The sequence below is a fragment of the Pseudovibrio sp. W74 genome, from assembly GCF_001623085.1.
GTDB lineage: Bacteria > Pseudomonadota > Alphaproteobacteria > Rhizobiales > Stappiaceae > Pseudovibrio.
The window spans coordinates 311815-369485 of record NZ_LMCJ01000021.1 but is presented as its reverse complement, the minus strand read 5'-3'; the positions used below and the strand labels follow the sequence as shown (position 1 = coordinate 369485).

Here is a 57671-nt window from a genome sequence, read left to right as displayed (position 1 = left end):
GATGGAGGCCATGGATTTGGAGACAGACATCTGAATGGCATGAGTCTCAGCGGTGTTGCCGCGATCATAATACTCATGGATCAACTTACCATTGTGCATGATGGCAAGGCCGGTGGTGTGAGAATCCAGAATGTAATCTGCTGTAGAGGCTGCCTCGCCCTTATACATAAAGGTCGCTGGCATCGGTGATGCCTGATGCGCCCGCGGCAACTCATAGGTCTCATCTGGCGCTTTCACCGAGGTACTGGAATACTCTTTGTAAAGCGACCTGAATTTCTGATCGATGTTCTCAGGTTTGAATGCATCCGCATAAGCCATCACGGCACGGATCTCGGCAATATCTTGCCGGAAGTAAAAAGCACCCGCTGCCAGCAGCAGCACAACGGCCAGAACACCCCAGCCAATCTTCTTCAACATGACGTCCCCCCATTCGCGGTGAAAGGTCAAAACCTCCAGAGCGAACCCAAACCTTACGCATAGGTTAATCGCTTGTAAAGCGAGCCGCTGGCTACATAAGAGCGGTGTATTACTCAATTAAACGCAATTAAAACATAAGCGCTCACACAACCTTTGCGGGTTTCCTGTTTAATGGTGGCGACCTTCTTTTCTCCGAGTGGTGGGAGCAACTGGTATGCAGACAAAAGCAAAAACAACCCTTCTTGCACTGAGTTTCTTCGTTTTTTCAGCAGGTTACGGCCTCGCGCAAATCAACAACTTTGCGGATGATCCTGTCGCAAACGAAAACGCCAATCCCTTAAAGTCAGAATACCCCGATATCGTGAGCCCGGTTTCTGATTGTCCCGACATCGCAGAAAAATACCGCACCGGCGGCGCTGGCGCTGATCCACTGGGGTATCCGCCGAATTTTGGTTTCACCAACATGTCCGCCGCTGATCAGGAGGCTTGCATCAAGGAAATCAACAAGGATGGCAACATCAATGAGAAGCAGGAAACCCAGGAAGAGAACAACATCCTGCAGAATTGAGGGCAAGCTTGTGCTTCTCTAAGAGATTGTTATTGCAGCGGTAAATAGATCTCGACAACGAGATCTTCAGGAGCTGTGTTGGTCGGGCTGTTCCAAAACACCTCATAACACGGGTGATCCGCGACCTCTTCACCCGAGTTCGGCAGCCACACACCATAAAGGTAACAGAAAGCCGCCTGCAAACCTGCATACGGCCCCTGATGGCGCAGCACGGCACAGCGTCCCGCTGGAATGCTATGTGCTTCAAGTCCCTCAGTATTTTCAAACTGCGGCGGAACAACAGCACCTACACGAGAGCGTAATTCATTTGGCGGCACGATTGAAGGATCGTCATAATAAATGCCAACAAACGGCCCACATTTGCGGATCACACCACGAGAAGACAGCATCGCAGCTAACTTACTGAAAACTATACCCATGTCAGAGTAGGGACCGTGATGATAAAGGACCTGCAATGTCTTTTCAGGCACATCTCTGATTTCCACCGGATGCATTGAAAAGATACCGCTTTTTTCCGAGGCAACCGCAGGAGCAACGCTTTTATCCTCACGGAACTGACCGGGTGCAACGCCATACTCTCCCTTAAACGCACGAGAAAAACTCTGTGCACTCGGGTAGCCATATCTCTCCGCAATCTCGGTAACAGCTTGTTTTGTTTGAACAAGATCTAACGCGGCTCTATTCAGCCGGATGCGGCGGATTGAGCTCGCCAGCGTTTCACCGCGCATGCTCTGGAAAACACGATGCCAGTGAAAACGCGACATGCAGGCAACATCAGCCAATGCATCAAGGCTAAGATCACCATCCAGATTTTCATAGATATATTCAAGAACACGCAGCATTCGATTCTCATAGGCCGCCTTGTTCTGCTCCGCTTTCACGCCCCTGCTTCCTCTGTCTGTTGTCATTTCCACCCTTACAACACAAGGGGAGTGAACATATCTTGCTATTTTGACCTTGAAGCAAGCGAGTTGAGGTGATTCATGAGCAAACCGAAGCAATCATTACTGGCGGTTTGCTTTGAGTAGTTCCACCTATTGCTGCATTCACTTACCAACTCACCTTACACGCTTTCTTTCAGAAACTGACAGTTCTTTGAGCCCCGACGGTGACTTAGTCACTTTCACGAGCAAATTTCTGAAATTTTACTTATAAAACGGTTGCTTTTCGGACCTTGGCTCGGATAAAGCGGAGGCAACAACTGGCCAAGTATCGGGCTATGGCCTAATCAAAACAATCTAAGGATTGCAAATGACCGACGCAGCGTTGGCCCCAGCTCCTGTGCTTGATCAGGAAGCCAAGACCGAATTTCCTATTCCAGCAAACGTATTTGCTGAAAAAGTAGTGTCCGTTAAACACTACACTGACCGCCTGTTTAAATTCCGCATCACGCGCCCAAGCTCTTTCCGTTTCCGCTCTGGCGAGTTTGTCATGATCGGCCTGCCAAATGCTGAGAAGCCGGTTTTCCGCGCATACTCCATTGCAAGCCCATCCTGGGATGAAGAGCTGGAGTTCTTCTCCATTAAAGTCCAGGACGGTCCGCTGACTGAACATCTGCAGAAGATTCAGCCAGGCGACACCGTTCTTATGCGTAAGAAGCCGACCGGCACGCTCGTAAACGATGCCCTGATCCCAGGTCGTCGTCTTTACATGTTCTCTACCGGTACAGGCGTTGCACCGTTCGCATCCTTGATCCGTGATCCAGAAACCTATGAGAAGTTTGAGGAAGTCATTCTGACCCAGACTTGCCGCGAAGTGAATGAACTCACCTACGCGAAGGAACTGGTTGAGGAAGTGAAGAACGATCCACTCGTTGGAGAGTTCGCAGCTGGTAAACTGCGCCTGCACACAGCAGCGACCCGTGAGCCATATCCTTGTCAGGAACGCATCACCACTCTGATCGAAAACGGCAAGCTTTTTGAAGACCTTGGCGTGCCAAAGCTGGATTCTGCGATTGACCGCGGCATGATCTGTGGTTCTATGGAAATGATCAACGACACCAAGGCGATCCTTGAAAAGCATGGCCTTGAAGAAGGTTCCAACGCAGCCCCATCCACATTCGTGGTTGAGCGCGCATTCGTTGGCTAAGCCTTTTGCTTCATAATTTTGCGAGAAGCCCGCTGTTCATTCAGCGGGCTTTTCTTTTGTCTGCACTTTGCAATCTATGCCTCTTCCGTCACTTTCATTGCCTCTTCAAGGACCTGGTTAAACCGATCAAGCGCACCTTCAAAACGACCGAAAGTCAGATGCGTGTTGGCACCGGAGGCAAACCCCTGCTGAATCTCTTCGCCCAACTCAAAATCTTCAATGAGGGTCGTTGAGGTGATCGCCTGATTGCGGACCCAATGCTTCTGCATTTCATCAGTTTGCGGCATGGAATTGGGGGCCAGTGTCGCCAATCGCACCCGCGTACGGTCAACGGCCAGCGGTTCACAATGCACCCAAACGATATGGTCTTGCTGAACAAGCAGCTGTGTTCCCGGCAAGACAGAATAGATGATGTTGGCGTGCTCACGAAGTCTCCACTCCTCCTGAGGTTTATCTCTCAGTTCAAACAGAGTGATGCGCGGCAACACGGACCGCATGTTCCCACCCAACATCTGATAACTGGACAGGTTCTCCGGAAAGTACGGGCCAATTGTTTTGCGATGGGCTACGCGGAAGTGATAGGCCTCGATCCCGCCTTCAATCAGCGTCTTCCAATTGGCAGCAATTTCAAAGGTTTCTTCAACCGCAATCCGGTGATCTGCAAGCCCCAGCCAAGACAGATCATCAGAGAGCGGAGCGAGGCTCTGTTGGATTTCCTGCACATTTGTGGCATTCGGATCGGCGATAACCCAGACAAAACCATGGGTTTCCAGCACTGGAAGTTCCTTTAGGCCATATTGAGAGCGATCCAGATCCGGAAAGCCTTGCTGCTCCTGCGGCACCGCTACCAAGTCGCCTTGGTTGGACCATGTCCATGCATGGTACGGACAGGAAAACCTTTGTTTACAGCCAGTTTTTTCTCTCACCAGCTTAGCACCACGGTGGCGGCACACATTGAGGAACGCATGAGCTTTGCCCTTGGCATCTCTGGTCAGCAGAACAGGCAGTCCGGAAACGGACCGACTAAGGAAAGCGTTTGCTTCTGACAGTTCTGCTGATTGCGCAGCGGCGACAGGCTTGCTGCGAAACAAAGCGGTCATTTCCTGAGCAAAGCGATCAGAACAGTTGTAACGCGTCACCGGGGAGTGCGTGACTTTCTCATCCAGAAACTTTTCATTTCTAGCATCCAAACCAAGCAACTCCGCAATCAAACTAATTTCTTCATCCCGTGTCATGGCAAATTCTCTACTTACCGATCGGTAAGTATACACTTACCACTTGGTAAGTTGTCAAGTTTATCCTATACAGATGGAAAGGGAGCAGGATTTGGATCAGCACGCAGAAAGCCCCAGAACACGTTACATCACAACGGCAAGCGCGGTCTTCGCACAGAAGGGCTATCACGCCGCGAGCCTCGCAGGCATCGCAGACAGGCTTGGTGTGACCAAACAAGCACTGCTTCATTTCTTTGGCTCAAAGGCTAGGCTTTATGAGGAGGTGCTGAGCGCGCTTTCTGATCGGCTGCTGTGTTCAATCGAAAACGTCGAGGGGACTACGCCAGAAACCAAGCTACGCACATTCTTCCTCCACCTCTCACAGGATGCGCTTTGCAATGTGGAGGACACACAGCTGGTTGCAAGAGCTCTGCTGGATGCCCAGACCACCTCCGAAAGCTGGCCTATGAAGCCATTTCTGGATGCACTGGGCGCGCTGGCTCACAAGACGAAGCGATGGTCAAAAGCCTCAGATGCTGAGCTCTTTTGTTGGATTTACCAGCACATCGGTTCAATCCAACATTTTGCCATCTCACAGACCACACTCAAGGGCATGTATGGAAAAGAAGCTTTCTACGTGCTCAAAAAGACGCATCAGGCACAGCTCCATGCGGCTCTTGCTGATCTGGAGGAAGAGCCGGTTTAGCCGTTCAACTCAAGCCGCTCGTGAATTTGAGCAATCTCATCTTTCCATTGCACTTGCAGGTGAGGTGACTGCCGGTTAGGCCGCCGCGACAGATCCGCTTCCATCAGCGTTTCCAACTCAATCAACCGCTCTAGCAGTTCATCTTCCCCGGAATGATCTGTTTCAGGCGTTGTATCCTCAATTGTCGTCTCAACAGCAGTTTGCTCAATGGCAGCAGCTTTGATGGCTTTCACCTGAACTTCTGCGATCAACGCATACGCGGCATCCACATCGTTTACTTCCTGCAGACGCCCATTTTGCACGACCCAAAACCGGTTACACGTCGCTTCCACCAGATGCCTGTCGTGCGAAACCAACAAGAAAGAACCGTTAAACGACTGAAGTTGGTTTGAAAGCTCATTACGCCCGTAAAGGTCCAGGTGGTTGGTCGGCTCATCAAGCATCATCAGGTTGGCCTGCACCTGAGACAGAGAGACAAGCAACAGGCGTGCGCGCTCACCACCGCTCAATTGAGAGACTTTCTGAGACAACTGATTGTATTTGAAACCAGCCGCAATAATGGTCTTCTCGCAATCAGGAACTCGTAGATCCACCCCAAGAGCTTCTCCGACTGACACCATCCCCTCAACCAGATTAGCTTCCCCTGGAAGCTGTTGAAGTGTCTGATCATAAAACGCAATCCGGCATCGTGGATGGACCCGCACGTCGCCCGCCTCACTCGTCCGCTTCTCCCAGCAGCAGCGCAGCAGGCTGGACTTACCTGTTCCGTTCGCTCCCATAACCGCAATCCGGTCGCCGGGCCGCACAGCAATGTCATCTACATTGTATAGGAACACATCCGCCACAGGCGGCGTCACGGTCAGGTCCTTCAACTGAACCAGCCGGTCAGCCTGAATTTGCTCTCCGGCAATAGACAGGTTCCACGGATAAGCCTCAACGGCATCAGTCTGGTCGTCCTTCATGCGGTCGACCATCTTTTCCATGGACTTGGCTTTGCGTGACAGGTCCTCATTGTCGAACGTTCGCCCCCAATCCGCGAGGCGTTTGGCACTGGCCTCAACGCGCTTGATCTCTTTTTCCTCGGAGTCACGCCGGGCGATACGTGCTTGAGTCAAAACTTCATGTTCTGCCAAGGCCTTTGTGCAGGGCAGGTCAAAGGCATTTAGTTTGCGATCCTGAAGGATCCAGGTGCGATTGGTAACGGAATTGAGCAATGTCGCGTCATGAGAGATCATTAGAAAGCTGCCCTTCCACGATTTCAGGAAGCTTTCGAGCCACATGATTGTTGGCAGGTCCAAGTTGTTGCTAGGCTCATCCAGCAACAACAGGTTCGGCTCAGTCATCAAAGCACGTGCCAGCATGAGGCGTGTCATCTGACCACCGCTGAGGTCCTTACAAAGCACTCTGGACTGGTGAGGCTCGAATCCCATTTCCGGCAGCATCACATCCACCTTCCAGTCCATCCAGTCGCGCTTATCCTTTGGCAATGCCTCACGAACCGCCTCAGTCAGCGTCAGTTCCATCAGTTGTTTGGGAAGATGTTGCTCAACACAGGAAACGACAGCAGCACGGGAGACCGAGATGCTGCCCTCGCTAGGCTCACCGCGACCAGCAAGGATGTTGAGAAACGTCGACTTACCGCACCCGTTGTGGCCTACCAGCCCAATCCGGTCGCCTGCATTCAGCCCGAAGGACAGGTTTTCAAACAACACACGCTCAGGCGACTGCTGCCACAGACCACTGCCGGTTATCAATGGATTGCTACTGGACTTCGCCACGGGACCGCGCCTCCCAACACATAAAACACTAGGAAACGGATTAGAGAAAAATTACGCAGCTTCCAAGAGGGCGAGAGGTGTAATACAGCAAGGGCACTTCAACTTAAGGGAGAAGAGAGGATTTCACGTCACACATAATCACAAAAAACTAGGAATGCGCCTCACAAAAAGAATATAATTTGACTGGTCCAATCAACAAGAAAACCAGAATTCAGTGTCTGTCAAACGCTTTAGCGCGTCACAGTTCATCCAGTGCCCTCATTCGCCACTCCTTATTCTACTCTGCTTTAATTTAGTGTTTTCGCACAGTTTATACGATTGTTGTGATAGGCGACCATACGCTAGTGGAAGTCCCGACTCGGGAATAGTTTTTTAGCCTGCTCCCTTGGGTGTCGGGCGCGAGTAATCTGAGGCAAGACTCTCTGATTGCGGGGAGCATCATCTGCCACAGGAAGCATTTTGCCAATCTCCTCGTCCATTGGATGGCCAAGTAATGATAGACGTTCCGAATAATCTTTTATTTCCTGTGCGATCAAATGCACTACCGAGCCTTCTCGTTGCAAATAGCCGGTGACATATAGCAAGCGACCTGAGATAACTTCACGCCGGAACTTTTCGTAAACTTTAGGCCAGACAATCACATTACAGACCCCTGTTTCATCTTCCAGCGTAAGAAAAATCACCCCAGAGGCCGTGCCGGGCCGTTGGCGTGTAATAACAAGGCCACAGACTTTTGTGTGGTCAAGTGCTGCACCCTGAAGGGCGGCATGAGTTGTAAGCTCAAGTATATCTGGCCGCAGCAACTCCATAGGGTGAGCGCGGAGAGAAAAGCGGGTAGAGAGGTAATCTTCAACCACTTCTTCGCCCAGATGCATACTTGGCAAGTGGACTTTCGGCTCAATAATAACTTCACCATCCAGAGGATCATTGAAGAGAGGCAGCGGTTCGGTCCCCCTAATTGCCTTCACCTGCCACAAGGCCTCTCGGCGATTGAGCCCCATATTAATGAAAGCATCAGCTTCAGCCAGTTTTTCTAGAGCCGCTGGGCTAACACCAGCACGATGCCAGATGCTTTGCGGGTCCGGATAGCCATTGCCTCGCGCAGCAACAATCCAGAGAGCTTCGTCTTCTTTAAATCCTTTAATCTGTCGAAACCCAAGTTGAATAGCGAGCTTACCATCTGTACGCCATTCTAACTTATTGTTCCAATCGCTATGGTTCACACAAATAGGGCGTATTTCCACATCATGCTCTCTTGCATCACGTATAATTTGGGCTGGAGCATAAAACCCCATCGGCTGAGAGTTCAACAAAGCACAAGCAAAAGCTACTGGATGATGGCATTTAAGCCATGCGGAAACATAGGCAAGCAGAGCAAAAGCTGCGGCATGGCTTTCAGGGAAACCGTAGTTTCCAAAACCCTCAATTTGAGAGAAGCAGCGTTCTGCAAATTCCAGCTCATAACCACGTTTCAGCATGCCCGCTACAAAACGCTCCTTAAACGAACTTATGGTGCCCATACGTTTGAAAGTAGCTAGAGAACGGCGCAAATGATCCGCTTCAGCTGGCGTAAAACCAGCTGCAACTTCGGCAATACGCATGGCCTGTTCCTGAAACAAAGGCACACCAAGAGTTTTGCCTAAAACCTCTTCTAGATCTTGAGAGGGATATGTGACCTTCTCTTTGCCCTGACGACGTTTGATGTAAGGGTGCACCATCCCTCCCTGAATGGGACCAGGGCGAACAATGGCCACTTCGATCACGAGGTCATATAAATTGCGAGGACGCATACGCGGCAGAAAATTCATCTGGGCACGGCTTTCTACCTGAAACACGCCAATGGCATCTGCTGCACACAACATATCGTAAGTTCTGCTATCATTCTGAGGCACAGTATCAATTGTAAGCTGATTGCCGTGTTTTTCCTCAATCAATGCAAAGCATTTGCGAATGCAAGTGAGCATGCCAAGACTCAGAACATCGATCTTGAGGATACCAAGAGCATCGATATCATCCTTGTCCCATTCAATGATGGTTCGGTCTTCCATCGCTGCATTTTCAATGGGACATAACTCATCCAGACGGCCTTTAGTTATAATGAAACCGCCCACATGCTGGGATAAATGGCGAGGAAAGCCCATGATTTCCTTAATCAAGTGGATGGTAAGTGCTAAGCGTTGATTTGAACCATTCAACCCTAACGCCTTCAAACGTTCTTCCGGTATTCCTTGATTGGAAGATCCCCACATCTGCCCGGAAAGGTTCGCAAGCAAATCTTGCGACAATCCCATTACTTTCCCTACTTCTCGAATGGCTGCCCGGGAACGGAAGTGAATAACCGTAGCGCACAGACCCGCTCGATGCCGACCATACTTTTTATAGATATGCTGAATAACCTCTTCACGGCGCTCATGCTCAAAATCAACGTCGATGTCTGGCGGCTCGCCACGATGCTCTGAGATAAATCGTTCAAACACCATAGAAATAGTTTCCGGGGCAACATCTGTTATGCCCAAAGCAAAACAGATGATCGAGTTGGCCGCAGAACCTCGTCCCTGACACAAAATATTTCTGGAGCGGGCAAAAGAGATAATGTCATGCACTGTAAGGAAATAAGCGGCGAAGCCCAGCTTATCGACTAGCGCTAATTCCTTTTTAACAAGAGCCTGTACCTTTGGGCTTTCGCCGTTGGGATAACGACGCTTGATACCTGCGAGTGTCAAGCGCTTCAGTCGTTCCTGAGCTGTTTCTGTTGCGCTACCTTCCTCCGGATACTCATAGGAAAGTTCACTCAGGCAAAAAGAACACCTATTGGCAATTTCTAGCGTACGCTTGATGGCGGCAGGATGAGCACGAAACAGGGACGCCATCTCAGAGAAAGGTTTCAAACGCCGCTCGCTATTAGGCAAAGCCCGACGGCCAATTTGATCAATAGTGATACCTTCACGGATGCAAGTCAGGACATCAGCAAGTTGGCGCCGATTGCCACGGTGCATAAGGACATCTCCCAGTGCCACCATAGGAGCAGCAAGGCGTAATGCGAGCTTGGCACAAGCATTAAAATAAGCTTGATCATTGCCATCATACTGCGGGGCGGCTCCAAGAAAGACATGGGAGGGAAAGACTTGCACCGCCTGCTGAATATGTTCTGCGACCTCACTGCAATCTAACAAAACTTGCGGCAAGGCTATGAGTACCATACCGCTGTCTTCTTCCAGCAAATCTTTATAGAATAGTTTACATTTGCCTTTCTCAGTGCGGCGCTTTCCTCTACTCAGCAGGCTAGATAAGCGGGCATAGGCATCCCGATCTTGCGGTAAGGCAATCCAGTGGATCGGGCTATCTTCAAGAACCAAACGACACCCAATCACCAAACGCGGCAGGGGGAAAGTTGGAGTTTGAAAATCATTTTTGCCTTCCTGTTCATCCATCTGGTGGCTGGAAGCAATAAGTTGTACTTCATCTCGTTTTCGAGTGATTTCCTTTAAAGCAGAATACGCTCTCACCACCCCTGCCAATGAATTATGATCTGTGATTGCAATAGCTGATAAGCCCAGATGAGCTGCGCGAGCCATCAGCTCCTCCGGATGAGAGGCCCCATTAAGAAAAGTGAAGTTGGAAGTAGCGCACAGTTCGGCATAACTCATGCAAACTCTCCTTGCACGAACCACGCCGGTTGCCGTGGAGTGTAAAACATCCAGAGCCTGCGCCCTTGTTTAGTTTCTATGTGCCAGTAATCTCGAACACCAGAACGCCAGTTCGGATCATCCAACCACCATTCTGGGGCAATACGTTCAGGCCCTGTAGCTTTAACAAGAGAGAAATGCATACGTCGCCAACAAAACTTACGAGGCGGTATTTTGTTCGTGGCATTAATAGGTTCCGGCGAGAATAATCGCAAAGGACGCTGCGATCCTTGGTTCTGCGGCCATTTGCTTTCTGGCAAGGTATAGGCCGCTGAAGCCTCGACAAATGCCCGCTCCGGTACATGGCTTTCTGCCGGCTGAAAGCGGATGATGTTGTCCAATCCAATACGGCTGCCAAGACGGGTGATGAGATCATCCAGAGCATCCCCAGAGTTCTGGTGAGCTGTGTTGGCTTCCACCTGTACCAGAGGTAGAGGTTCAACATCGAGTGCTTCTAAACGCAGTTGATCAATACCATAACCCGCATCTAGCTCCCTCACACTACGTTCAAACAAAGGCAGGATGCATTCTGCCTCTCGCATTGGACGGGCAAGGCGCAACTCTGCCTGAACAGCTGCCTGATCAACCCGCTGACAGGTCAGACGTAAGGTCCGGGCACCAAATTCTTGCCGCTTTAGCTTATAGCAAATACGTTTTAGTAGGCGTTCAAGGCCTGCTATGACATCATCATAAAGACCGATCGGATCTGGAAAGGTAATGCGAGCAGCATAAGAGATTTTTGGAGCTTCAGGTTCAATCTGCTCCGATTGGTTCCCTAGTGCCTGATCCATACGTCGAATCAGATCAAGGCTGAAACGACGACTAATTGTTGCCCGAGGCATAGCCATCAGCTCGCCAATGGTACGTAGGCCAAGGCGTTGTAAGGTTGTACAGGTGGCATCATCCAACCGAAGAGCAGCTACAGGCAAAGGGCTAAGAGCAGCTTTGAGTTCGCCTGTAGGAACGATACCTTTGCTGTAACGGGAAATAGCCCAGGCTGCACCACGAGTACCAGCCAGACCTGAACGCACATGCAAACGAAAATGGTTAAGACGCTGATGGATGCCTTCTAACATCTCTTCCTCTCCACCAAACAAATGGGTGGAGCCTGTTACGTCCAAGAGGAGGCGATCATTGCCATCAAACCCTACCCAAGGACAATACCGACCTGCCCAACGCAATAAAGCACTCAAGAAATGGTGGTCTGCATGGAAGTCAGCAGGCTCTGTCCGTAGATCTGGGCAAAGGGCTCTAGCATCAGATAGGCCCATGCCTTGCACCAAACCTTGCTGGACAGCCTGAAGGTTGAGGCAATAAAGCCGTTCCATGTTTTTCTCATGATGGGTCACCGCAAAGGGGACTTCAACCGGATTGATCCGCAATATGCGATCACTAGCGAGCCTCGGAAACCACAACGATACGATGCGCCTGTCCATCCCAACAAACCTTCCAATTGCCTAACGTTCCCTTTTTGTTCTTAATTAACTTCCAATGCAGAACTGTCAATCCTGAGGTCTTGAGGTTATGCTCATCACTCACAGAAGTTGAACATTCTGGAGCACATTGCCAACGGGTTTGTGCTGCATTGCTACCCATTCCTTCTGAAACAATAAGAATTCCTGTCGCCTGCCCCATCTCTGCAGCAAGTTGCAAGCGGCGGCCTGCTGTAAGATCCAGCGGGCGATAAAGCTCCGTAATGACATGAGATACCGCACCAGACCGCAGAGCCTCTTCTGCGCAAGATAACGACATTTGCTGATTTTTCGCTCTAACGAGGATGATCCGAGAGGGATCGCAAAAAGGCATCATACCAACAGGATTGACGATATCACTTTGCCAATCTAGCTGAACCCAAAGAATAGCACGTGCATTGTCGTTCCGATCTGTACCGCAGGCCATAGCAGCAAAAGCCGATGCACCAGCTCCGCAAACTTCGTGGGCCCGCCCAATTTCAAGTGGGAAAAATTGCTTTAGTTCTGCCATAAAATGCAGAATATCACCTAGAATAAGAACATATCAAGAACAAATATTTTTATAGTAAACATCCATCTTGCGTCACTTATTCATAACCATATGACCTAAGATGTTTCACTATTGTCCTTTATGACCTCTCAATATATGCAGATTGCAGAATTTCTCTACAAATTGACGGCAGTGTCACTTCCATAAAATCCTGGATTTTAAAGAACAGAAACCTCACATGACGACCTCTATGCAACACTTATCAAACCCCAAGCAGAGCATTGGAGTGGTGTTCTCCGTTGCCGCATCCGCGCTTGCTCTTACAGCTGCAATTGGCCTTGCCTATCTTGCAAATCCAAACCCGGCTTCAAAGCTGCATCTTGCCAACACTGAAGTCTCACATTGCACAGTTGCGGGCGCTACAGCTGTTTTGGGTCTTCGCGGTGAATGGAACTGCATTGCTGCGCAGTGACCACGAGCTTACTTTGAGTTTTGCGCTCGCATCTCGTTGTAGGCTTTTGTAAAACCGGTGGCTGAAAAGTTGATGCCAACCTTTTTGCCTGCTCTGGACATCATCACAAATCGTCCTTGATCTTTTGCAGCTTTCATCGCGTTGATGAAGGCCTCTTCGGTTTTGCCTTCAATCACACAGCCTTGCGCCATACAGCGATTGACCCGTGCAACCGCCTGAAAATCACCAATGTTCACACCAACACCCGGAGCCAAAAGAAAGTCGAGCGGCAATACATATTGCACCATATCGCTCTTTTCTTTCGGACTGTAGGTGAGTGTCATCAGCAAAATATTCTGGCCACTCTCATTATGAACCACACGCTGCTTAATCTGACAGCTCATGCCATTCACGGCGGGGTCATAACACTCCAACATCCAGTCTCCGTGTTGCTGCGTGGTGACCTTGGGACTGCTGGCAACAGCTGCATCGCCTTTGGGGGCTGATTGAGCAAAGCCCGGCGTAGCACCAAGAAAAGCAACAACTCCCAGAGCAAGAGCTGCAATTGTACGAAGGGGAAAACCAAAAATCTTCATTTGAATATCTTGCTTGCAACTATAACGATAGGACTGAGTTATCTATCTCACTAATCTAATTTTGTTGCAATATTGGAGATTTGCGGGAGGCCTGTTGGAAAGAGCACCCTGTTTTCCCTAGGGATTTGAAATTATGAAATCTGGAAAAATCAATTACATCGAATTGCCAGCTGCTGATCTGGAAGCCGTAAAGACATTTTACAGCAATGCACTCGGTTGGATTTTCGAAGATTACGGCCCTGACTACGCTGCTTTCAATGATGGTGACTTTAATGGCGGTTTCTTCAGGGCAGACCTGTCGTCCTCCACGGCAAGCGGTGCGGCGCTTGTTGTGCTTTATGCCGAAGACTTGGAAGCACTGCAGGACACACTGGTGACGAACGACGCAAAAATCTGCCGAGAGATCTTCACCTTCCCGGGTGGGCGCCGGTTCCATTTTCTTGACCCGAACAACAACGAGCTTGCTGTGTGGTCAGACAAATAACAGGCGAAGGCATCGCTGACCTGCAATATTAGTGGGGGTGAATTGAGGGATTCACCCTTCTCTATGAATAGGCGTAGCTTCCAAGCGAAATCCAGTTTCTCAGGAGATTCGCGTGCGGTTCGCCAAAGCATCAGACGCCGGTCAGTTCAGCCCCCTCAGTTCTAAAGGGGCTTCCCTCGGAGTTCTCATTGCATCTGCAGTGCTCCTCGCCGGATGCCAATCCAATGTTTTTGGACCCGATCCGTCGAACCCTCCTTCTGATGCTTATGTTGTTTCTATCGAAACCATGCCATCTGGCGCGCAATGCATCTTGGATGGGTTTGCTGAAAACCTGCACGTGAAAAGCCCCGGCCAACTCGTCATTCCAAAGGAATACAAAGACGCGCAAATCGTGTGCACGAAGGAAGGTCACGAGGAAGTTCGCGATGACTGGTACCCAGGTGCGGGCGTAGAAATGCCGACTGTCTCCTGGGTCAGGACGCTCCCGAAGAAACAGTAATCTCTATTTCTTGAACATCTTAGCAGCGCTTAAGCGTTGGCTTCAGCTGAGGTCGTGTTTGACAACGCGATCTTTTCTGCTTTCTGCACTCTTGCGCCAATAACCACCAGCACAAGTGCGATTCCGCCAAAAACGCAGAACGCAAAGGACAAGGGCAGCAAGGTCTGATCGTAGAAACGGCCAACAATCACAGAGAGGATGAGCGCAATAAACGTGGTGGTCGCGCCAACCAACGTTGCAGCCAAGCCAGCGATATGCCCCAGTGGTTCCATGGACATGGCGTTCAGATTTCCGTTCAACATCGGCTGACAAAAGAATGCTAGCGAAAGATAGGTCATGAACAACCACAGATCAGGCGTGGTATCAATGAGGAGCAGATACATCGCAAAGCTGAGGCTGGTGACAATCTGAATTGTCAGCGCAGCGCGGCACATATTCTGCAATCCGATACGTCTGACAATACGGCCATTGACGATGGACGCCATGCCGAACACGACGGCAATTCCGGAGAAATAGAGCGGGAATGTTTCGTGGACGTTGAAAATATCTGCAAACATCGGCTGAGCAGTGCTCAGATATGTCATCATCGTACCAAAAACAAAGCCTGAAGCCGCTGTATAATACAGCGTCGCCTTATGGCTTACGACTTCTTCAAGACCTTCCCAAAGCACCCTGGGCGTGATTACCCGGCGATTTTCCGGTTTCAGTGTTTCCGGCTGACGCATTGCCAGCCAGATGCAGCCAACAGACGCCATAATCAGCATGATGACAAAGATCGCCCGCCATCCCGCAGCAAACAGGATGCCTTGACCAATCAACGGCGCTAATGTGGGCACAATAATAAACACTGCTGTTACAAACGACAGGATGCGCGCCATTTCCGCGCCGACATACTTGTCGCGAACAATCGCCATAACGACCGTACGGTGAGCGCTGGCTCCGACACCTTGAAGCAGACGCCCGAAAATCATCATTGGCAGTGATGTCGCCGTGGCTGCAAGCACAGCACCAATTGCGAAAACAACAGACCCTGCATAAACCGCCGGCTTTCTGCCAAAGCGATCAGAGACGGGGCCAAAAACAAACTGACCCAGGCTTAATCCAAGAAACAGCGCAGAAATGATGAGCTGGACGTTGTTGGAATTTCCGACATTCAAATCTTTGCCTATGACTGAAAACGCTGGCAGCACGGCGTCAATCGAAAGCGCAGTCAAGCTAGTCAGCGTAGCCATGAGGGCAACAAATTCAACCGTTCCCAGGCTCGCACCTGCGGTTTTCGGAGAGTCCGACATCTGGATATTCCTGTTTCAATCCTGGCAGTTTTGAAGGTTTATTTTTAAAAACCCAACACCATGGATCTACCGCGATTGCGGCATAGTCTGTGGGAGCAACAGCTTTCACCTATCAGGCAACAAACGTGAAATCAAGAAATGAGATGAATTGTAATCAATGACGTTCTTTGAGGAGTTAGCACTGAGAATGTATTTAGTGCGGTTCCTTTTGCCAGAACTTCGCACCAATTTGGGTCCTCTTATGCGCCTTTAAGAAGACACTAGGATTCTTGATGTTATTACTCTCCCATATTTGGGGGCATTATGATTTCGATTGACCGTTTTAGAGGCGCACTCCTCACAACAATTCTTGCTGGTTTGGTTTCCATTCTTCTGGCAGTCATTGTTTTTCGCATGATTGGGGAGCAGGCAGAAAGTAATTCTTATGCCTTGCTTGCGGAGGCTTTTTTGCAAGGCCGCTTTGAGGCTTCGCGCTGCTTTGATCTGGACTGTGCGCTTTTCGAAGACAAGATCTTTGTCATATTCCCCCCCGTACCAGCCTTGATCGCTCTACCATTTGTGGCCGTATTGGGTGTAGGGTTTCATCACTTTATTGCTCTGGGGCTGATTTGCTTTTTCATTACCGGACTGGTGTGGTGGCAAATTACGCGCAACTACCAGACGGACTACCGACTGGCTCTATTGCTTGTCGCAGCGTTTCTTTTTGCAACACCGCTGCAATACACAGTGCTCCGCGCCGATGGTGTCTGGTTCTTTGCGCAAGCCGTTGCTGCAATGTTGACGTCGCTGGCGCTCTGGTCAGCGCTCATCAAGAGAAATGCTTGGTTTGTAGGATTGTTTATCGGTCTCGCATTCCTCACCAGGCAGATGAGCATTCTTTACATGCCGTTCTTTTTTGTTCTGATGACGCCACCGGACAGGTCCATCTTTGCAATCAATGCTGAGAGTATTGGGCGCCTGCTCAAACTCGCAGTCTTTCCTGCAATCGCAATAGGCATCTACTTTGCTTACAATTACGCCCGCTTCGGCGATCCTATGCAAACTGGGTATGCGTACATCTTCCCACCAGAATGGGACGCTCTGGGTGATCCATCTGCGTCATGGATTGAGGATCGTGTTCAAGAGCTAGGCTTGTTCCATCGGGATTATCTGCTCTTCAACCTGATCCACTTCTTCGTGCAAGGGCCGGATGTAGAGTTTTCAGGCAAGTATCTGACGCAGATGAGCGGCTTTGGCGACAAGGGTATAGCGCTCTTCATCGGCGCCCCGTTCCTGCTTTACTTCTTCCTCGCCAAATGGAACCGGGAATACCTTTTTGCAGGGCTGACAATCGCTCTCATCGCAGGAGTGACACTCTTCTACCACTCTAACGGCTTCTCACAGTATTCCGTGCAGCGCTACGTGCTGGACTGGCTCCCGCTCATGATGCTCTTCGTTGTGCGCACCGTGCGACAAGACAACATGGGGATCTTCGCGATGCTTGTGATGCAAGCCCTGTTTCTCAACGTCGCCATGCAAGCGCTTGCTTTTGCGGCAAACGGTTGAACCAGGTTCTATCGAGTTTGGCGGAAAGTGATCACCTTATGACCCATATAGTTTGTCACCGCTCCAACCGCGATGGCAACACCATGTGCGAGTGCTTGCGCGATAAAGAGCGGCAGGGTTGTCATGAGCATTGCATTCAAACCAACAGACAGCCCAAGCACGATGAGAGCAGAGAACAGGTTCACCCCAAGAAAGATCAGTACTTGTCGTTTGATGCTTTCGGGTTTCTGCGCCCCTACAAACACGAAATGCTTATAGAGGGTGTATCCAACACTCATTCCAATGAAATAAGCCAGCAACACCGCCAGCCAGAACGGCATGAACACAGACAGTGCAATTCGCAACAGCCAGTTTACAAAAGCAGCAAGACCACCAGCTAACAAAAAGCGGATGATCTGCCTGAACTCTGGGCTGGTGTCATAAGAAGATTTCAGCGCGGCAAAGCGAGCGGCAACCATCAGATCAAATAGCCTCCAAACCATGCGAACAAAAACAGGATGGCAAGAACACCGCCAAGCACGAGGCTCTGCTTATCCTTTAACGCGAAGACCACAGGATCATCATTCAATTCCAGTCTCTGGCATTTCAGCCAAACGCGACCAAGCCAAAGAAACAAAATGGGTGGCATGCCCCACAAAAGCACAGCTGCAGAATAAAAGTTGGCGTTGAATGCTTCATTGGTCAGGTAAAGCACCATAACCAGCGTTGCAGCCAGCCCACTTGCCGAGCCGAGGGCAAGGAGCACCGGCAAATCTCTGTTTCGATACCCGCGCCCAGACATCTCCCCATTTGTGCCAGCCTCCACATGGCGACCAAGCTCCGTATGGCGTTTTGCCAAAGACAGCGAGAGGAACAAATACATAGAGAAGACAAAGAGCCAGGGGGAGGGCGGCACATCAACCAACGTTACACCAACCCCAAGACGCATTGTGAACAGCACCGCCAGCACAGCCGTGTCGAGCAAAGGTACCCGCTTCAGATAGAAGGAGTAGGCAACCGTTGTTACTAAGTAGGCGAAAAGACCCAACACGACAAAGGGGCCCAATGCCGCCGCGATAGCACAGCTCAGAGCAAACCCCAAAGGGATGGCCAACATAGCATGGGCGATCTTCAGCTTGCCCGATGCCAACGGCCTTGCCTTCTTGCTCCAATGCTGACGATCTACTTCAAGATCCCAAAGGTCGTTCAACAAATAAGTGGAGCTTGCGAGAATGCCGAGAGCCACAAAGCCCAGTACCGCACTCGCCCATGCTTCAGGGTTCAAAGCCTGACCACCCAGAATAAGAGGCACAAAGAGCAACGTGTTCTTTGCCCACTGGTGGAGGCGCAAACTCTTCAGGAGAGGCCGAAAAAAACCATCAGGTCTTGCAAAGGTCTTTTCGACCTCACCACATCGCATCGCTTTTTGAGATAAACTGTCGGAAGGGTGGACGATTAAGGAGCGGACAGCGCTTTTAAAGACAGGCAGATCGGAAATACTATCACCAGCATACGCAAAACCATCCGGAAACCTTTGTTGCAGATAGCTCGCTTTGTTGCCTGATTTCAGATTGATCTTGCCGTTGCTGGCGTGAACTTCATTAACAAAGCCGAGCCGACTGGCAACTGCGATAGCTAAAACTTCATCAGCGGCTGTCGCCATATGAACGTCACGTCCTTTACCAGCTTCTGCACGAGCATAGGCAACAACATCTTCGTTCAATGGCAAATTATCGATTTTTAAATCTACGCGAATGGCCAGTTGCCGTTTTACATAGGCGCGCCCGCGAAAGAGCCAATAAAAAACAACGAATAGGTTCAAAGGGTTTGATTTGAGGAACAGAATGAGTGCTTCAAAAAAGCAATCTGTCCGTATCAGCGTGTGATCAAGATCTAATATAAGCGGCAGTTGTAATTCAGGTTCCGCCGACCTCTGAAGTCTCTGAATATCTTCCATATGCCCCACCCGAAGACTCTGCCCTGCAAAGAGTATGGGTTATGAATACCTAACTAATTACTCTCAATTTTGGTTAATAGTGTCTGCGAATGATTCAGATGTTTTTTCTTGGAAATTTTATTGGACGCAAAACTACTTAAAAAGCTTACAAAGCCTAGGATTGTGCAAGGTTCATAGCCAAACGATCTAGCTACATTTCCCCCAGGATATGATGCAGCGGGCATTTCTTGCGAAGAATACAATTGAATAAGAGAAAAACTACGTTAGAGTGCGTACCGGGATATGCGTATCTGCCAGCAGCGAGGGGAACTGAGCATAAAGCCACTCGTGGGGAGCTGCTAACAGGCGAAATAATTTCTATTTTGCGTTGCTCTCAGGAAAATATGCAATTTTTTGAGTTTGCCCTTCAATTGAGGTGAACTCTAGATCCTATTGAGAAATGTATCCAAGTCGGCGCTGTTGGGGAACAGGCGACCGATGTAGTGAGGAGATTCCTAGATGAAATTCAGCAAAAGCTCTCTTTTGGCGAGCGTAGTCGGCACCGCATTGCTATCTACCTCTGCATTTGCTGCGGGTGTTCATCCAGAAACAGGCGAGAAACTCGCTGACGACCAGACTTTCACATATCGTATTCTCGACGAGCACTCTTCTTTTGACCCGCAGGTCAACGAAGATGTATCCGGCTCCGAGATCTCACGTAACTTGTTTGAAGGTCTTTACAGCCAGGACAACCTTGGCAACCTGGTACCAGGTGTTGCTCTGAGCCACACTGTTTCTGACGACAACCTGACTTACACGTTCAAACTTCGCGACAATGCTAAGTGGTCCGATGGCAAGCCTGTAACTGCAGGTGATTTCGTATATGCATGGCGCCGTTTGGCGAGCCCGGAACTCGCATCTCCATACCAGTGGTATGCTGAGCTGATGTCCGTTGAGAATGCAGACGCCATCGTTAAAGGCGACATGAAGCCTGAAGAACTCGGCATCAAAGCTATTGACGATCACACTCTTGAAGTAAAGCTGACAAAGCCACTGCCTTACTTCACTGCAATGACCACACACTCCAGTACCTTCCCATCTCCTAAATGGGCGATTGAAGCACATGGCGCTGCCTGGACTAAGCCGGAAAATATCGTTTCTAACGGTGCTTATAAGCTGGTAAAGCACGTTCCGCAGGAAACTGCTATTATGGAGCGTAACACCAACTACTGGGACAACGAGAGCACAATCATCGACAAGGTTGAAACCCTTGTAATCAACGATGAAAACATCGCTCTGACCCGCTACCTTGCTGGCGAAACCGACCGCACCGAAGTTCCTGCAGGTCAGTTCCCACGTTTGAAGAAAGAGTATCCAGATCAGGCTGTGGTTTTCCCACGTCTCTGCTCTTACTACTACACCTTCAACCTGTCTGATTCCGGTCCGGAAGAGTTTAAAGATGTTCGTGTTCGCAAGGCACTGGCATACGCTCTTGACCGCCGCGTCATCACCGACGCTGTTCTTCAGGGCGGCCAGTTCCCAGCTTACACCTTCACTCCTGCTGTAACAGCTGGCTTTGAAGTTCCAAAAGTGGACTTCGCTGGTTGGTCCCAGCAAGAGCGTGATGCAAAAGCGAAAGAACTGCTTGAAGCTGCTGGCTTCACCAAAGACAACCCGCTTGAGTTTGACCTCGTTTACAACACTTCTGAAGGCCACAAGAAAATCGCTATTGCGATGACCCAGATGTGGAAGCAGAAGCTTGGCGTTAAAGTCAACATGAACAACATGGAATGGAAGACATTCCTGAACGAGCGTGGCAACCAGAACTTTGAGCTTGCTCGTGGTGCATGGTGTGGCGATTACAACGAAGCATCTACCTTCCTTGACCTGATGGATTCAGAATCCGGTTACAATGATGGTAAGTTTGTAAACGCTGAAGTTGATGAGTTGCTGTCAGGCGCAAAATCAACTGCAAACCCACAGCCAAACTACACTCGTATTGAAGAGATCATGTCTGCAGAAATGCCAGTCATTCCGATCTACCATTACACCAACGTTTACATGATGAACGCACAGTTGAAAAACTGGCCGATCAAAAACGCTGAGCAGAACTGGTACGCTAAAAACCTCTACAAGGTTGCGAAGTAATCCAGCAATCAAGAGCACCGGTGTCCCAGACGCCGGTGTTTTTGCATCTTTTTGTTGCTGAATCACCCGTTCTTCATACGAGACACTAATAACAATGCTCAGCTACATCCTACGAAGAGTGGCTATCGCAATTCCTACATTGCTGCTGCTCATAATAATCTCATTCTTGCTCATGCATGCGGCACCCGGTGGCCCATTCACATCCGAGCGTCCGCTCCCTCCTGCGGTTCTTGCCAACATTGAGGCCAAGTATGGCCTGAATAATCCAATATACGTTCAAATCGTCAACTATATTGGTGGAATCATTACAGAATTCGACTTCGGCCCATCCTTTAAGTACAAGGACCGAAGCGTAAATGACATCATCGCACATGGTTTTCCAGTCACACTGACCTACGGCTTCCTGTCGTTTGCAGTCGCAGTCATTGTTGGAGGCGCGCTAGGTATCGCAGCAGCGCTCAAACAGAACAGCTGGCTTGATTACTTTGCTGTTGGTGTTTCTATCGGTGCGCAGGTGCTGCCTAACTTTGTTATGGCACCAATCCTTGTTCTGGTGTTCACTTTGTGGCTGGGCTGGTTGCCTGGTGGCGGCTGGAACGACGGGCAATGGAACCACCTGATCTTGCCGGTGATCGCACTTTCTACCAGTTACATGGCATCCGTTGCGCGTTTGACGCGGTCCTCCATGCTGGAAGTGTTGCATACCAACTTTATCCGCACAGCAATGGCTAAAGGCCTGCCGTATAAAGTTATCATCTTCAAGCACGCGCTTAAGCCTGCTTTGCTGCCAGTCATGTCTTATCTCGGCCCTGCGTTCGTTTCCATGATCACAGGTTCCGTTATCATTGACATGTACTTCTCAACCGGTGGTATCGGCCAGTTCTATGTGAACTCAGCACTCAACCGAGATTACGCTGTGATGATGGGTATCACGATCCTCATCGGTGGTCTCACCATTCTCTTCAATCTCATTGTCGACATCCTGTACGCATGGGTCGACCCGAAGATTAGATACTGAGGGCTGAGCACATGATGGTAGATGTTCAAAAAATGGAGCAGTTGGCAGACAATCTGGCTGCTCAAGAAGAAGTCGTAGGGCGCTCTCTGTTCGCAGATGCCCGTCGCCGCTTTTTCAAAAACAAGGCTGCAGTGGTCAGCCTGATCCTTTTGTGCGGTGTATTCCTGTTCTCAACCCTCGGTCACATGATCGCAGTTTGGTCCAACGAAGAGATCGATTGGGGTATTCTGGGTCAGATCGCAGAGCTCGGTGCACCAAACCTCGAGAACGGTCACTATTTTGGGGCCGATGAACTTGGCCGGGATCTGTTCGCTCGTGTCATTCAGGGAACTCAGATCTCGCTAATGGTCGGCATCGTCGGCGCCTTGATCGCTGTTGTCGTTGGCACATTGTACGGCGCGATCGCTGGTTACTCTGGCGGCAAAGTCGACAACGTGATGATGCGTATCGTCGATATTCTGCAGTCCATTCCTTACATGTTTGTTCTGATCCTGCTGCTGGTGGTGTTCGGGCGTTCAATCTTCATGCTCTTCGTGGGTATCGGTTTGATCTCCTGGCTCGATATGTCTCGTATCGCACGTGGACAGACGCTGACGCTGAAGAACAAAGAGTTTGTTGAGGCTGCAATCGCAACTGGCGTAAAGCCGATCACGATCATCCTTCGTCACATCGTGCCGAACCTTCTGGGTGTTGTGGTCGTGTACTCAACCCTTCTGGTCCCGCAGATGATCCTGACCGAGAGCTTTATTTCATTCCTTGGTCTGGGTGTTCAGGAGCCTAACACCAGCTGGGGTGCGTTGATTGCTGAAGGCGCTGGAACAATGCAGTATGGCACGTTGTGGCAGCTGGCATTCCCAATGTTCTTCTTCATCATCACTCTGTTCAGCTTTTTCTTTATCGGCGACGGTCTGCGCGATGCGCTTGACCCTAAAGACCGGTAGGAGGTGAAATCGTGGCACTCTTGGATATCCAAAATCTACGGATCACCTACAACACTCCGGACGGAGTGGTAGAAGCCGTAAGAAACGTAAACCTGCAAATCGACAAGGGTGAGACCCTCGCGATCGTGGGTGAATCCGGCTCTGGTAAAAGCCAGACGGCCTTCGCAACTATGGGGCTCCTGCCTCATAATGCGCAGGTTTCCGGATCGATTAAGTATCAGGGTCAGGAGATCATCGGACTTTCTCATGAGGGAATGAACAAGCTTCGCTCCAATGAGATCGCGATGATCTTTCAGGACCCAATGACCTCCCTAAACCCGTATTTGCGCATCTCGGACCAAATGGCTGAGACGCTCATTTACAACTCGCCAGACGGCAAGCGCATGAAGAAGAAAAATGCGATTGCAGAATGTGTGCGGATGCTCGAAGCGGTGAAGATCCCGAATGCAAAAAACCGCATTCATCTTTACCCGCATGAGTTCTCCGGCGGCATGCGTCAGCGTGTGATGATTGCAATGTCTTTGCTGTGTCGTCCAAAGCTGCTGATTGCAGATGAGCCGACAACCGCACTGGATGTGACCGTTCAGGCACGCATCATGGATCTGCTGGTGGAACTTCAGGAAGAGTTCCACATGGCGATTGTTCTCATCACCCATAACCTCGGCATCGTGGCTGGCTCCTGTGAGCGCACCATGGTGATGTACAAGGGTGAAGTGATGGAGCAGGGCTCTACCGTCGATATCTTCGGCAAGCCGAGCCATCCATACACGCAAGGTCTGCTGAGCGCTGTTCCACGTCTGGATCAGGACGAAGAACGTTTGGTTACGCTGGATCGCAGCTTTGAAACCCAAATGGCGGAGGGCTGATTTTGAGCACGAAAGAGCCAATCTTATCCGTTCGCGACATGCGGGTGGAATTCAAGATCAAAAAGCAAAATGCTTTGCCTTGGCATCAGCCAGACATTCTGCGGGCCGTTAAAGGTGTTTCCTTTGATCTGGCAGAAGGGGAAACCCTCGGCATCGTTGGTGAATCCGGCTGTGGTAAGTCCACTCTTGCCCGTGCGATCATTCGTATGATCCCATCTCAGGGCGGCGAAGTGTTCTGGCAGGGCCGCGACCTGATGAAGATGAACGAGAAAGACCTTCTGGCGACCCGCAAGGAAATCCAGATGATCTTTCAGGATCCTCTCGCATCACTTAACCCACGTCTGACTGCTGGCCAGATCATCGCGGAACCGCTGAAAACGCACTATCCGAACACATCCAAGGATGAAGTGAAGAAGCAAGTGCGTGAGCTCATGGAGAAAGTTGGTCTGTCCGCACGGATGATCAACCGCTATCCGCACGAGTTCTCTGGCGGGCAGTGTCAGCGTATCGGAATCGCGCGTGCGCTGATCACCAATCCTAAGCTGATCATCTGCGACGAGCCTGTTTCCGCGCTTGACGTATCTGTTCAGGCACAGGTGGTGAACTTGCTGATGGACCTGCAGAAAGAGCTCGGCCTGTCTCTGCTGTTCATTGCACACGATCTGAGTGTGGTGAAGCACATCAGTAACCGCATTATGGTTCTTGAGTTTGGTGACATCGCTGAGATCGGCGAAGCACATGACGTGATCCACAATCCGCAGAGCCCTTACACCAAAGAGCTGATCAATGCGGTGCCGATCCCTGATCCTATTGCGGAACGCAAGCGCATCGCGGAACGGCGTGCGTTGGAGGCAAAAGCCTAAAAGAATTTGTATCCTGGATACAACAGACGGCGGGGCAAATGCTCCGCCGTTTTTTTATGTTTTGCATTTGAAGACCGACGCTGCCACATTGCCGCTCCAACCAGTTATATCTGCCCTTCAAGGCCATCATTATGCGCGAAACTCATAAAGGCTCCTGCCTGTGCGGGACCGTTCAATTTCAGATTCAGGCCACCTTTAAGAAGTTCTATTTCTGCCACTGCAGCTATTGCCGCAAAGGAACCGGCTCCGTTCACGGCTCCAATCTCTTTTCCTTTGATGCAGATTTCGCCTGTACCAGTGGAGAGGATTCCATAAAGTCCTACAATGTGCCGTCCACCCAGCACCGCAGAAGCTTTTGCGAAGAATGCGGCTCTCCAGTGCCCACACATGATCGCGAAAACAACTTCCTCGTTGTGCCTGCCGGGTCACTGGACACACCTGTCGATACCCAGCCGACCGCGCACATCTTCATGGCCAGCAAGGCAAATTGGGATGATCATCTGGAAGACGTCACGAAGTTTGATAAGTTCCCTGAGTAGTCCTAGGCTTTGTCTGTAACCTGTTCACTCGGCGAGCCCTTCTGCTTCCAGTCCATCCAGAACTTAAGCCCCATACCGACCAGAAGCCCCCAGAATGCTGCCCCAATGCCAAAGAAGGACAGACCGGACGCAGTGATCAGGAAGGTCAGAATGGCAGGCTCACGACTTGGCGCGTCTTTCAGCATGCCCTGAACCGAGACGGTGAGTGTTCCAATCAACGCCAGTCCGGCAACACCGCCAATCAAAATGCGCGGTGCCAGTTCAACCACACCGACAAACCCGGCAGAGAAGATGCCGAAGATGATATAGACAACTCCCGCAATCACTGCGGCCCAATACCGCTTTGCAGGGTCTTTGTGAGCATCCTCATTGGCACATATGGCAGCAGTGATGGCAGCAAGGCTGATCCCGTGCCCGCCAAATGGTGCACTGAGGACGGAACCAACACCTGTCCAGCTGAAAAGCGGCCCGGGAACGGGCTGATACCCAAAGGAACGAAGGATCGAGACACCCGGAATATTCTGGGACGCCATTGTGACGATATAGATCGGTATGCCAATCCCAATCAAAGCAGAGAGTGAGAACTCCGGTATGACAAACACGGGAGCTTGCACCAGCTTCAGCGAGGTAAGGCTTGAGGTATCTGCATGGAAATAAAGCACAACAAGGAAGGCCAACAAAGCAGCTGGAACGGCCAGTAACTTGTTAATCTGCCCCGCAACAAACCATGCCAGCACAACAGGCAAAGCGAGGGCAGGGATCTCGGCCACCGCTTCAAAGGGTACAAGACACAGTGGCAGGATGACGCCTGCCAGCATGGCTTGGGCCAGAGTAACCGGGATCAGGCCAACAATGCGGCCCAGAGGCTTCCAAAGCCCAGTTATGACCACAAGCAACCCAGCAAACACAAAGGCACCGACAGCGGCTGCAAATCCGCCCTCTGGAAGACCGGAGGTCGCCAACAACGCGGCACTGGGTGTGGACCAGGCGACGGAAATGGGCACACGCTTCCACAAGCTGAAGCCGATACCGCAAATCCCCATGGCGATGGCAAGTGCCATAAGGCCAGAGGTTGCTTGTTCTGCACTTGCGCCAACCCCGCTCAATCCATGCAACACAATGGCAAATGAACTGGCGAACCCAACAAAAGCAGAAAGAATACCAGCGCTGGTCGCACTAGCTGAAAGGGAGGAAGACATTAGGGCCCTGCAACAAGCTGTTGGCGTGAACCTCTCAAATTTGGGGAACAGAGAAGTCGCGCGAGGCGTGAGGAGATCTACTGGTAATGCTAACAGCCATGGTGCTGTGAGCAAGCCTTCAACCAGCACATTTATTTGAATTTTGCTCAACAAACGCGTGTAGGCTTCATCTCATTGAAAACACTATAATTTATCAGGGCCCAATTATCGGGAGAGGTTTTTCAATATTTACGTTCGAAGGCAGCCTGATAGGCTTTTCCAATCTTTGGCGGTATTGCGGATTGGCCTCATGTTCTCACTTGATGATCGGCGCAGAATTCTTGTGACAGGAGGTTCAGGCTTTCTGGGCTCCTATCTCAGTGAGACCCTTCTGGAGGCAGGGCATGAAGTGCTGTGCCTCGATAACTTCTTCACTGGCACCCGCATGAATGTGGAACATTTGCTGGATCACAAACGGTTTGAGCTGTTGCGGCACGATGTGTGTCAGCCGCTGTTTGTTGAGGTGGATGAAATCTACAATCTCGCCTGTCCGGCTTCTCCCGTTCACTATCAGTTTGACCCTGTGCAGACCACCAAGACCAGCGTGCTTGGTGCCATCAATATGCTGGGGCTGGCAAAGCGGGTTAAGGCCAAGATCCTGCAGGCCTCCACCTCTGAGATCTACGGTGATCCGAAGGTTCACCCGCAGCCGGAAGAGTATTGGGGCAACGTCAACCCCATTGGCGTACGCTCTTGTTATGATGAGGGAAAACGCTGCGCAGAGACACTGTTTTACGACTACTACCGCCAAAACAACATCAACATCAGGGTCATGCGGATTTTCAACACCTATGGCCCGCGCATGCACCCCAATGATGGGCGTGTAGTTTCCAACTTCATCATGCAAGCGCTGACGAACAAGCCGATCACTCTGTATGGCGATGGCATGCAAACGCGGTCTTTTTGTTACCGGGATGATCTGGTGGACGGGATGATCAAACTGATGAATGCGCCGGACCACATTTCCATGCCGGTCAACATCGGCAATCCCAAGGAATTCACCATCAAGCAACTCGCAGAGCTTGTGCTGGAGCTAACCGGGTCCAAGTCCCGGATCATCAGGGAGCCTCTACCTCAGGATGATCCGCTCCAGCGCAAACCTGACATCACCCGCGCCCGGGATTATCTGGGCTGGCGTCCAACCACAGAGCTGCGCGAGGGTCTGGTCAAAACTATCCAATACTTTGAACAGCTTATGTCCAAGCAAGGAGAGACAGAGGCAAAGAAGCTTATGCCTGCGGAGTAGGGTAGCTCTTTCGCAAATGCAGTTTTCTACCACCCCATCGGGTGATGGTCGCTGAAGAATCCGCCATTTGGTCCGGCTTCTGGCAGTGTGGCGAGCCATATTCCGGTTTCGGCACCTTGCTCTGGTGTTCGTGGTGCAGTTTCACCGCCCATTCGGGTTGCGACCCATCCAGGGCACATGGAGTTGATCTTCACGCAAGACGGCAGTTCGCGTGAAAGCGCAAGGGTTAGGGCATTGAGCGCTGCCTTCGCCACGCCATAAGCACCGGGGCCAGCCAACCCTTCAGTGAAAGACCCCCAGTTGGAGCTCATGTTCACAATGCGCCCGTATTGCCTATCGATCATAGCTGGAGCTGCACGACGGATCAGGTGATACGGACCATGCACCATCACTTGCATGCTTTGTTCAAACTGTGCAGGGTTTTCCAGCATCGGCTCTTCATAGAGAACACCTGCGTTGTTCACCAAAACATCAATAATCCCAATATCATCAAAGGCCTGCTCGATGGAGCGCAAGTCCGCAACATCCAGATGCACATGCCCGCAGTCAAGCTGCTTGGCAGCTTCTGCACCGGCTTCCGCATTGCGCGAGCCGATAATGACGTCAAGGCCTTCTTTTTTCAGTCCTTTTGCGATGGCATACCCAATGCCTCTGTTACCACCGGTAATCAACGCACGTCTGGCCATCTGGCACCTCTGTTCAGTTCACACCAACATTCACTGCAATTAAATAAGTAATTCATTTTTATATGATCATCAAGGCTCGCCAATGAGAAAGTGATCCGGGTCTTTTCCCTCATCCAAGTCGTAGGCAAAGCGGAAGGGCTCTGGGTTAAAGTACTCGCGATAATACTGAATTTTGCCATGAGGCACGTGGAACAAACCGCCATAGATCTGGTTGTATTCCCGTCCGGTGGTCAGAATCTCGACCTCACCAGTAAACTCCGCAAAGACCCATTCAGGCGATATCATCGGGTAGAATTTCAGGTTAGAGGTGAAATCCGCTTCCCCGGCATTTTCCGGCCATGCACTGTAGTGCTTGATCAGGTTCGCCTTACCTTCCACTACATCCGGAAAGCCATCAGGCGAGTAGGGCATATCTTGCACGGCCTTTTCAGACCAGACATCGGCAAGAGCCTCCATGTCCTTATTTTCCAAGGCTTTAAGGAACTTAACGACAGCAGCTTGCGCCTTGCGTCGTTTCAGGAAAGCAGGTGGATGGGCCTTGGCTCTGCTCTTGGCTGTCTCCAATATATCGCCATTGCCATTCTCACTCTTCAGCACAAAACTATGCTTGAAGATACGCCAGTGATTGCTGCGCTTATGAAGGCGGAACTGATAGAGGCCCTCGACCTCCCAAACCTTGTCACCAACATACAGCTGCCCCGCAACCGAGCACGAGGCGTTGGCAATGCCTTCCTCGATGCGGATATTGAAATCATTGAGGGAATGGCGCATCAGGTCGAACCCCGGCAGCAGCTCTGCCCAGTCCATCAACTGCTGTTCCCGTGTCTTCTTATGCGCTGTGCCACCAAGCAGCGAGCTGTAATCCATCTCCACGTGGTCGCTATAAAGCAAGCCAAGGCTCTCATAATCCCCCCGATCAAAACAGTTTACAACGCCTTCCAGCACCGTGGTTATGGCGGCGGTGTCTTTTGCTGTTTCAAGGTCAGACGGGTCGCTCATCGAAGATCCTGCTTAAAGCGTGGAAAGGAAGTGCTCAGCGACAGCTTCCAAAGCCCGGTCAATGGGTTGGGTCTTGTCATAAAAGTCAAACTGGCTGACATCCTCAAACCACAACGTTGTCGCGCGGTCCCCCATACGCCGCGCAAACTCCCTTGCACCTTTGGGGATCGCGGCAGCCTCACTGTGCACAATCAGCGTTGGTTGATTTTGCTTGTCCGCCGTGTGCATACCATCAAACGTCAGCCATGCTTCCCACGAGGCCAGATTAAACTTGTTGTCAAACTCCGGGATCAGACCGCGGTCTTCCTCGGTGTAGTACTCGACGTCAAACATCAGTGCGGTGTCATCAACTTTACTCGCGGCCACGATATACCGTGGCTCTTCATGGGTCAGCGCATCGCGGCCCACCTTCATCAAGTTACTGACACCTTCCACACCGCCGTAAACCTCTGAGATAATTTCCGAATTATGAAGCCAGGGAGCGACAAGTGCCAGTGAGTGGACGTGCCGGTTTCCACCTGTTGCAGCGCTCATGTACCCTGCTGAAGCGCAAATTCCCAATCCGCAGATCCTGTCCGGATTCACATCCGGGCATCGTCCCATAAAATCAATAGCCGCGCGGATATCATCCGTCTTGCGAGCAGGGTCTTCCAGATACTTCGTTTTGCCATCATGCGCAGAAAGACCCCAGCCACGAAAATCGAATGCCAGCGCTACAAAGCCACGCATGGCAAGCTCAGAGGCGTAAAGACCTGCCATCTGCTCTTTCACTGAAGTCCAGGCTCCGGTGACCACAACCCCGGGAAGCTTGCCATTGGGCGGTCTTTTTTTCGGGAGGTAGAGATCTCCGTGCAAGACTTCACCGTGACACTCAAATTCCACGGGCCGTACTTCAACCTTGTCCAGATTATTACCGAGCTTCTTCCTCTCAGGCATTGGCTGATCCTTGGTTCTTTGCGCAATTGTTAAAGACTAGGATCAACCAAAGACCAGAACAGGCCTTTAACAGGCAACATGGGCTTGTCCGCATCGTAAAAACGTAACTGCACGAACACTGCAAAATCGCTTAAACTCCTAGCAGACCAGAGCCGGACGCTGGGTCATTCGCACAATCCATTGATTGTAGTTTAGAAATAGCTAAATTATATATTGCTTTCTTAGCCGGCTACTCCCATATAAGCCGTGTTGCAGAAACGAGGCCTGAGATGAACGAGAAAGTCGCGCACTGGAATGCGGTTTATGATGCTCGCGAAGAAGAGTATCTGACCTGGTATGAGACCCAGCCAACACTGTCTTATCAGCTCGTCACCCAGCATCTCAAACTTGGCGAAACCTTCATTGATGTGGGTGGTGGCGCCTCTAAACTGATAAGCATACTGCACGCTGCAGGTTATGGACCGCTTGCCGTTCTCGATATCTCATCTGTCGTGCTGGAAGCTGGCAAAGAGCGTCTTGGCGGCGTTGCGGATGATGTAGAGTGGATCAACACAGACATCACCAACTGGACACCAGAGAAGACCTATCAGGTGTGGCATGATCGGGCTGTCTTCCATTTCCTCACGGAGATTGAAGACCAAAAAGCCTATATAAACGCGCTGGTTAAGGCTGTTCCCGTTGGTGGCACCGCAATCATCTCCAGCTTTTCTGAGGATGGTCCTGAGAAATGTTCCGGTCTTCCTGTGCAGCGGTACTCTTCGCGCACACTTGCCGCGAAACTCCAGGCGCTTGCGCCGGGCGTCTTTGCGCTGACAGACGCACAAACGCACACTCACATTACGCCAAAGAAAAACCAGCAGAATTTCCAGACAAGTGTGTTTAAGCGCGTTGCGTAATATGTAAAAGACCGACTTGAGAACCCTGTAAGCCCCTATTAGAACGGCGAAATTCAGCAAGCGATCTATATTTATCAGAAATCATAGATGGCGATTTACCATCATCTTGGCAAAATGTTGTCCCATCATGTGTTTCTAATCAGACTGCTTGCAGAGTTGAGTATGTAGCAGGCGACGATTTGGGAAAGAGGCGAATTATGAGTGATACGAACAGGTCCCACTCCGACTATTCAGAGGACTTCCTTGTACCTGCTTCCAAATCTTCCATTCTCGAAGCTGCTATAACCTGCTTTGAGAAGTTCGGTTACTTTGAGACCACTTACGCTGATATCGCCGCTAACGCTGGCCTGAAGGTAAAGGATGTAACGCAGGTCTTTCCTACGAAAGATCAGGTACTTGCTGAATACATCACCACCTATGAAGATGCCCTGCGTATTCAATTGGATGACCATGACAAGGACGAGGAAACACAGCTGCAGCAGATCTACTTCATCTGCAAAACAGCGCTGATTTTCCTGCGGACCCACAGGGTGATCACCGCGATCTGGTTTGAGTTCTATCGCCACAACGTGGCCAAGGTGGTTCTGCGCCGTTTCTTCGGGCAGATCAAAGCCCGGCTTTCCGATCTGGTTAAGGAAGGCATAGAGCAGGGTAACATCAAAGAGAAAGACGAGCACGACGTGGTGGAAGCTATAATCGCTCTCGTCGAAGGGACTTTGATCATTTCCCGTCTTGAAGAGTCGACAGACTTCGAACAGCGCTTCGACAATTCATGGTCGATCATGGAAGAGGGGCTGCGGGCATAACTCAGCCCCGGCCTTCACCCCAATCATCAACAATCCCCGCTGGTCCACTCAGGGAATTACCCGCATTGAAGTCCTTGTGAATAGACGTCATAAGGGATATTCCGAAGTGGGCTAGACGACCGGTCTATTTTTAATTAAAACACACCATATGAAGATAAAGAAAAGCGAAGCCACAAGACTACACATCTTGGAAACCGGACGTAAGTTGATAGCAGAGCAGGGTTTTTCCAGCATGGGCCTGAGCGTACTGTTAAAAACCGCCGGCGTTCCGAAAGGCTCATTCTATCATTACTTCGAGTCCAAAGAGCACTTTGGTTGCGTACTCGTCCAACAATACCTAGATGAATATATGAGAAGCTTGGATGCCCTGCTTGCGACAGAGGCTCTAAGCATGCGTGAAAAGCTGTTCCAGTACTGGCACCTTTGGGAGAACTATCAGCACTCCGAGGATGCATCAAAGCACTGTCTGATCGTAAAGCTAAGCGCGGAAATAGCAGACATTTCTGAAGATATGAGAGAGCTGTTGGCCCAGATGACCACCAGAGTAGAGAAACGTTTAGGCGACATCATAGAAGCCGGCATCAAAGACGGTTCTATGGCACCCAAGTTAGAAGCCAGAATGGCCGCTCAGGTGCTCTACCAGATGTGGCTCGGCGCCAGCCTCATCGGAAAAGTTACACGAGATAAGAAACCACTCCAGAAAGCACTGGAGGTCACAGAAATAATGCTGCCTGCTGCATAACGCCATCAACCCGTATGAACCCTAGTCCATCAGACGCCAGTCCAAAATCTAAGGTGAAGATATGAAAGTCTTCTATGACACTGACACTACAGCAGAAAACGGACGCTCCGCCAAACCGACGTTGAGCGACGAAGCTGCTAAAATTCGAGTGACCCCTCCAGGAGTTGAAGGCCCTGGCATTACACCGGAAGAACTCTTCGCAGTAGGTTATGCCTCTTGCTTTGAGCATTCGCTAAAAATGGTTTCCGGACACAAGGAATACCCGTTGAACTCCATTGAGGTGCGTGCCGAAGGCAACGTTATCGAAAAAGCAGAGGGTGGATATGTGCTGGATATTGACCTGCACCTGGAATTCTCTGGTTTGACCCGTGAGCAAGCCGATGACGTGATCCAGACAGCACACACGCTTTGCCCGTACTCCAACGCGATTTGTGGCAATGTGGACCTGCGCGTTTACACCAAGCTGAATTCATAAAATCTAATAATAACAAAGCATTACTGACATTAATTGAGGAACCTGAAATGCCGCAGAATACCGAAGTGAACCGCCAGATTGTGCTGGCGGAACGCCCTGTCGGGGCTCCAACATCCAAAAACTTCCGTCTTGAAGAAGCCGCTATCCCGACACCGGGTGAAGGCGAGATGCTGCTGCGTACGGTTTATCTGTCTCTGGACCCGTATATGCGCGGTCGTATGAGCGATGCCAAATCCTATGCAGATCCGGTTGAAATTGGCGATGCTATGGTCGGCGGAACTGTTTCTGTGGTGGTGAAATCCAACCTGAAGAACTTCAGCGAAGGCGACTGGGTGGTGAGCCTGGGTGGTTGGCAAGACTACTCAATTTCCAACGGCGAGATGGTTTTCAACCTTGGCAAAGAGCCAGCAATGCCATCCTGGGCACTGGGCATTATGGGTATGCCGGGCTTCACCGCCTACGCTGGCCTGTTGGAAATTGGCGAGCCGAAACCGGGTGAAACCATTGCTGTTGCAGCAGCTTCCGGCCCAGTTGGCGCAACAGTTGGCCAGATCGGCAAGATCAAAGGCTGCCGCGTTGTTGGCATCGCAGGCGGTGCGGAAAAGTGCAAGCACGCCGTTGATAACCTAGGTTTTGACGTTTGCCTTGACCGCAACTCTCCAACCTTCGCGCAGGATCTGAAAGCCGCTTGTCCGGACGGAATTGACGTTTATTTTGAGAACGTTGGCGGTGCTGTGTTTGATGCGGTTTTGCCGCTTCTCAACGCAAATGCCCGTATTCCGCTGTGTGGATTGATCTCTCAATACAACGCAACAAGCCTACCGGATGGTCCGGACCGCATGGGCATGCTGATGGGTACATTGCTGGTGAAGAAGATCCGCATGCAGGGCTTCATCATCTTTGACAGTTTCCCAAATCTTTACCCTAAATTCGCAGCGGATATGCAGCAGTGGATTGCAGAGGGTAAAGTAAAATACCGCGAGCAAATGGTAGACGGTTTGGAAAATGCGCCGGAAGCTTTCATGGGCCTCCTCGAAGGCAAGAACTTCGGCAAACTCGTCGTAAAAATCGGCGACTAATCTCTAAACGAGAACAACAAAAACAACACGAACACCAGTGCCCCGGCACTGGTGGCTACGCCCCCTATGCCTGCTGAAAGGTAGATCACAATGAACGTGCTTATGGTCCTCACATCCCACGACAAGCTGGGCAACACAGGCGAAAAGACCGGCTTCTGGCTGGAAGAGTTCGCGGCCCCTTACTACGTCTTTAAAGACGCTGGCGCGACAATCACTCTGGCCTCTCCTGCTGGCGGCCAGCCTCCGCTGGACCCGAAAAGCGACCTGCCGGATTTCCAGACTGCCGCAACTGACCGCTTCAAGGCAGATGCAGCCGCAAACGATGCTTTGGCCAACACCGTGAAACTAGACGGTGTTTCTGCTGATGCATTTGACGCTGTGTTTTACCCAGGTGGCCATGGTCCACTGTGGGATCTGGTCGATAACACAGCCTCTATCTCTCTGATCGAGCAGCTGTATTCCGCTGGCAAACCTGTCGGTGTTGTCTGTCATGCCTCTGCCGCATTGGTCAACGCTAAGGCTGCGGATGGCTCTGCGCTGGTTAACGGCAAAAAGGTCACTGGCTTCTCCAACACAGAAGAAGACGCTGTGCAGCTGACCGATGTTGTGCCGTTGCTGGTGGAAGATGCCTTGCAGGAAAAAGGCGCAATCTATGAGAAGGGCGCTGACTGGGGCTCTTTCATTCTGGAAGATGGCAACCTGATTTCCGGTCAGAACCCGGCTTCCTCTGAAGCTGCAGCAAAAGCAATTCTGGCGCGCTTGAGCTAAGCTTCTAGCATTCCCCATTATGAGAACCGGTGCGGAGTTATGCTCTGTGCCGGTTTTTTATTGTCCGCTCCATGACGGGTATAAGTTCCACCAGTTCAGTTTGCGTTCCTTTGTGCGTTCCTTTGTGCGTTCGTTTGTGCGTTCGTTTGCGTTCTTTACGTTTTGCGTGCGTTGCAAAGTAAAATAAGCCGCTCTTACGCAGCCTGCCTGGCACCCAGCAGAGCTTTGACCACCGCCTCCATCTTTTCCGAATAATCCTTCGCATTTGCAGAGGTAACAAAGACCCCTTTGGCAGCCAGCACGAGGACCATGGTCGTCTCTGCAGGAGAAGGCGAGAGTTGTCTGTTTTCGATGAATTTTTCTAAGCAGTTCTCAAAACGGTCGATGGGTGTTTCTGCTCTGGATGCGACCAGCTGCAAACCGCCCTCCAATATGTCAGCACCATGAGGCGACTGGCAGACCATCGATACATGATCCCCGCCCCACCGCTCGAACGCCTCCAGAATAGCATCCAGCGCAGCATCGGGTGGCGCGTTGTCCAACACGGCGATGGCCGTGTCATTCACCTCGGACATAAACTCCAGCAATGCCCAGTCACGCACATGATCTTTCGTCTTGAAGCGATTGTACAGCGTCTGCCGTGTGACCCCGACAGCCTCTGCCAGATCACTCATGGTTGTCTTGTGAAGACCGTAGTGGCTGAGCAGCTCGACCACGGGCTTGTAGTTGATCATCGATGCCATTTGACTCTTTTTACATTTTTTATATAACTTGTCAAAATTGAATGACGAGAATCTTTGGTTGGGCTTGCCCCACTGAAGGGAATGGAGTGTCCCCATGAAGCGCTATCGTATCGGTTATGTTGCTTTGCCCGGATTCAATGAATCCGAACTTGGCGAAATGCAGGCCGTTCTGGGTATCAATCCACTCAATCGCCCCAGTATTATTGGTGCGACCACAAAACCAGTCACTGGTCAGCATGGTCTGACCCTTGTGCCGGATCGTGTCTTTCAAGACCGCACACCACTCGATGTGCTGGTCATTCCAGACATTCCGACAGCGGCACAGGATGATCCCGCCTTCCACGCTTTTCTGACTGATCAGTGCTCGCGGGTTGCCTACGTGGTTGCCTCAAGCGGCGGCGTTCTTGCGCTTGCCAAGGCCGATGTGTTGGAAGGCAAAACCGCAACCGCAGATGATCAGGGAGCAAAATTGCTGGCTGACTACGGCGTCAAACCAGTGTTTGAACGCAGGGCAGTGGTGGATGGCAAATTTTACACCGCAGGTCATTCTACAGGCATGATCGAAGCTGCCTTCATGGTGCTGGAAAAGCTACGCGGCACCAGCTTTGCCAAGTTTGCAGAGCTGACACTGGAATACGACCCGCATCCTCAGTTCACCGCCCACACTCCAAAAAAGCCAGTGGATCTGACAGCTGGCGATGCTCCAACCATCGCTATGGCACTGCCCTCAGGATGCTATTTGCCAGACTTCCTGGGGGCAGTGGAAGTTTTGAGTGCGTTCCCCAACTCTAAGCTTCATGTGGTCTCTCACGACAAAACTCCAGTGCAATGCTTGCTTGGCCCCAAGGTCGTGCCAACCACCACCTTTGCCACGTGCCCGGAGGTTGACTTCGTCATTATGGGTGCAACACAGCCAATGTTGCTGAAAGACAAGGAACTGCTGGATTTCATCCGGCGACAGGAACCTGCTGCAAAAGGCATGATTTCCGTCTGTGCAGGAACATTGGTGTATGCAGCAGCTGGTATTCTGGATGGCAAAACAGCCACCTCCAACTTCCATCACACCCCGCTGCTGGACAAGCTCGGCGCTAAATCCAGCGGAACAGAGGTGGCGGTTGATGGCAAGTTTTACAGCGCGGGCCCTGCCATCGGCTCCTATGAAGTCGCGCTGAAAGCAGTCCGTGACATGTATGGAATAGATGTAGCTCACCACATTGAGAAAAACGTGCTGGAATACGCACCCAAGCCAGTCTTTGGCGTCGGCTCGCCGGAAAAGGCAGGCAAGTGGTTAGCCCGTATCAGCAAATACCTCATTGCAGCAAGCTTACCCTTTTACCTGAGCGCAGGCCGCAGAGGCGCCAGATATGTCAAATCACAGGCATCAACGAGGCTTTTGAAACCAACAAGCACTTGATCGGCCTTTGCCCCTATCACTCCTCAAAGACAACGGAACACTGAGTGAGTTGGCCGAGTGTACACTCCACACTCTACGCTTCCCTTGGCCAGCAAGCATACTGGAGCACCCAAGCCGCTCCAGTATGCACTCCCGTTTAATCAGAATTTATAGGACACACGCCCGAAGAAGGCTGTATTTCGGGTGTTTTCGCCGTACTCTCCCAGCACACCAACAGAAGCCCCAAAGTTGCCTTTGGAGTATTCCAGTGAGGCAGAGGCACGCGCCAGTGTCTGGTCAATATCGCTGGTCACAGACGCCTTACCGTTTGCACCTGAACGCAACACATCCTTAAACCCGCCATCACCCAAAATCTGACGCAAGCCAGCACGCAGATTGGCTTTCAGCTCACCCTCCTGCACCTGATATGTGCCTGCCCAACCGAGGGAGGCATCAACTGAGAACTGGTGATTGTTGATAGCGTCATAGCTCACATCCGGCACGCCCTGATTGTCGACGCCGAATGCACCGCGAGAGTGCCAAAGATGACTCAGTCCAACTTCCGGCGTGAAGGTGTTGTTGCCATACTCCCAGATGTACTTGGCCGCGACACGGGTCAGCAGGTTCTGGCTGTCATAGGTCTCGCTCGCCTGTGCTGAACCATCCTTATAGGTGTTGCTGGTGTGATAGAACGTGCTTTGCCCGGTAAGCAGCACCGCATCTTTGCGATATGCGCCCTGTACACCAAAGCCATAGGTATCGACCATTTCTTTGGCCTGATCATAGATGCCGTTGAAATCCAGTGCACTGTGACCGTAAAAGACGTTCGCTCCAACAATCAGATCCGGCGAAACGACACGGTTGTAACCTGTCACCACACCTGTGGTGCTGGCGGAGTAGCCCAGATCTCCATCCAGATTTTGCTGATAAAGATGAAGAGGGGCTGCATAAAACACACCATACTGTTCAGCAAGGTGTGGCTGGCTTACCATATCAGCAACAGCATTTTCTGCATCTGATGCCGGCTTATCGTCATATGCCAGCAGCAAACCTTCTCCGCTGGCGCTGTCTCCCTTTAACATCAGGTCTGTCAACAACCCTTCACCAATGCGCTGCGTGGCATCAATCACCCCACGTTGCTGCTGCGCGACCAGCTGGGGACTGGAGACTTCCGGCGCATATCTGAAGATCACCTCTTGATTGGTGGTACCCCAACTGCTTTCAACAGCCTCAGCACTCCAGCCATGGCCAACAACACCGCTTCCATCGAGTTGAGTAAACTGCTGAACATCCTGACCAGCAACGAGATCGGGGATCTCATAGGCCACATCTATCTTCGTCGAGTTGGAAAAGTGCACATGCAGCGTGGCATTGTTGAACGTCACATTGTTGGGATCATCCGCCTGGATGGTCCCGCTGAAGTTCTCATCCAAATCATCCCGGAAGAGGATGCCATAGGAGTTTACGGTCAACGCATTTGATCCGGCATGCACCTGATAAGCCTCGGACCCCGCGCCGCCAGTTGCGGTTGCTACAATCAAACCGCTGTTGTTGAGGGTCGTTGCACCGTTGAGCACAACACCATAGGCGAGGGCTTTATCCTGCGTTCCGTTGGCCGTACCAGCCGTAGCAGAAACTTCAATCAGGTTTGTATTGGTGAACTCACCTTCAACACCATAGCGTGTGGTGCCGTTTACATAACCGATACCGAAGGCACGTGCTGCGCCGTTGGCTTTCACCGCATTCAGGCTTTGTGCTGTTCCACCAAAGGCCCGTACGAAAATCGTCCCACTGTTGGCTTCCGCATCCCCCTTGATCCCGACCGCTAGACCTTCGGCATTTGCGGTTTTGTCGCCTCCCGTGGTGGCGGTTTTGCCTTGGGCTAGTGCTTCGATCCAGCCTTTGTTCTCACCGCCAAGTGAGCCATCAAGACCTGACACGTCGGCATAGCCATAAGCGTTACCACCCACTGAACTTGCAGCTCCGCCGGTTGCCCTCGCAACAACGACACCTAAATTATCGGTGGTCACATTCGGGTCGGTATTACGAATGCCGTTGTAGACACCAATCGCTTCAGCAGACGCACTCGCATTTCCGCTGCCCGTAGCTGTCGCAGTGCCGCCATCAGTCAACGCAAAGATGCGCCCTTTGTTGGTCCCACCAAGTGCACCAAAAATCCCCATAACACGCGTCGTTACTGAAGCATGGCCGGTTCCGACAGCCTTGGCTGTCCCACCAATACCTTCAGCTCGAATCAAACCAGAGTTATCTTTAGTCAGCCCATTGTTGTTGGCATAAACATTTGCACCCGCTTCGGCGGAAGTAGCGCCATTGGCTGTCGCTGTCCCGCCCTGACCAAATGCAATAACATCGCCGCTGTTGCTGCCGTTTATGTAATCGTTGACACCAACAGCAATGGCAATTGCATCAGCACCATCCCCCGTGGTCCCATCGCTAATCGCGGTTCCGGCAAAAGCTTCAACGCGAATTACACCAGAGTTGTCGCCTTCGAGCCTGTTTTCGAGACCAAAAGCAAACGCATTGGCGTTGGCTATGAGGCCAGAAGCGGTTCCGGCACGAGCACGAATATTAATCTCACCCGAATTATCATCATTCAGGTTGAATTTTGTACCAGAGGCTTGAGCAGATGCATCCGCATTTCCGTTTTCAGAGGTCGCCTTAGCATCCCCCCCGGCAGCATTCACGAGAATGAGACCGCTGTTCGCTTTGATATTTCCACTCACACCCACCGCCAGCGTTTTGGAGTTCGCAGCAGCACTGCCGGTCGTTTCTGACTGACCAGCACTCGAAATCACGCTTATCCGGCCCGTGTTACCAACCTGAAGATCTCCCTGGATGCCATAGGCATCAGCAGCGGTTATGGCTTCGCCATCCGCTGCGGTCGCTTTGGTGTATCTGTTATCAGCATCGACAAGAATGAAGCCACTGTTGCCTTCAACATGACCCTTCACGCCAACCGCAAGTGATTGGGAATTTGAAGTAGCACTACCGGTCGTCTCTGACCGACCAGCACGTGAGGTCACATCAATCTGACCCGTGTTACTCCCTCGAAGATCTCCATGGATGCCATAGGCGTCAGCAGCAGCTTTGGCTGTTCCACCTGCTGAGATCGCTGTGGCATTTCTGTTATCAGCATCAACAAGGATAGTCCCGCTATTCGCTTCCGCATCCCCTTTTACGCCGATAGCAAGAGCATATGCATCAACATCTCCTGCACCTTCAGAGGTAGCCTGACCTCCTTTAGCGAGAATGCTGATCAAACCTTTGTTGGCCCCTTCAAGATCGTTGTCGATGCCAGTGATATCAGCATCAGCATCCGCGGCTCCTGAGGCGGATACAGCTATTCCAGCATGGCCCTCAACCTTGATGGTGCCGATGTTGTCTCCCTCAACATCCAGATAGGTGCCAAAGCCCTCAACGCTCGCATCTGCCTTACCGCTTCCGTTGGCTGTGGCCGAACCTGCCTGCGCATAACTGGAAAGCGTTCCCAGGTTGTCGCCCATCAATCGGCCATCAATGGCCTTCACATTCACTTTTACACTGGCTTTGCCAGTGCCCGATGTGGTTGCACTTTGACTGGTGCCTTTGACCGAGATTGTCCCGATATTGTCTATTTCCAGCGTACCTTCAACACCATCAATGGTGATCGCTGCATTCGCACCGCTGTTCGGGTTTGCACTGCTATCCGCAAGACCGCCGCTGACTTCAACAGCAATCTCACCAGAATTGTTCTGGGCAATATCGCCTTTAATGCCACGGATGGTTATTTCTGCACTCGCATCATTCCCGATAGCCTCGCCGCCGGTCACACTCACCTGCAATTGCCCGGAGTATTCTGCGATTGGGCCAGTGATCACTTGCATGTCCAGCGCAGCATCGTTGGGCGCGGTCTGAGGTGCAGTGATATGAACCGTCTGCGCCATAAGCGGTGCTGCGATGACGATGTTTGAAACAAGCGCAAATATGGAAACACTGCTCAAACTGCGAGATTTATAAGTCACGGCCCCACCCCAACTATTTTATATTCGTATTTTTAACGATAGTTACAGATGCTCCTCTCACACATCAAGGCGGACGCTTGGTCATCCACGCCTATATTAGTTATTGCGTATTTTAGGATGTACTCCATTAAACTGCTACTTTAGGTTTTTTATATCTCTGATTTCGCGTATGCCCGGGTTCAAATTCTTGACATTTGACGCCAAAATCATAATATAGTGCCATATGTCATTGTGCTATTCAGCTGGTTTGATGAGAGGGAAGATGCCTAGCCTTCGTAAGATTGAACAACCTCTGGCTCCCGGTGGACCAAAGTTTACCGAGGAAGAAGTGCATGCCATGCAGCGGGCGGTGATCAACTTGTTTGAGCGCTGGCAGTTGACGGATGAGCAGGCCACTTTGCTGCTGGGAGACATTGCCAAGCGCACCTATCAACGCTGGAAGACCAGACACTATGGCCGTGTCAGCGTGGACCTTGCGGCGCGACTGTCCAATCTGCTTGGCATTCACAAGGCACTTCGCTTGCTGTTCAGCGATGCCAACCGCGGGTATGGTTGGGTGAAACGCGTCAACACTGACTTTGGCGGGAGATCTGCCCTTGAAATTATGATGGGCGGGCAACTCACGGACTTAATGCGCGTGCGCAGATATCTTGATGCGCAGCGAGGCAACTGGTGACTACATTAACTTTGGTGGAGACGGACCTGAAAGCTCCTGAAACACATGTCAGCTGGCCCAAGTATTATCGGTTGGTCAACTCGGCTTACCCACCCATAGATTTGTTTGAAGACATTGCCGATCCCGCAGACTGGGAATTACTGGCCGCTGCAGAGAGCCGCACCAATCCGCGCCTTGCAGAAACCATCGGCAATCTGGACCTTGTCCCTGTTGAGCGACGGGTCAATGGAACGGGCTCTTCCTATCTGATGGCGCCTTTCACCCATGCCTCTCCTGACCGGACTGGCCGTTTCCATGATGGGTACTTCGGCGCTTTTTATGCCGCCAAATCTTTTGAAACCGCGCTGTTCGAGACTGTGCATCATACCGGAAATTTCTATGCCGCCACGCAAGAGGCACCGGGCTGGATTGCGCAGATGCGCGAGTTGATCGGCAGTGTTGAGGCTAAACTTGCTGACGTAACTGATCCGCGTTTTGAAGTTCTGCTCCACCCGGATGATTACAGCGCCTCTCAGGTCTTCGCACGCAAGCTGCTGGAAGAGGGCGGTGATGGCATTCTCTACCCAAGTGTGCGGGACGAGGGCGGTTTGTGTATTGCCGCGTTTTATCCCGACGTGGTGGAAGCTCCACTTCAGGCCCGGCATTTCAGCTATCACTGGAGCGGTGAGGCAATTGATATGATCAAGGACCTGAACTCAGGCGAAGTCTTCGAGATCGCTGATTAACCGCCAACACCTTATAAAACAGAGTAAAATTTTCACAAAGATTCCGCAACGTCAGAAACTGCGGTTTTGCGCCTTTCATTTCTGAAAAGGACAGCGCCACGCAGGTTTCGCGCACTAGCATCGCACTATTGATTTTATAAGGACAATAATTGTGAGCTTTTTCAGCAGTAGCGGCGGAACCTACAGCTTCTCCAACTACAGCGTTGCAAAGTATATAGGCAATGGGTCATCGTCGATCAGCACACGAACCAATCAGAGCGTTTTGTCGCTGGATGATGAGTCGAAAGACAAGACAAAGACGCCTGACTTAAAGCCGACCCCGGATACTGCCGTTGATGCGCGTGCCAAGCTGACCGATCTTTATGGCGACCTTGATACGACCTCCAGCAAGTACAAGGATGATATCGAAGCGTTTCGTAAAGACATCTTTGATGATCTGGAGTTTGACCGCGAGACCCTCCACCTGATCGCTAGCAATGAAAACGGCTATTTCTCTGATGAAGAGATAGAGGCCGCAAAGCAAGTGATGCAAGAGCAGCTTGACGAGATCCTGAAGAAAGACGCTCCCGAGGCTGGACCGACTGCCGACAACTATCTGTCTCTTTTGAAGTATCTGGAGGAAGAAACCTCCGCAGAAGAGCAAAAGTCCTTCGAGTGGGCAGAAAGCAAAGCCAGCGCTCAGGCTGCTTATAAACGACTATCCGGTGGTAAGGAGAGCGACCTCTTTTCAAATGATCCTGTCGTCAACTTGCTCACCAAAGCCCATGAAGACCTGTTCGACCTGCAGAAAACCAATCCTGACGCAAAACTGGAATCCATGTCCGCTTACGATTCTGCTCAGTACCAGTGGGAACGGAACAACAACAGCTACGACGCTTACACCTCACCGGATGCCTGGTGGAAGTAGCTTTCAGCAAAACCTGACACCCCTGCCGCAAACAGTGGCAGGGATCAGCCAATGCGCTGGCACTGAAGAAGCATGGGGACGTCCTTGCCCCAGAAGTCGATGAACTCTTCCAGCGGCTCAAATCCAACGGACGCGTAGAACTTCCGCGTTTTGGCATACTCTGCATTTTCGTGTGAGGGGCCGAGTGTTTTAACGGTCAGATACGTCGCGCCACAGTCTCTTGCATAGCGTTTGGCCAGTTCTACAAATGCGCGCCCAATCCCCTTCCCATGATGCTCTGATCTGATCGCCAGCAGGTGAATATCAACGCACGCGTGACTGGTTTGCGTCAAGGCCATAAGACCAAGCTTTTCACCACCTGCCTGCGCGATGAAGACGGGCCTCGTTTTCACATTCTCCAAGTAATCCTTGTAGACATCATACGGGCCGAACCACCCAGGCAGCTCTGAAAGGATCGTATCACAAAGCGCAGTGCATTCCGTTTTACAGGCAAGTTCTGTTAGCTGGAAATTCTCAAACATAGCGCAGATGACACTCACTTAAAAAGGAATGACCCAACTGTGCGGCAGTGACTTCGCTTCTGTCAAACTGCACGTCTGCAAACATGCCGTTTTGGCCTGAAACCACGCTGGCAACCTCATAGATCGCGGTACATGCAAAAATGGCCCGGTGATGAAACCGGGCCATTCTTTTGAAAACTGTGTTTTCTCTTATTCAGCCGGGGCTTTTTCCACGCCCTCAGGCTCATCATCTTCGGAGAAGAACTCCTTGGTGAGCTTGAAGACAATCGGGCTGAGAAGTGCCAGCGCGATCAGGTTTGGAATAGCCATCATCGCATTCAGCGTATCAGCCAGCAGCCAGATGAAGCTCAGCTCCGCAGTTGCGCCGAAGTAGATCGCAACCACCCAGAGGATGCGGTATGGCTTGAGCGCACGAGGCCCAAAGAAGAAGCCAACGCATTTCTCGCCGTAGAAGCTCCACCCCAAAATGGTGGTGAATGCAAACACTGAGAGCGAGATCGCAATCAGGTAGCCACCAACACCTGGCAGAGATGTTTCAAATGCCAGAGAGGTGAGCGCTGCACCGGAGGAGCCAGAGGTCCACACACCGGATGCCACAATCGCAAGACCAGTGATGGTACAAACGATGATGGTGTCGATGAACGTGCCGAGCATTGCGATCAGACCCTGATTAACAGGGCTCTTGGTTTCAGCAACCGCGTGAGCGATTGGCGCAGAACCCAGACCAGCTTCGTTAGAGAAGACGCCACGGGCAACACCAAAGCGGATCGCAGCCCAAACAGCAGCACCAGCAAAACCACCTTCAGCAGCAGTGGAGGTGAATGCCTGAGCAAACACTGTCTGCACAGCAGCACCGATGGAATCGATGTTGATGATCAGAACAACAAGGCCAGCTGCGATGTACGCAATAGCCATGAACGGAACCAGCTTGCCGGCAACGTTACCAATACGCGTTACTCCTCCCAGAATAACAGCAGCGGTGAGTGCCATCAGGACAACAGCGGTTGCCTGTGCCGGAATGCTGAAGTTCTCATTCAGAACGTTCGCAACACTGTTGGCCTGCACACCGTTACCGATGCCGAACGCGGCAACAGCGCCGAATGCAGCAAAGGTTGGAGCAAGCCAGTACCACTTACGGCCAAGACCGTTTTTGATGTAGTACATCGGGCCACCAACAAAGTTGCCAGCGTTGTCACGCTCACGGTATTTCACCGCAAGGACAGCTTCGGCATACTTGGTTGCCATGCCCACAAGAGCAGTCATCCACATCCAGAAGAGAGCGCCAGGTCCGCCCAGGAACACAGCCGTCGCAACGCCTGCAATGTTACCTGTTCCAATTGTAGCTGAAAGAGACGTCATCAACGCATTGAAGGGGCTGATTTCACCACCACCTTCGCCTTGACGACCTTTCCAGAGCAGGCTAAAGCCCGTGCCCAACTTAAAGATGGGCATTAGTTTGAGTCCGATCTGGAGAAAAAGTCCTACCCCGAGAATGGCTATAAGCATCACAGGGCCCCAAACGATAGAATTGATTTCGCCTAGGATATTCGTCATTGTTTCCATGGTTAGCCTCCCACCATGATTTTTATTATGATTTAGTTTACATCCTCGGCATGCATATGGAATACATCTACAATAGAACTATTTCAAACTTTTCTGTTGTTTTTCAATCAGTTAATTTCAAATTACGTAGTTTACCTACGGTCATCACGAAAATTTTTGGTGAAAATTTCGCGTCTGACGGGCGAAAATTATCGTTTTCAACCGACCACTCGGTACAGTTTTGGAAAATTCATCCCCGGAATCGTAACTTATGAGCATATTCTGATTAACTAAGATAAGAGAGTTGCGGCACTGCCCCAGGGGCAGAGGAAAATTACTCCTCCCGATAGATCTCCTGCTCGGCAAATTCCCAAAATCTCGTCACCGCGCTGTTGCTGGGTGTTGTTGGCAGGCGAGTAAGGAACAGGCTACGCGGGGCAGGGGGATCAAGCGGCAAGACTTTCACGCCATCCAGATCCTCAGGCAGTGCCAGTTCTGCAATAATAGAGCAGGCAAGGCCGGAGCGAACGACCGCCAGAATGGATGTGATCTGCTGAATGGAGTGATCCACGCGTGGGTCTGTATCTGACCGGCCAAACCATTTCCGCACCAACGGCTCACTGCCCCCCTTTGTCATAATGAAGGGCTGCTTTTGAAAAGCTTCAGCGTTCATGTGCAGCGGCAAGTTCATATCATCTGCAGTGATTGCGACAAGTCGGTCACAGGCAATGGGCAGACTCTCGAACTCCTCGTCTCCATCCAGTCCCGGGACTACGGCCACATCCACCTCACCGCGTCGCAAAGCTGCGATGATCTCCTGATCCTGCGCCTCACGCAGTTCCAGCGCAATACCGGGGTAGTGGCGTGAGAAACGCTTCATGACATGAGGCAGGAGCTGAGTGGAGGCAGAAGGGCCCGAAGACCCGATGCGCACACGCCCGCCTTTGTTCTGGCGCAGGTCATTGATGCTGGCCAGCGCATTTTCTTCCGCCGCCTGTACGCTCAGGGCATATTGAGCGATCAGCTTGCCCTCATCCGTCAGCTGCACCGGTTGCGCACCACGGCGAAGCACCTTTACGCCAAGCCGCTTTTCAAGCTCTGCAATAGACTGGCTGACGGCAGACTGGCTTACCCCCAATTGATGCGCGGTTTTGGTGACGGAGCCAACCACCTGCAACAAAGGCAGAGCGCGCACGGCAAGTTCTGGCAAGCGCATTGCAAAAGAGTTGAGGCCATCAGGCTTGGTCATTAGGTATCACCACATATTATAAGCTTAGCTTATTATTTTATAGTCTCTCATTAGCCTAAGACATAGCAGCAGGAAAGACCAGCCAAACCGTCAAGGAGAGCGCACATGGGGATCGCGATGGCATTGCTGCCAAGTCTGGGCTTGCTGGCTTTGGGCGGCGTGTTTGGCAAACGTCTGGATCAGGCCACATGGCGCGGCATTGATACGCTGAACTTTCAGTTGCTGTTCCCAGCCCTGATGTTTTCCGCCGCAGCAGCTCGCCCCATCAATCTGGATGATGCAGCCATCATCGGATTGGGCACCTGGGGTATTTTAGGGGTTGGGCTGCTGTTGGGGTGGATGCTGCGCCCGTTTGGCCCGACGCGTTTTCTGGATTTTGCCGCTGGTTGGCAAACGGCATGGCGGTTTAATACGGCCATCGGGTTTGTGGCGATCAGTGCGCTGGATGCGGACAGTGCCTCGCTTATGGCCATCGCCATTGGCTTTGCGGTGCCAATGGCAAACCTTATGGCGGTGACGGCTCTTTCTATGGGCAAAGGTCTTGGCCTGCGCAAGGCTGCGGAAAAGGTGGTTCTCAATCCATTCTTTCTGGCAGCCCTTAGCGGTGTTGCGGTGGGTTTGAGCGGATATCCGCTTCCCTCAGCCCTTTCGGAAGGTCTCAATCAACTGGCTCTGGCCGCCATCCCCTTAGCATTGCTGGCGATTGGAGCGACACTTGATTGGCAGGGACTGATGAAGCTGGATATCTATACGGGTGGGTTGAACTCCATAAAACTGTTGGCCTTGCCCTGCATCGCCTGGTTTATGGTGCACAGCTTTGCCATTCCCAAAGAGCAGGCCTCCGTGCTGGTGCTGTTTGCTGCTTTGCCCACCGCTTCAGCTGCTCACGTTCTGGCCGCTGCCTTTGGGGCAGACTGCCGGCAACCGGCCACGCTGATCGCTCAATCCACCTTGCTCTCATGCATCAGCCTGCCGCTTTGGATTGCCTTGCAAACCGGATAAGAAAACGGGCCCTGCGGCAAACCACAGAGCCCAAGCCATTAGATAAGGAAGGTCATTCGTCATCTATGAGCACATGATGCTCATTTATGCGGCTTGTTTAAAAGCCGTAGGCTTAAATTCCAGAACCCAACAGGCTTCCAGCTTGTTTCTCTTCCAAGGCAGGAAGGAGCGGATGCGGTATTTGACCTGACGAAGTTCCAGATAATCCGGCAGGTTTGCACCGGGGCCAGCAGACTTCTGAATAAGGTCTGCCCAGTCACGTGCCAGTTTGGTTGGTTCTTCGACGATTTGCATGCCGTCGCTCTTTTCACCGGTTGGCTTGGAGATCAGCTGTTTGTAAACGGACGGGTTCAGCAGGGCCTTCAAGGCGCCGCTTAAACCATGCAGATCTTCACCAAAGGCCTGATCATCTTCGTCAGCGATGTTACCGGCATTTTCCTTGTCTTGATCTGTTGGCTCATTCAGCACAACACTGCTGGCTTCTGTGGTGCCGTGTTCCACTTCCTTGATCACGACATTGTACTGATCCTTCTTGCCACCTTCCATCGGCGTAATTTCAACCTGGAACATGGCTGACCAGGGTTGTTCCTTCGCCCATTTCAAAATCTTGCGAATGCTCGTGCCGTTGCTCATCTTGGCCATGACTTCCTTCATGGCATGGTCCTGCAAGCTGCTGATCGCATCATGTGCATTCCCATAGCTTTGCAACAGGCCGTCACCCTTGGAGCTGAGGAACTCGTCCAGATGGCCTCTCTTGTCCTGAATGTCACTGCTCTTTTGTGACTGATCTTCTCGCAGATCAGACATGTTGAGAGCCAGATCGCCCAGATCACCTGCGATGGCTCGTGGCAGATTGTTGATCAGGTTGACCTCGGCAACAGTGTCAGAGATTGGCTTCTGTTCCACAACCCAGGCAGTTTTCACGGTGTCCGTGTTGGAGAAGAAGCCCTTCTTGATGTCGTGATAGCGGATCTGCTTCAAAGTCATGTAATCAGGCAGCTGATCACTGATGTCCCGGCCACTTGCCTGTGCGCGGGCGAGGGTTTCACCCCAGTTCATTGCCAGATCACTTGGCTTTTCGACAAATGGCACGTCATCATTGCTGGCTTCACCCGTAACCTTGGTGGTCAGGGCCTCCATCATTTTTGGTGAGCGCAAGCCGTTGAAGATCAGCTCAGGATTGGCCATGAGCTTTTCTTTGGACAGATTTCGCTGTGCCAGATCAGTGCTGCTGTCGATACCCAGACCGTCAGTGTCTTCATTTCCCGCAGCGCTGTCGCGCAGCTGCGCTTCAATGTTGAAGAACTCACCCTTGGTGGTGATGTCGATATCAACCAGCTTTGCCCATGGCTGGGTGGCAACCCAATTCATGGTCTTGCGGGGGCTGTTGGTCTGGGCAAGGTGGTCGTTGACCATGTTCTTCGCCATCTTTGCAAGGCCGGAGGCTGCCTTCAGGGCTCGGTCGTTCTGCTCTGCCAGTTCATCAACGGCAGAATCCACGGTCTGACCAAAGCTGATGGCAGACTGAACGTCGTTTGTGGTGTTCAGTGCCATGCCCAATTGCCGGGCAACGGCCATACGGTACTCAACAACTTCCTGTTCAATTTCTTCCAGCTTTTGTCGCTCACTGTCAGAAACTGCATTTTCCTTCGCATTGTCGATGGTGTCGCTCATCGCTTTGCCGAAGGCATGCTGGCGGTACAGCTCATTGACATCTTTGACGAGAGCATTCCCGAGCTTGACCATATTCTGGCTCATAAACACCAGCATTTCGCGGTGGGCCGGGGTCAGCTGCTTAGGGTTGGAGTTGGCTGCATTCTGCAGGAACTCATTGAAACGGGGATCGTCCGCCTGACTGTCAAAAATTTCCTTGGTGACACTCCGGGACTCATCCTTCAGCTCTTTTTTCAGATCACGGGTGAACTGCTGCTTGACCATTTCATCAGCTTTTTCCTGAGGCATGCCCAGTACATCTTTCACATGATGCTCCCATTTGGCGGCTGAAGGGTCAGCATAAGCTGTAGCGAGAGGGTCTTTTAAGAAAGCCTCTTTCTTCTGCTGGAAGGTACGCAAGCGGTCTAACCGCTCACGAAGCGTTTCGGATTCCGGCAGGCCAATTTCCTCAAAGACAGCATGGACCGGCAATCGCTTCGTGCCAGCGGGCCGTTGTGGAGGTGGGGTGTCGACGACGACATAGTCGCTCAAATCCGGGTCAGCAGTTCCATTGCGTTGGTCATGATTACCATGAACGCCATTGATCTGCTCGTTTGAGGTTCTTGCTGTACGATTGGTTTGGTCCCCGTTTTCCTCGGGGAAGTTCCAATGCATGTTCTGGTAGACTGCCTTGGCCCAATCGTGCTGTTCAGCATTCAACTTATTTACAGGCATGACACGTCTCCTGCTAACTAAGTTTTGTTATTGGCTAATAAAGTTGTGCTCCTCCTATCCGTTTATTTTAAGGCATGGAATCGACTTTAGTATAATAAGTTAAGACTGATTAAACCGGTCTGCTCAAATGCAAGTGGTCTAAGCATTTAAACCATCATTGCCGATCACGTTTTCCCAAAAACATCAATCACATCTGCTGATAGCGCAATCAATGGCGCGGCACTCAATTCTCCTCATTTACCCCGCCAGCCCGTTCAAATTTGCGGTTTATTTGAGAGACTGAAACCGCCTGTTTGCAATGAAATCTGCTTAGGATCTGCGCGAAATTGCGAAATAGAAAGTTCATGGATGTTGTATCTGACGTCACGCATGCGATTTTCTGACCTGAGCGAGCAGCAGGTGCTGGCGCTTGCCATCTCGTCAGAGGAAGATGACGCCCGCATCTATCGAGGCTTTGCAAAACGGCTGCAGGATGATTACCCCGGAACCGCCGCCGTCTTTGCCGATATGGCCAATGAAGAAGACCAGCACCGGATTGCGTTGATCGAACTGCACCAAAAACGCTTCGGCGACACCATTCCTCTGATCCGCCGCGAACATGTCTCCGGGTTTTATGCCCGAAGCCCCCTCTGGCTCTCCACACAGCTGACGCTCGATCAGATCCGCCATATCTCCGAGAACATGGAGACGGCCTCCCGCACATTCTACGAGAACGCCGAAAAGAAGAGCACGGATGCAGATACACGGCGCTTGCTGGGCGACTTGGCAGCGGTGGAAGCGGATCACCAGAACAAAGCCCGCACCTTGTCGCAAACTCATCTGGCCTCAACAGGAGAGCAAGAGGAAGAAACCGCACACCGCAAGCTGATCCTGACCCTGATCCAGCCGGGCCTTGCCGGGTTGATGGATGGCTCCGTCTCCACACTGGCGCCCGTGTTCGCAACAGCCTTTGCAACAGGCAACACATGGACCACGTTTCTCGTTGGCCTTGCAGCCTCCATCGGCGCGGGTATTTCCATGGGCTTTACGGAGGCTGTCTCGGATGACGGGCAGATTTCCGGACGAGGCTCGCCAGTCTTGCGCGGCGTTGCGTCCGGCGTGATGACAGCTCTTGGTGGGCTGGGCCACACCATCCCGTACCTGCTCAGTGATTTTTGGGTGGCCACGTTCATTGCGTTTTTCGTTGTGGCGGTTGAGCTCTGTGCGATTGCGTGGATCCAGAGCAAATACATGGAAACGCCGCTCTTGCGGGCGACGTTTCAGGTTGTTCTCGGCGGCTCATTGGTGTTTGCTGCCGGTGTCATTATCGGCGGAGGGTAGACGCCCTTACAGGGACGCCCCACCTTCAGCAAACACATGCAGGAACTCACGGTTCACGGAAACCGGCAGCATATCCCCCTCACGCACGGTGATGGAATGGTCCACCCGCATGGTGATTGGATCAGAGGAGAAGCTGGTTTGCAGGTAGGCGAGGGACTCAGACCCAAGCTCTTCAACCAGTTCCACCTTCGCTGAGAAATCACAGGCCTCAGTATTGGTGATGCTCATGTGCTCCGGACGAATGCCAAGCATGATCGCTCCATTCGCTTCAGCCCTTTGCGCATCGTTGATGTTGAAGCCATCCAGCTGGATAGCCCCCTGCTGCGCAGTCGCGCCGATGAAGTTCATGGACGGCGCACCAAGGAAGCCAGCAACAAACTTATTCGACGGACGCTCATAAAGATCAATCGGACGCCCGACCTGCTCAATCACACCGTGGTTGAACACCACAATCCGGTCCGCAAGGGTCATCGCCTCGGTCTGGTCGTGGGTTACGTAGATGATTGTCGCACCCAGACGTTTGTGCAGGCGCGCGATTTCCAAACGCATCTGCACGCGCAGTGCGGCATCCAGATTGGACAGCGGCTCATCAAACAGGAACACCTGCGGATTGCGGATGATCGCACGGCCAATCGCCACACGCTGACGCTGACCACCGGACAGCTGCCGCGGATAACGCTCCAGCAGGTGGGTGATCTGCAGGGTCTCTGCTACATTGCTCACGCGCCGAGCCACCTCATCCTTCGCCATTTTGCCAAGACGCAACCCGAAACTGATGTTCTCGGAGACAGTCATATGCGGGAACAGCGCATAGGACTGGAACACCATGGCAATTTCGCGCTTGGAGGGATGGGCGCGGGTAACGTCTTTGTCGGCGATGTTGATCTGGCCGGATGTCACATCCTCCAGACCGGAGATCATGCGCAGCATGGTGGACTTGCCGCACCCGGATGGTCCGACAAAGACAATGAACTCACCCTTTTCAACCTCAAGATCCACCCCATGGATGACCTCCAGATCTCCGAATGACTTTTTAATGTTTTTCAGTGACAAACTACTCATAATGTCCCCGATTATCCTTTCACGGCACCCATGGTCATGCCTTTAATAAAGAAGCGCTGGAAGAACAGGAATACGATCAGCGTTGGCAGGCTGGCGATCAGCGACATGGCGCCCTGAATGCCCCAGGCAACGGAGTATTGGCCCTTCATGAACACGAGCCCCAGCATGATGGTGCGTTTCTCGTCAGACTGGGTGAAGATCAGCGGCCAGAGGAAATCGTTCCAGATCCAGGTGAATTGAAGCGTCGCCAGCACTGCAATGGCTGGCAGGCTGATGGGCAGCGCGATCCTGGTCAGCACCTGCCATTCGTTTGCCCCTTCCAAAATCGCCGCCTCACGCAGTGGGTTTGGCACGGTGGCGAAGAAATTGCGCATCAGCAGAGTGCAAATCGGGATCCCCAGCGCAGTGTGCACGATGATCATCGGCCACAGCGTATCAATCAGCCCCATCAGGTTGAACAGACGGAACAGCGGGATCAGGATGACCTGCGGCGGGAAGAACATGCCGGACACCACCAGCAGAAACACCAGATCACTGCCTTTGAACGGCAGTTTGGAGAACACATAACCCGCCAGTGTGCCAAGCCCGATGGAAAACGCCGTGGCAGGCGCGGCCACGAGGAACGTGTTGAGCATGTAGCCATGCACCGCCGGATTGCTCAGCACCTCAACATAGTTGCCCCAGTACATGCTGCTTGGAATGGCCCAAAGGTCACCAAGCGCAATATCCCGCGTGGTTTTAACGGAGGACAGCAGCACGCCGAAGGTTGGCGCAAGAAACAGGATCGCCAGCGTAAACAGGCAGATGAAGATGACAACAGGCCACGGATTGAACCGCTTCGGTGCAACATATTCACCGCTGGCACTGCCCAGACTAGCCGTATCAGCCATAGATTTCGTCCACCTTTTTAAGCTGTTTGAAATAGAGGCGAATGATGGTCAGCGCGACGAGGAACAGCACCACAGAGATGGCGCTGCCATAACCCATCAGGTACTTTTTGAAGCTCTCGTTGTACATGTGCATGGCCAGCGTATCGGAGCTGTTGAACGGCCCGCCGCCGGTCATGATGTACAGGATATCAAAGCCCTTCAGAGAGTTGATCACGCTCAGCGCCACAACAACCACGGTGGCCGGTGTCAGCAATGGCAGGATGACGTGGCGGATGCGCTGCCACGTTGTGGCGCCTTCCAGCTCACACACTTCCAGCAGATCACCGGGAATAGCCGTCAGACCTGCAAGATAGATCACCATAGACAGACCGGTTGCCTGCCAGGACCATGCAACGATGACCGAGTAGAGCGCGCTGTCTGGTTTTGCCAGCCAGGCGTAGTTGAAGCGGTCGTTGGTGACGTACTCAATGATAGAATTCAGCAGGCCCCAGTCGGGCTGGTAGATCCACACCCAGACCTGACCAACCACAACGGCAGAAAGACAGATCGGCAGATAAAAGATGGTTTTGAAGATCGGGCCGCCAGGCACATGGCTGTCGATCAGCAGCGCCAGCGAGAGACCAAGAATTGTTGGAAGCACCACCGCAATGGCCATCCAGATAATCGTGTTTATTGCCGCAGACATGAAGAGGCGATCGGAAAACAGCTTTCCGAAATTCTCAAAGCCAACGAAGTCATAATTGTCACTGAAACCGTTCCAGTTGGTAAAGCCGTAATAAAACGAACTTAGGAGCGGCCAGATGATGATCAGCGCGAATACGCTGAGGGGGAGCGCCAAAAGGGCAACGCGCCAGAATGTGTTGCTTTGATTCATACCCGTCTCAGAAAAAGCCTGCCTCGCAGTGGTGCATGTCTATCTCCCAGAACCACTATGGTTTGGCGGGAGAATGCGTGAAGCTATAGAGGCAAGCCGACCGCAAACATGTTGCGACCGGCTCTGTTTTAAGTGCAATGATTATTCGGCAAACGCGCTTGCAGCGCTGGCCTGTGTTTCATCCAGAATGACGTCCACTTTGGATGGGTCATCCATGAAGCGTGCGAACATGGACAAGCCAACTTCCGCCACGGGCGGAGGCGTGGACAGGTCGTAGTTGAACGCAAAGGTCTGTGCAGCGTCGATGGTGTCGAGCGCTTTCAGCATCACAGCGTTGTAGTTGGACTTTTCAACATTCACGTTGGCGGAAAGAGCGCCCTGAATGTTGGCCCACTTGGCCTGTGCTTCCGGATCTGACACCAGATACTCAAGCAGCTGCTCAGCCCCTTCAGGGTTCTTCGCATTTGCAGAGATCACCAGACCATCAACCGGACCAACAACCGCGTTTGGAACACCAGCTGTCACTTCCGGGAATGGGTAGAAGTCATAGTCCTCACCCGGGTTAAGGCCGATGGAGTTCCAGTATCCGGTGATCCATGTGCCCATCAGGGTCATGGCCGCATCGCCGCGGGCAACCTTGTCAGAAGCATCAGTCCAGCTGTCTGCGTTTGCATTTTCAACAAAGTAGCCTTTGTCGACCATGCTCTTCCAAAGACCCATCGCCTTTTTCACTTCAGGATCGGCATAAGAGGCTGTGCCGTTCATCAGTTTTGCGCGGTAGTCAGGGCCCGCTGTGCGAAGGATCAGATAGTCAAACCAGAACTGTGCAGGCCAGCGGTTCTTGGAACCAAGCGCGATAGGGGTCACGCCGTTTGCCTTCAGCTTCTCACAGGCTGCGAGGAACTCTTCCCAAGTCTTGGGAGCTTCGGTGATGCCAGCCTTTTCCATAACAGCTTTGTTAAAGAACAGACCGGAGTAGTGGTAACCGAATGGCACCAGATAACGCTCGCCGTCATACTTGGTTGCACCGTCCGCAACCGACTTGGCGACAACGTTGTCCAGACCAGCCTTGTCCCACATGCCGTCGATCGGGCGCAGATCGCCTGCATCAATGACGAACTGTGTCCGTGCACCGGCCCAGTAAGAGAACACGTCTGGCAGTGCGTTGCCCGCTGCACGCACTAAAATACCGGTCTTGAAATCTTCATGACCGATTGGGCTGTCTTTAACAGTGATACCGGATTTGGCTTTAAAGCCTTCCAGAATGTCCTTCAGGCCTTTCTGGCCCAGCTCACCGGTAAAGTAGTGAGAAATGGTGACTTCGTCCGCTGCAAATGATGGAACCATGGATGCTGTCGCCATGACGGGCGCAAGCACCGCAGCAAGCAAAAGTTGCCTTCTGCGCTTATTCATATTTCAATCCCCTCCCAAGAGTTTGCATATGTTTTACAAATTCATTTCGTCAATAAGTTGCCTTATGTGCAACAAAACTGAATACACGCCCCATTTCGCCGTGCATTTCGGTAAATGTCAAGCCTATTTTGTACAAAAATACGTATACCGCCTCTTGCACTCCTGTAAAACCTGTGTCAATTCTGAGTCCAGATGTTGGAAATTTGTTGCCCTATGTTTAACTTCATGTAATTAGTTGTCCATATTTCAACTTTTCCAGTGTGTGAATGGAGATTGACGTTGCGCCTTTTACAATCGCTATCCCGTGGACTTCAGACGCTCGACTATCTTGCCCAGCAGGCCAAACCGCTGCGGCTTACGGATATCGCGAGTTACCTTGGTGTCGACAAGTCCAATGCGACGCATATTCTGCGTACTTTGGTTGCATGCGGTTACGCTACGCAAGGGACTGACAGGCGTTACGCAGCAAGCGAGAAAATGACAGGTTCTCAAGGGTCTGGGCCAACGGTTGAGGCAATTGTAGCAGTTCGCCAGCAGTGGCAGCCTATCCTGAGGCAGCTCACCCGCGAGACGGGCGAATGCTCACACATGGCTGTACTGGCCAGTTCTCAGGTCTGGTATGTGGATAAAATCGATTCTGAGCTTCCGCTCAAGGTTGATCATCCCATCGGGTCGCTAGGGCCGTTGCACTGCACCGCTCTTGGCAAGGCCTTTCTGGCGTTTGGTGATGCACAGGCAGAGCAGGAGCTGAAGCAATTCACCCCTGTGTCCCTGACGGACCATACGGCCCTTGCAGCGGAAATCTCCAAAAGCAGAGATCGTGGCTACGCGATTGACGACGAAGAATTTACCTCCGGCATCCGCTGCGTAGCGGGACCGGTTTTTGATGAGCATGGGGTGATGATCGCCGCGATCGGCGTTTCAGGACCGACAGTTCGAATTGATGACAAGCGCTTTGAGGAGCTTGGCGCGCTTGTTCAGAAAATGTGTTTTATGAGGGAGTAAAGGATGGGGAACCAGCCGGTTCGCGTTGCCATTCTGGGCACAGGTCGTATTTCGGATTTGCATGCCATTGAGTATAAGCAGAACCCGAAGGGCAAGATTGTTGCCTTGTGTGATCAAAACGTAAAGCAGGCCCAGTCTCAGGCAGAGGCATGGGGCGTTGATGACCCGATCATCAGCGATGATTACAGAGAGATTCTGGCCCGTCCGGATGTCGATCTGGTCGAGATTCTGCTGCCGCACCACTTGCACCTGCAAGCCGCACTGGATGCCATCGCAGCTGGCAAGATGGTCTCGCTTCAAAAGCCCATGTGTATGAACATGGAGGAGGCTGACATCCTTGTTGAAGCCGCAGAAAGTTATGACCGCCCTTTCAAGATCTTCGAAAACTTCATCTTCCATCCCCCAGTGCTGAAAGCCAAAGAGCTGGTGGATGCAGGCGCGATTGGAGACCCGATTTCCATCCGCATCAAATCCAATCCGGGCAAGAGTAAA

53 protein-coding genes (1 of these 53 running past the window's edge) are annotated in these 57671 nt (G+C 51.7%); 28 read left to right on the top strand and 25 right to left on the bottom strand.

The genetic code is table 11. From position 1 onward, the window contains the following. Positions 1-417, bottom strand: partial view of a serine hydrolase gene (locus PsW74_RS16185; RefSeq protein ID WP_063287822.1) — the beginning only. It extends 822 nt beyond the left edge of the window; the window shows 417 of its 1239 coding nt (coding positions 1-417); its start codon is at positions 415-417; its stop codon lies off the left edge, out of view. A 214-nt stretch (positions 418-631) separates the two neighbouring features. Here PsW74_RS16185 and PsW74_RS16180 point away from each other — a divergent pair, with 214 nt between their 5' ends. Further along, on the top strand, positions 632-985 hold the full coding sequence (locus PsW74_RS16180; RefSeq protein WP_063287821.1) for a hypothetical protein: 354 nt from the start codon (positions 632-634) through the stop codon (positions 983-985). 29 nt (positions 986-1014) lie between these two features. Here the strand turns inward: PsW74_RS16180 and PsW74_RS16175 are convergent, their stop codons facing one another. Next, positions 1015-1893 (bottom strand): AraC family transcriptional regulator, encoded by an 879-nt coding sequence (locus tag PsW74_RS16175; RefSeq protein WP_208988010.1) that lies wholly within the window; start codon positions 1891-1893, stop codon positions 1015-1017. 343 nt (positions 1894-2236) lie between these two features. Here PsW74_RS16175 and PsW74_RS16170 point away from each other — a divergent pair, with 343 nt between their 5' ends. Then, positions 2237-3073 carry a ferredoxin--NADP reductase gene (locus PsW74_RS16170; RefSeq protein ID WP_063287820.1) on the top strand — a complete coding sequence of 279 codons (837 nt, stop codon included), beginning with the start codon at positions 2237-2239 and terminating at the stop codon, positions 3071-3073. A gap of 74 nt (positions 3074-3147) precedes the next feature. Here PsW74_RS16170 and PsW74_RS16165 read toward each other — a convergent pair whose 3' ends face one another. Next, positions 3148-4308 (bottom strand): SRPBCC family protein, encoded by a 1161-nt coding sequence (locus PsW74_RS16165; protein WP_063287819.1) that lies wholly within the window; start codon positions 4306-4308, stop codon positions 3148-3150. Positions 4309-4399: 91 nt separating this feature from the next. On the opposite strand from PsW74_RS16165, the gene PsW74_RS16160 reads away from it, so the two are divergent. Then, positions 4400-4993 (top strand): TetR/AcrR family transcriptional regulator, encoded by a 594-nt coding sequence (locus PsW74_RS16160; protein ID WP_063287978.1) that lies wholly within the window; start codon positions 4400-4402, stop codon positions 4991-4993. Here PsW74_RS16160 and PsW74_RS16155 read toward each other — a convergent pair. From PsW74_RS16155 to PsW74_RS16140, 4 genes are all read right to left on the bottom strand, one after another. Beyond that, positions 4990-6771 carry an ABC-F family ATP-binding cassette domain-containing protein gene (locus tag PsW74_RS16155; protein ID WP_063287818.1) on the bottom strand — a complete coding sequence of 594 codons (1782 nt, stop codon included), beginning with the start codon at positions 6769-6771 and terminating at the stop codon, positions 4990-4992. The two genes, PsW74_RS16160 and PsW74_RS16155, sit on opposite strands and share 4 nt — an antisense overlap. Before the next feature lie 341 nt (positions 6772-7112). After that, positions 7113-10418 carry an error-prone DNA polymerase gene (locus PsW74_RS16150; protein ID WP_082830593.1) on the bottom strand — a complete coding sequence of 1102 codons (3306 nt, stop codon included), beginning with the start codon at positions 10416-10418 and terminating at the stop codon, positions 7113-7115. Then, positions 10415-11893, bottom strand: a complete 1479-nt coding sequence (locus tag PsW74_RS16145) for a DNA polymerase Y family protein (protein ID WP_063287816.1) — start codon at positions 11891-11893, stop codon at positions 10415-10417. Before PsW74_RS16145 ends, PsW74_RS16150 begins: the two co-directional genes overlap by 4 nt. After that, positions 11850-12440, bottom strand: coding sequence for a hypothetical protein (locus PsW74_RS16140; RefSeq protein WP_063287815.1), 591 nt, complete (start codon positions 12438-12440; stop codon positions 11850-11852). Before PsW74_RS16140 ends, PsW74_RS16145 begins: the two co-directional genes overlap by 44 nt. A gap of 229 nt (positions 12441-12669) precedes the next feature. Here PsW74_RS16140 and PsW74_RS16135 point away from each other — a divergent pair, with 229 nt between their 5' ends. Continuing rightward, a complete protein-coding gene (locus PsW74_RS16135; RefSeq protein ID WP_208988009.1) occupies positions 12670-12891 on the top strand; it encodes a hypothetical protein in 222 nt (73 codons plus the stop codon). Between the two features lie 8 nt (positions 12892-12899). Here the strand turns inward: PsW74_RS16135 and PsW74_RS16130 are convergent, their stop codons facing one another. Further along, positions 12900-13466, bottom strand: a complete 567-nt coding sequence (locus tag PsW74_RS16130; RefSeq protein WP_057463867.1) for an invasion associated locus B family protein — start codon at positions 13464-13466, stop codon at positions 12900-12902. Between the two features lie 130 nt (positions 13467-13596). Between PsW74_RS16130 and PsW74_RS16125 the strand changes: the two genes are divergently transcribed. Both PsW74_RS16125 and PsW74_RS16120 read left to right on the top strand, forming a co-directional pair. Beyond that, entirely contained in the window at positions 13597-13950 is a 354-nt protein-coding gene (locus tag PsW74_RS16125; RefSeq protein WP_063287813.1) for a VOC family protein, read from the top strand. Between the two features lie 112 nt (positions 13951-14062). Continuing rightward, positions 14063-14449 carry a hypothetical protein gene (locus PsW74_RS16120; protein ID WP_063287812.1) on the top strand — a complete coding sequence of 129 codons (387 nt, stop codon included), beginning with the start codon at positions 14063-14065 and terminating at the stop codon, positions 14447-14449. 29 nt (positions 14450-14478) lie between these two features. Here the strand turns inward: PsW74_RS16120 and PsW74_RS16115 are convergent, their stop codons facing one another. Further along, a complete protein-coding gene (locus PsW74_RS16115; RefSeq protein ID WP_063287811.1) occupies positions 14479-15741 on the bottom strand; it encodes a multidrug effflux MFS transporter in 1263 nt (420 codons plus the stop codon). A 303-nt stretch (positions 15742-16044) separates the two neighbouring features. Here PsW74_RS16115 and PsW74_RS16110 point away from each other — a divergent pair, with 303 nt between their 5' ends. Continuing rightward, positions 16045-17286 carry a hypothetical protein gene (locus tag PsW74_RS16110; RefSeq protein ID WP_063287810.1) on the top strand — a complete coding sequence of 414 codons (1242 nt, stop codon included), beginning with the start codon at positions 16045-16047 and terminating at the stop codon, positions 17284-17286. 8 nt (positions 17287-17294) lie between these two features. Here PsW74_RS16110 and PsW74_RS16105 read toward each other — a convergent pair whose 3' ends face one another. Then, positions 17295-17744 carry a GtrA family protein gene (locus tag PsW74_RS16105; protein ID WP_063287809.1) on the bottom strand — a complete coding sequence of 150 codons (450 nt, stop codon included), beginning with the start codon at positions 17742-17744 and terminating at the stop codon, positions 17295-17297. After that, positions 17744-19222 carry a UbiA family prenyltransferase gene (locus PsW74_RS16100; RefSeq protein WP_082830592.1) on the bottom strand — a complete coding sequence of 493 codons (1479 nt, stop codon included), beginning with the start codon at positions 19220-19222 and terminating at the stop codon, positions 17744-17746. The genes PsW74_RS16105 and PsW74_RS16100 overlap by 1 nt, the downstream gene beginning before the upstream one ends. Positions 19223-19720: 498 nt before the next feature. On the opposite strand from PsW74_RS16100, the gene PsW74_RS16095 reads away from it, so the two are divergent. From PsW74_RS16095 to PsW74_RS16070, 6 genes are all read left to right on the top strand, one after another. Continuing rightward, positions 19721-21349 carry a peptide ABC transporter substrate-binding protein gene (locus PsW74_RS16095; RefSeq protein ID WP_063287808.1) on the top strand — a complete coding sequence of 543 codons (1629 nt, stop codon included), beginning with the start codon at positions 19721-19723 and terminating at the stop codon, positions 21347-21349. A 94-nt stretch (positions 21350-21443) separates the two neighbouring features. Further along, positions 21444-22367 (top strand): oligopeptide ABC transporter permease OppB, encoded by a 924-nt coding sequence (gene oppB / locus PsW74_RS16090; protein WP_063287807.1) that lies wholly within the window; start codon positions 21444-21446, stop codon positions 22365-22367. A gap of 11 nt (positions 22368-22378) precedes the next feature. Then, positions 22379-23308: an ABC transporter permease subunit gene (locus PsW74_RS16085; protein WP_193775932.1), complete on the top strand. Its 930-nt coding sequence runs from the start codon at positions 22379-22381 to the stop codon at positions 23306-23308. An 11-nt stretch (positions 23309-23319) separates the two neighbouring features. After that, a complete protein-coding gene (locus tag PsW74_RS16080; RefSeq protein WP_063287806.1) occupies positions 23320-24174 on the top strand; it encodes an ATP-binding cassette domain-containing protein in 855 nt (284 codons plus the stop codon). A 38-nt stretch (positions 24175-24212) separates the two neighbouring features. Further along, complete coding sequence (locus tag PsW74_RS16075) at positions 24213-25037, top strand: ATP-binding cassette domain-containing protein (protein WP_208980942.1); 825 nt, start codon at positions 24213-24215, stop codon at positions 25035-25037. Between the two features lie 131 nt (positions 25038-25168). Further along, positions 25169-25576, top strand: a complete 408-nt coding sequence (locus PsW74_RS16070; protein WP_057463857.1) for a GFA family protein — start codon at positions 25169-25171, stop codon at positions 25574-25576. Between the two features lie 2 nt (positions 25577-25578). On the opposite strand, the gene PsW74_RS16065 is transcribed toward PsW74_RS16070, so the two are convergent. Then, on the bottom strand, positions 25579-26775 hold the full coding sequence (locus tag PsW74_RS16065; RefSeq protein WP_063287805.1) for a benzoate/H(+) symporter BenE family transporter: 1197 nt from the start codon (positions 26773-26775) through the stop codon (positions 25579-25581). 289 nt (positions 26776-27064) lie between these two features. On the opposite strand from PsW74_RS16065, the gene PsW74_RS16060 reads away from it, so the two are divergent. Then, positions 27065-28060: a UDP-glucuronic acid decarboxylase family protein gene (locus PsW74_RS16060; protein WP_057462416.1), complete on the top strand. Its 996-nt coding sequence runs from the start codon at positions 27065-27067 to the stop codon at positions 28058-28060. 26 nt (positions 28061-28086) lie between these two features. Here PsW74_RS16060 and PsW74_RS16055 read toward each other — a convergent pair whose 3' ends face one another. The 3 genes from PsW74_RS16055 to PsW74_RS16045 all read right to left on the bottom strand — a co-directional run bounded on the left by PsW74_RS16055 (position 28087) and on the right by PsW74_RS16045 (position 30681). Beyond that, positions 28087-28746 (bottom strand): SDR family NAD(P)-dependent oxidoreductase, encoded by a 660-nt coding sequence (locus PsW74_RS16055; RefSeq protein WP_057462417.1) that lies wholly within the window; start codon positions 28744-28746, stop codon positions 28087-28089. Positions 28747-28815: 69 nt separating this feature from the next. After that, on the bottom strand, positions 28816-29745 hold the full coding sequence (locus PsW74_RS16050; protein ID WP_063287804.1) for a nuclear transport factor 2 family protein: 930 nt from the start codon (positions 29743-29745) through the stop codon (positions 28816-28818). A 12-nt stretch (positions 29746-29757) separates the two neighbouring features. Further along, positions 29758-30681, bottom strand: a complete 924-nt coding sequence (locus PsW74_RS16045; RefSeq protein WP_082830591.1) for an alpha/beta hydrolase — start codon at positions 30679-30681, stop codon at positions 29758-29760. A 269-nt stretch (positions 30682-30950) separates the two neighbouring features. Between PsW74_RS16045 and PsW74_RS16040 the strand changes: the two genes are divergently transcribed. From PsW74_RS16040 to PsW74_RS16015, 6 genes are all read left to right on the top strand, one after another. Beyond that, the gene (locus PsW74_RS16040; protein WP_063287803.1) at positions 30951-31577 is read left to right on the top strand and encodes a class I SAM-dependent methyltransferase; all 627 of its coding nucleotides are present in this window, start codon (positions 30951-30953) and stop codon (positions 31575-31577) included. A gap of 197 nt (positions 31578-31774) precedes the next feature. Next, positions 31775-32383, top strand: coding sequence for a TetR/AcrR family transcriptional regulator (locus PsW74_RS16035; RefSeq protein ID WP_063287802.1), 609 nt, complete (start codon positions 31775-31777; stop codon positions 32381-32383). A gap of 148 nt (positions 32384-32531) precedes the next feature. After that, positions 32532-33125, top strand: a complete 594-nt coding sequence (locus PsW74_RS16030; RefSeq protein WP_063287801.1) for a TetR/AcrR family transcriptional regulator — start codon at positions 32532-32534, stop codon at positions 33123-33125. A 61-nt stretch (positions 33126-33186) separates the two neighbouring features. After that, on the top strand, positions 33187-33600 hold the full coding sequence (locus PsW74_RS16025; protein WP_082596691.1) for an Ohr family peroxiredoxin: 414 nt from the start codon (positions 33187-33189) through the stop codon (positions 33598-33600). 47 nt (positions 33601-33647) lie between these two features. Then, on the top strand, positions 33648-34679 hold the full coding sequence (locus tag PsW74_RS16020) for an NADP-dependent oxidoreductase (RefSeq protein ID WP_063287800.1): 1032 nt from the start codon (positions 33648-33650) through the stop codon (positions 34677-34679). A 90-nt stretch (positions 34680-34769) separates the two neighbouring features. After that, positions 34770-35447 carry a type 1 glutamine amidotransferase domain-containing protein gene (locus PsW74_RS16015; protein WP_063287799.1) on the top strand — a complete coding sequence of 226 codons (678 nt, stop codon included), beginning with the start codon at positions 34770-34772 and terminating at the stop codon, positions 35445-35447. Positions 35448-35641: 194 nt separating this feature from the next. On the opposite strand, the gene PsW74_RS16010 is transcribed toward PsW74_RS16015, so the two are convergent. Continuing rightward, positions 35642-36190 carry a TetR/AcrR family transcriptional regulator gene (locus tag PsW74_RS16010; RefSeq protein WP_208988008.1) on the bottom strand — a complete coding sequence of 183 codons (549 nt, stop codon included), beginning with the start codon at positions 36188-36190 and terminating at the stop codon, positions 35642-35644. Between the two features lie 94 nt (positions 36191-36284). Between PsW74_RS16010 and PsW74_RS16005 the strand changes: the two genes are divergently transcribed. Then, positions 36285-37604, top strand: coding sequence for a DJ-1/PfpI family protein (locus tag PsW74_RS16005; RefSeq protein WP_063287797.1), 1320 nt, complete (start codon positions 36285-36287; stop codon positions 37602-37604). Positions 37605-37744: 140 nt separating this feature from the next. Here the strand turns inward: PsW74_RS16005 and PsW74_RS16000 are convergent, their stop codons facing one another. Beyond that, entirely contained in the window at positions 37745-41605 is a 3861-nt protein-coding gene (locus PsW74_RS16000; protein WP_208988007.1) for an autotransporter outer membrane beta-barrel domain-containing protein, read from the bottom strand. Positions 41606-41942: 337 nt separating this feature from the next. On the opposite strand from PsW74_RS16000, the gene PsW74_RS15995 reads away from it, so the two are divergent. The 3 genes from PsW74_RS15995 (at position 41943) to PsW74_RS15985 (ending at position 43913) form a co-directional block, all read left to right on the top strand. Next, positions 41943-42281: an MbcA/ParS/Xre antitoxin family protein gene (locus tag PsW74_RS15995; protein ID WP_082830602.1), complete on the top strand. Its 339-nt coding sequence runs from the start codon at positions 41943-41945 to the stop codon at positions 42279-42281. Next, positions 42278-43006, top strand: a complete 729-nt coding sequence (locus PsW74_RS15990) for an RES family NAD+ phosphorylase (RefSeq protein WP_244271738.1) — start codon at positions 42278-42280, stop codon at positions 43004-43006. The genes PsW74_RS15995 and PsW74_RS15990 overlap by 4 nt, the downstream gene beginning before the upstream one ends. 151 nt (positions 43007-43157) lie before the next feature. Next, complete coding sequence (locus PsW74_RS15985) at positions 43158-43913, top strand: hypothetical protein (protein ID WP_208988006.1); 756 nt, start codon at positions 43158-43160, stop codon at positions 43911-43913. A gap of 44 nt (positions 43914-43957) precedes the next feature. On the opposite strand, the gene PsW74_RS15980 is transcribed toward PsW74_RS15985, so the two are convergent. The 3 genes from PsW74_RS15980 to PsW74_RS15970 all read right to left on the bottom strand — a co-directional run bounded on the left by PsW74_RS15980 (position 43958) and on the right by PsW74_RS15970 (position 47225). Further along, positions 43958-44434: a GNAT family N-acetyltransferase gene (locus tag PsW74_RS15980; protein ID WP_063287793.1), complete on the bottom strand. Its 477-nt coding sequence runs from the start codon at positions 44432-44434 to the stop codon at positions 43958-43960. A gap of 189 nt (positions 44435-44623) precedes the next feature. Beyond that, positions 44624-45997: a sodium:alanine symporter family protein gene (locus PsW74_RS15975; RefSeq protein ID WP_063287792.1), complete on the bottom strand. Its 1374-nt coding sequence runs from the start codon at positions 45995-45997 to the stop codon at positions 44624-44626. Positions 45998-46310: 313 nt separating this feature from the next. Next, a complete protein-coding gene (locus PsW74_RS15970) occupies positions 46311-47225 on the bottom strand; it encodes a LysR family transcriptional regulator (RefSeq protein ID WP_063287791.1) in 915 nt (304 codons plus the stop codon). Between the two features lie 105 nt (positions 47226-47330). On the opposite strand from PsW74_RS15970, the gene PsW74_RS15965 reads away from it, so the two are divergent. Next, positions 47331-48227: an AEC family transporter gene (locus PsW74_RS15965; protein WP_063287790.1), complete on the top strand. Its 897-nt coding sequence runs from the start codon at positions 47331-47333 to the stop codon at positions 48225-48227. Between the two features lie 84 nt (positions 48228-48311). Here PsW74_RS15965 and PsW74_RS15960 read toward each other — a convergent pair whose 3' ends face one another. Beyond that, positions 48312-50615, bottom strand: a complete 2304-nt coding sequence (locus tag PsW74_RS15960; RefSeq protein WP_063287789.1) for a hypothetical protein — start codon at positions 50613-50615, stop codon at positions 48312-48314. Between the two features lie 369 nt (positions 50616-50984). Between PsW74_RS15960 and mbfA the strand changes: the two genes are divergently transcribed. Continuing rightward, positions 50985-51935, top strand: a complete 951-nt coding sequence (mbfA, locus tag PsW74_RS15955; protein WP_244271737.1) for an iron exporter MbfA — start codon at positions 50985-50987, stop codon at positions 51933-51935. Positions 51936-51941: 6 nt separating this feature from the next. On the opposite strand, the gene ugpC is transcribed toward mbfA, so the two are convergent. The 4 genes from ugpC to PsW74_RS15935 all read right to left on the bottom strand — a co-directional run bounded on the left by ugpC (position 51942) and on the right by PsW74_RS15935 (position 56174). Beyond that, on the bottom strand, positions 51942-52997 hold the full coding sequence (gene ugpC, locus PsW74_RS15950; protein ID WP_063287788.1) for a sn-glycerol-3-phosphate ABC transporter ATP-binding protein UgpC: 1056 nt from the start codon (positions 52995-52997) through the stop codon (positions 51942-51944). Between the two features lie 11 nt (positions 52998-53008). Then, positions 53009-53887, bottom strand: a complete 879-nt coding sequence (locus PsW74_RS15945; RefSeq protein ID WP_063287787.1) for a carbohydrate ABC transporter permease — start codon at positions 53885-53887, stop codon at positions 53009-53011. Further along, positions 53880-54761 carry a sugar ABC transporter permease gene (locus PsW74_RS15940; RefSeq protein ID WP_057462435.1) on the bottom strand — a complete coding sequence of 294 codons (882 nt, stop codon included), beginning with the start codon at positions 54759-54761 and terminating at the stop codon, positions 53880-53882. The genes PsW74_RS15945 and PsW74_RS15940 overlap by 8 nt, the downstream gene beginning before the upstream one ends. A 141-nt stretch (positions 54762-54902) precedes the next feature. Continuing rightward, the gene (locus tag PsW74_RS15935; RefSeq protein WP_063287786.1) at positions 54903-56174 is read right to left on the bottom strand and encodes an extracellular solute-binding protein; all 1272 of its coding nucleotides are present in this window, start codon (positions 56172-56174) and stop codon (positions 54903-54905) included. A 279-nt stretch (positions 56175-56453) separates the two neighbouring features. Between PsW74_RS15935 and PsW74_RS15930 the strand changes: the two genes are divergently transcribed. Both PsW74_RS15930 and PsW74_RS29800 read left to right on the top strand, forming a co-directional pair. After that, a complete protein-coding gene (locus PsW74_RS15930) occupies positions 56454-57179 on the top strand; it encodes an IclR family transcriptional regulator (protein ID WP_063287785.1) in 726 nt (241 codons plus the stop codon). A gap of 3 nt (positions 57180-57182) precedes the next feature. Continuing rightward, the coding region (locus PsW74_RS29800) for a Gfo/Idh/MocA family oxidoreductase (protein WP_244277870.1) at positions 57183-57671 on the top strand (489 nt) is incomplete at its 3' end.

What these genes read in the sequence shown, in the direction of transcription:
- PsW74_RS16065 (WP_063287805.1), bottom strand. Translation starts at nt 26,775, where the DNA reads ATGTCTTCCTCCCTTTCAGCTAGTGCGACCAGCGCTGGTATTCTTTCT.
- PsW74_RS16100 (WP_082830592.1), bottom strand. Translation starts at nt 19,222, where the DNA reads ATGGAAGATATTCAGAGACTTCAGAGGTCGGCGGAACCTGAATTACAA.
- PsW74_RS16075 (WP_208980942.1), top strand. Translation starts at nt 24,213, where the DNA reads ATGCGGGTGGAATTCAAGATCAAAAAGCAAAATGCTTTGCCTTGGCAT.
- PsW74_RS16005 (WP_063287797.1), top strand. Translation starts at nt 36,285, where the DNA reads ATGAAGCGCTATCGTATCGGTTATGTTGCTTTGCCCGGATTCAATGAA.
- PsW74_RS16040 (WP_063287803.1), top strand. Translation starts at nt 30,951, where the DNA reads ATGAACGAGAAAGTCGCGCACTGGAATGCGGTTTATGATGCTCGCGAA.
- PsW74_RS16130 (WP_057463867.1), bottom strand. Translation starts at nt 13,466, where the DNA reads ATGAAGATTTTTGGTTTTCCCCTTCGTACAATTGCAGCTCTTGCTCTG.
- PsW74_RS16015 (WP_063287799.1), top strand. Translation starts at nt 34,770, where the DNA reads ATGAACGTGCTTATGGTCCTCACATCCCACGACAAGCTGGGCAACACA.
- PsW74_RS16175 (WP_208988010.1), bottom strand. Translation starts at nt 1,893, where the DNA reads ATGACAACAGACAGAGGAAGCAGGGGCGTGAAAGCGGAGCAGAACAAG.
- PsW74_RS15970 (WP_063287791.1), bottom strand. Translation starts at nt 47,225, where the DNA reads ATGACCAAGCCTGATGGCCTCAACTCTTTTGCAATGCGCTTGCCAGAA.
- PsW74_RS16060 (WP_057462416.1), top strand. Translation starts at nt 27,065, where the DNA reads ATGTTCTCACTTGATGATCGGCGCAGAATTCTTGTGACAGGAGGTTCA.
- PsW74_RS15940 (WP_057462435.1), bottom strand. Translation starts at nt 54,761, where the DNA reads ATGAATCAAAGCAACACATTCTGGCGCGTTGCCCTTTTGGCGCTCCCC.
- PsW74_RS16050 (WP_063287804.1), bottom strand. Translation starts at nt 29,745, where the DNA reads ATGAGCGACCCGTCTGACCTTGAAACAGCAAAAGACACCGCCGCCATA.
- ugpC (WP_063287788.1), bottom strand. Translation starts at nt 52,997, where the DNA reads ATGAGTAGTTTGTCACTGAAAAACATTAAAAAGTCATTCGGAGATCTG.
- PsW74_RS16095 (WP_063287808.1), top strand. Translation starts at nt 19,721, where the DNA reads ATGAAATTCAGCAAAAGCTCTCTTTTGGCGAGCGTAGTCGGCACCGCA.
- PsW74_RS16030 (WP_063287801.1), top strand. Translation starts at nt 32,532, where the DNA reads ATGAAGATAAAGAAAAGCGAAGCCACAAGACTACACATCTTGGAAACC.
- PsW74_RS15960 (WP_063287789.1), bottom strand. Translation starts at nt 50,615, where the DNA reads ATGCCTGTAAATAAGTTGAATGCTGAACAGCACGATTGGGCCAAGGCA.
- PsW74_RS16170 (WP_063287820.1), top strand. Translation starts at nt 2,237, where the DNA reads ATGACCGACGCAGCGTTGGCCCCAGCTCCTGTGCTTGATCAGGAAGCC.
- PsW74_RS16180 (WP_063287821.1), top strand. Translation starts at nt 632, where the DNA reads ATGCAGACAAAAGCAAAAACAACCCTTCTTGCACTGAGTTTCTTCGTT.
- oppB (WP_063287807.1), top strand. Translation starts at nt 21,444, where the DNA reads ATGCTCAGCTACATCCTACGAAGAGTGGCTATCGCAATTCCTACATTG.
- PsW74_RS16110 (WP_063287810.1), top strand. Translation starts at nt 16,045, where the DNA reads ATGATTTCGATTGACCGTTTTAGAGGCGCACTCCTCACAACAATTCTT.
- PsW74_RS15945 (WP_063287787.1), bottom strand. Translation starts at nt 53,887, where the DNA reads ATGGCTGATACGGCTAGTCTGGGCAGTGCCAGCGGTGAATATGTTGCA.
- PsW74_RS15975 (WP_063287792.1), bottom strand. Translation starts at nt 45,997, where the DNA reads ATGGAAACAATGACGAATATCCTAGGCGAAATCAATTCTATCGTTTGG.
- PsW74_RS16115 (WP_063287811.1), bottom strand. Translation starts at nt 15,741, where the DNA reads ATGTCGGACTCTCCGAAAACCGCAGGTGCGAGCCTGGGAACGGTTGAA.
- PsW74_RS16020 (WP_063287800.1), top strand. Translation starts at nt 33,648, where the DNA reads ATGCCGCAGAATACCGAAGTGAACCGCCAGATTGTGCTGGCGGAACGC.
- PsW74_RS16010 (WP_208988008.1), bottom strand. Translation starts at nt 36,190, where the DNA reads ATGGCATCGATGATCAACTACAAGCCCGTGGTCGAGCTGCTCAGCCAC.
- PsW74_RS16145 (WP_063287816.1), bottom strand. Translation starts at nt 11,893, where the DNA reads ATGGACAGGCGCATCGTATCGTTGTGGTTTCCGAGGCTCGCTAGTGAT.
- PsW74_RS16025 (WP_082596691.1), top strand. Translation starts at nt 33,187, where the DNA reads ATGAAAGTCTTCTATGACACTGACACTACAGCAGAAAACGGACGCTCC.
- PsW74_RS16035 (WP_063287802.1), top strand. Translation starts at nt 31,775, where the DNA reads ATGAGTGATACGAACAGGTCCCACTCCGACTATTCAGAGGACTTCCTT.
- PsW74_RS16105 (WP_063287809.1), bottom strand. Translation starts at nt 17,744, where the DNA reads ATGGTTGCCGCTCGCTTTGCCGCGCTGAAATCTTCTTATGACACCAGC.
- PsW74_RS15965 (WP_063287790.1), top strand. Translation starts at nt 47,331, where the DNA reads ATGGGGATCGCGATGGCATTGCTGCCAAGTCTGGGCTTGCTGGCTTTG.
- PsW74_RS16135 (WP_208988009.1), top strand. Translation starts at nt 12,670, where the DNA reads ATGCAACACTTATCAAACCCCAAGCAGAGCATTGGAGTGGTGTTCTCC.
- PsW74_RS16070 (WP_057463857.1), top strand. Translation starts at nt 25,169, where the DNA reads ATGCGCGAAACTCATAAAGGCTCCTGCCTGTGCGGGACCGTTCAATTT.
- PsW74_RS15980 (WP_063287793.1), bottom strand. Translation starts at nt 44,434, where the DNA reads ATGTTTGAGAATTTCCAGCTAACAGAACTTGCCTGTAAAACGGAATGC.
- PsW74_RS16150 (WP_082830593.1), bottom strand. Translation starts at nt 10,418, where the DNA reads ATGAGTTATGCCGAACTGTGCGCTACTTCCAACTTCACTTTTCTTAAT.
- PsW74_RS15935 (WP_063287786.1), bottom strand. Translation starts at nt 56,174, where the DNA reads ATGAATAAGCGCAGAAGGCAACTTTTGCTTGCTGCGGTGCTTGCGCCC.
- PsW74_RS16165 (WP_063287819.1), bottom strand. Translation starts at nt 4,308, where the DNA reads ATGACACGGGATGAAGAAATTAGTTTGATTGCGGAGTTGCTTGGTTTG.
- PsW74_RS16055 (WP_057462417.1), bottom strand. Translation starts at nt 28,746, where the DNA reads ATGGCCAGACGTGCGTTGATTACCGGTGGTAACAGAGGCATTGGGTAT.
- PsW74_RS16140 (WP_063287815.1), bottom strand. Translation starts at nt 12,440, where the DNA reads ATGGCAGAACTAAAGCAATTTTTCCCACTTGAAATTGGGCGGGCCCAC.
- mbfA (WP_244271737.1), top strand. Translation starts at nt 50,985, where the DNA reads ATGCGATTTTCTGACCTGAGCGAGCAGCAGGTGCTGGCGCTTGCCATC.
- PsW74_RS15995 (WP_082830602.1), top strand. Translation starts at nt 41,943, where the DNA reads ATGCAGCGGGCGGTGATCAACTTGTTTGAGCGCTGGCAGTTGACGGAT.
- PsW74_RS16045 (WP_082830591.1), bottom strand. Translation starts at nt 30,681, where the DNA reads ATGCCTGAGAGGAAGAAGCTCGGTAATAATCTGGACAAGGTTGAAGTA.
- PsW74_RS16085 (WP_193775932.1), top strand. Translation starts at nt 22,379, where the DNA reads ATGATGGTAGATGTTCAAAAAATGGAGCAGTTGGCAGACAATCTGGCT.